Here is a 57,671-nt window from a genome sequence, read left to right as displayed (position 1 = left end):
CGTCGCGAGGTCGATGCTGTCCGCCAGGACGAAGACCACATGGCGCCGCCAGCGCGGGACGTCGTCCCCGGGGCGCTCCACCGCCTCCAGGGCGGCCGCCTCCGCACGGTACTCGCGGTTGATCCGGATCAGCGCCCAGACCCCCAGTGGGAAGACCACCACGACCAGCCAGGCGCCCTCGGTGAACTTGGTGATCCCGAAGATCAGCACCACGGCGGCGGAGACCACCGCGGTGCTGAGGTTCACCGCGACCTTCCAGGTCCGCCCCGGCTCCCGGCGCCGCAGGTGATAGGCCGTCATCCCGGACCCGGCCATGGTGAACGCGGTGAACACCCCGATCGCGTACAGCGCCACCAGCCGGTCCACATTGGCCTCGGTGACCACCAGCAGCGCGAGCGCCACCACGGCCAGCGACACGATCCCGTTGGAGAAGGCCAGCCGGTGGCCGCGCCGGGTCAGCTGCCGGGGCAGAAAGCGGTCCTCGGCCACGAAGCTGGCCAGGAACGGAAAGCCGGTGAAGGGCGTGTTGGCGCCCGTGTAGAGGATGAGCGCGGTCGCCAGCTGGACGAACGCCAGCCCCAGGGCGCCCAGTACCCCGCCGCCGAAGACCAGATGGGCCTCCTGCGCGAGGACGGTCGGGGTGCCGTCACGGTACGGGATGGCGTGGGTGAAGTGGGCCAGGGCGGAGACCCCGAGGACCAGCGTGCCCAGCACGCAGCTCATCGTGACCAGCGTGCGGCGGGCGTTGCGGCCCTTGGGGTCGCGGAAGACCGAGACGCTGTTGGAGATCGCCTCCAGACCGGTCAGCGAGGAGCCGCCGTTGGCGAACGAGCGCAGCACGATGAAGAGCGAGGCGCCGTAGAGCCAGCCGCTGCCCGGAGTGCCGAGCGGCACGGCGCCCGCGGCGCGCACATCGGCGTGCGGCAGCGTCCCGGTGAGCCCGCGGATCACCCCGACCACCAGCATCAGCCCGACGGCGGCGATGAACAGGTAGGCGGGGACCATGAAGACCCGTCCGGCCTCCCGCAGCCCGCGCAGATTGCCGTAGGCGAGGAACAGGATCACCACGGCGCTGAGCGGCAGTTGGAGGTGGTCGATACCGGTCCAGGTGCCGCCGGCGAGATGGGCGAAGGAGATGATCGCGTTGGTGCCCGCCGAGACCTGGACCGCGACGGTCACGATGTAGTCCACCAGCAGGGCCACGGACGCGATCTGGGCGATGTCCGGGCCGAAGTTCTCCCGCGCCACCACATACGAGCCGCCCGCCCGGGTGTAGAGCATCACCACATCGCTGTAGCAGAGCGTGACCAGCAGCAGCACCAGCAGGATCGCCCCGGTCACCGGAAGGATCATGGTGAACGCCGCGACCCCGATGACCGGCACCAGCACCCGCAGCATCTCCTCGCTGCCGTACGCCGTCGAGGAGATGCAGTCGGAGGCCAGTACGCCCAGCGCGGCCGGGTTGCGCAGCTTCTCGCGCCGGATCCGCTCGGTGACCAGGGGCGGGCCGAGCAGCAGCCGCTTGAGGCGGTAGCCGGGGCGGTCGGGCGGCTGGCGCGGGGCGGCGGTGTCGGCCATGCGGATAGCAGAGCGGGTGCCCGGCCGGGGCGCGGTCAGACGCTCCGGCCGGGCACCCGCCTGTGCCCGTATGTACGAATGTGCCCGCTGGGCGGGGAGTACGGGTCAGCCCACGACGGTCCAGGTGTCGCCGCCGGCGAGCAGCGCCCCGAGGTCGCCCTTGCCCTTGAGCTCCACGGCGTTGTCGAGCTGGTCGGACATCTGGGTGTCGTAGACCGGGCGCTCCACACTGCGCAGCACCCCGATGGGGGTGTGGTGGAGGGTGTCCGCGTCGGCGAGCCGGGTCAGCGCGAACGCCGTGGTGGGCGAGGCCGCGTGGGCGTCGTGCACCAGCACCTGGTGCTCGTTCCCGGCGGTGACGGTGACCACCTCGAGGTCGCCGGTGGCCTGGTTGCGGATGACGCCCTTGGACCGGTCGGCGCCGAAGCGGATCGGCTGCCCGTGCTCCAGCCGGATCACGGCCTCCTGGGCCTGGTCCTTGTCCTTCAGGGCCTCGAAGGCGCCGTCGTTGAAGATGTTGCAGTTCTGGTAGATCTCCACCAGCGCGGTGCCGGGGTGGGCCGCCGCCTGCCGCAGCACCTCGGTCAGGTGCTTGCGGTCGGAGTCCACGGTGCGGGCCACGAAGCCCGCCTCGGCGCCGAGCGCGAGCGACAGCGGGTTGAACGGCGCGTCCAGGGAGCCCATCGGGGTCGACTTGGTGATCTTGCCGACCTCGGAGGTGGGGCTGTACTGCCCCTTGGTCAGGCCGTAGATGCGGTTGTTGAAGAGCAGGATCTTCAGGTTCACATTGCGGCGCAGCGCGTGGATCAGGTGGTTGCCGCCGATCGACAGCGCATCGCCGTCACCGGTGACCACCCACACCGACAGATCGCGGCGGGAGGCGGCAAGACCGGTGGCGATGGCCGGGGCGCGGCCGTGGATGGAGTGCATCCCGTAGGTGTTCATGTAGTACGGGAAGCGCGAGGAGCAGCCGATGCCCGAGACGAAGACGATGTTCTCCTTCGCCAGGCCCAGTTCGGGCATGAAGCCCTGGACGGCGGCGAGGATCGCGTAATCACCGCAGCCGGGGCACCAGCGGACCTCCTGGTCGGACTTGAAGTCCTTCATCGTCTGCTTGGTGTCGCTCTTGGGCACCAGGGAGAGCGCGTGCCGGGCCGGTGCCGCGCCCTCGGCGATGGTGTCAGTCATCGATGGCCTCCTTAAGGGCCGTGGCGAGCTGTTCGGCCTTGAAGGGCAGTCCGCGGACCTGGGTGAAGGAGCGGGTGTCGACCAGGTAGCGGGCGCGCAGCAGCGTCGCCAGCTGACCCAGGTTCATCTCCGGCACCACGACCTTCTGGTAGCCCTCGAGCACCTTGCCGAGGTTGGCCGGGAAGGGGTTGAGATGGCGCAGATGGGCCTGGGCGATCGGGTCGCCCGCGGTGCGGACGCGGCGCACCGCCGCGGTGATCGGGCCGTACGTGGACCCCCACCCCAGGACCAGGGTGCGGGCGTCGCCGGTCGGGTCGTCCACCTCGATGTCCGGCACCGCGATGCCGTCCACCTTGGCCTGGCGGATGCGGACCATATGGTCGTGGTTGGCCGGGTCGTAGGAGATGTTCCCCGTGCCGTCCTGCTTCTCGATGCCGCCGATCCGGTGCTCAAGACCGGGCGTGCCGGGCACGGCCCAGGGGCGGGCCAGCGTCTCCGGGTCGCGCTTGTACGGCCAGAAGACCTCGGTGCCGTCGGCGGTTACGTGGTTGGGGCCGGCCGCGAACTGGACGCGCAGATCGGGCAGCTCATCGACGTCCGGCACCCGCCAGGGCTCCGAGCCGTTGGCCAGATAGCCGTCCGACAGCAGGAACACCGGGGTGCGGTAGGCCAGGGCGATCCGGGCGGCGTCGAGCGCGGCGTCGAAGCAGTCGGCCGGGGTCTTCGGGGCCACGATCGGCACCGGGGCCTCGCCGTTGCGCCCGTACATGGCCTGGAGCAGATCCGCCTGCTCGGTCTTGGTGGGCAGCCCGGTGGAGGGGCCGCCGCGCTGGATGTCGATCACCAGCAGCGGCAGCTCCAGCGACACCGCGAGCCCGATGGTCTCCGACTTCAGCGCCACCCCGGGTCCTGAGGTGGTGGTCACGGCGAGGGAGCCGCCGAAGGCCGCGCCCAGCGCGGCACCGATCCCGGCGATCTCGTCCTCGGCCTGGAAGCTGCGCACGCCGAAGTTCTTGTGCTTGGAGAGCTCGTGCAGGATGTCCGAGGCCGGGGTGATCGGGTACGACCCCAGGAACAGCGGCAGATCCGCCTGTCGGGACGCCGCGATCAGCCCGTACGACAGCGCCAGGTTGCCGGAGATGTTCCGGTAGGTGCCGGTGGGGAACGCGGTGCTGGCCGGGGCGACCTCGTAGGAGACGGCGAAGTCCTCGGTGGTCTCGCCGAAGTTCCAGCCCGCCCGGAAGGCGGCCACGTTCGCCTCGGCGATCTGCGGCTTCTTGGCGAACTTCTGGCGCAGGAACTTCTCGGTGTTCTCGGTCGGCCGGTGGTACATCCACGACAGCAGCCCGAGCGCGAACATGTTCTTGCTGCGCTCGGCCTCCTTGCGGGACAGCCCGAATTCCTTCAGCGCCTCGATGGTCAGCGTGGTGAGCGGCACCGGGTGGACCCGGTAGCCGTCCAGCGAGCCGTCCTCCAGGGGGCTTTGGTCATAGCCGACCTTGGCCATGGGGCGCTTGGTGAACTCATCGGTGTTGACGATGATTTCCGCCCCGCGCGGCACATCGGGGAGGTTGGCCTTCAGCGCGGCCGGGTTCATCGCCACCAGTACGTTCGGCGCGTCACCCGGGGTGAGGATGTCGTGATCGGCGAAGTGGAGCTGGAAGCTCGACACTCCGGGCAGCGTGCCGGCGGGGGCGCGGATCTCCGCCGGGAAGTTCGGCAGGGTCGACAGGTCGTTTCCGAACGACGCCGTCTCCGAGGTGAACCGGTCGCCCGTGAGCTGCATACCGTCACCGGAGTCCCCCGCGAACCGGATGATCACCCGGTCCAGACGGCGGACCTCCTTGCCGCCGTCCGCTGTTCGCTGCCCCCCGGCGGGCGTCTGCCCGCCCTGCTGATCGGCTGGTTCGGCCTGCTCGGCCGGGCTACTGACCTGGCTGGTCACTGCTTCGGACCTCCCTTGAGGCGGCGCTCCTGGACAGTCGGTGCCGACCGGTTGTTGTCCCATGACCATCGTACGTCGGTAAGGGTGGCCTTCCTTGGCCGGATCACATGGTGGACCCCGAAAGAAGAACCATATATGTCCTGGTTTGGCATGACGTGTCCCTCCCCCCGTGCTGTCATTTCCGCTGATCCCCATTCAGCCTTTGGCCCCGATTTGGCGTGCGGGAGTCTGCTTTCAGGAACTGAGAGTGTCAGCGATTGAGCTAGGTCAAGTGTCAGGAATTGAGATAGGTGAGGACGGCGAGCACCCGACGGTGATCCCCGTCACTCGGCGACAGGCCGAGCTTCAGGAAGATGTTGCTCACATGCTTCTCGACCGCGCCGTCGCTCACCACGAGCTGCCGGGCGATGGCCGAATTGGTACGGCCCTCGGCCATCAGCCCCAGCACCTCACGCTCCCTCGGGGTGAGCCCGGCCAGCACATCCTGCTTGCGGCTGCGGCCGAGTAGCTGGGCGACCACCTCCGGGTCGAGCGCCGTGCCGCCCTGGGCGACCCGCACCACCGCGTCCACGAACTCGCGCACCTCGGCCACCCGGTCCTTGAGCAGATAGCCCACGCCCCGGCTGCTCCCGGCCAGCAGCTCGGTCGCGTACTGCTCCTCCACGTACTGCGAAAGGACCAGCACCCCGAGCCCCGGGTGGTCACGGCGCAGCCGGACGGCCGCCCGGACCCCCTCGTCGGTGTGGGTGGGCGGCATCCGGACGTCGGCCACCACCACATCCGGTGGCACGCCCTCGTCGGCCAGCTCCCGCACCGACTTGATCAGCGCTTCCGCGTCCCCGACGCCCGCGACCACGTCATGGCCCCGGTCGGTCAGCAGCCGGGTCAGCCCCTCCCGCAGCAGCACCGAATCCTCGGCGATGACCACCCGTACTCTGTCCGCCACGATGTTCGGCCCCCGTTCCGCTCGGTTCGTCGGGACCAGCATCCCAGGGTTGCGCGGTTCGCGTCGCACGGAACCGGCCGCGTACGGGGCTCAGTGTCAGGGGAGCCGTCAGCGCCAGGGGAGCTCGGCGGTCACGGTGGTCGGGCCGCCCGCCGGGGACTGGACGACGAGGATCCCGTCCACCGCGTCGATCCGCTCGGCCAGCCCGGCGAGACCCGAACCGGCGGAGGTGTCGGCGCCGCCCCGTCCGTCATCCGTGATCTGCAGCATCACCCGGTCATCGGTGCGCCAGACGTCGACCTCGGCGCTGCGGGCACCGCTGTGCTTGCTGATGTTCTGCAGCAGTTCGGAGACGGTGAAGTAGACGATGCCCTCGATCGCGGGCGCGGGCCGCTGCGGAAGGTCCACGGTCGCCTTCACCGGGACCGCGCAGCGGGCGGCGAGGGCGGAGAGGGCGGGGTCGAGGCCGCGGTCGGTGAGGATGGCGGGGTGGATGCCGCGGGCGAGGTCGCGGAGTTCCTGGAGGGCGAGCTTCACCTCGCCGTGGGCCTCGTCGACCATCTTTGTGGCGGCTTCCGGGTCCTCCTCCAGCTTCTCCTTCGCCAGGCCCAGATCCATGGCGAGGGCGACCAGCCGGGCCTGGGCGCCGTCGTGGAGGTCGCGTTCGATCCGGCGCAGGTCGGCGGCGGCGGTGTCCACCACCGTGCCCCGGTCCGACTCCAGCTCCCAGACCCGGCTCGCCAGCCGGGACGGGCCGAGCAGTCCGGCCACCATGATCCGGTCGACCGAGGTCAGCGCCCGCAGCAGCCACGGGGTCAGCAGCAGGACCAGGACCCCGGTGACGCAGGTCACGGTGGTCTCGAACGGGTTGTCCAGATAGAAGTCGTGCCCGTGGCCGTCCCCGAAGATCTGCAGCCCCGGCTGGTCCAGATAGCGGGGGAAGACCCAGCGCCACAGCGGATAGGTGGCGAAGCCCCAGCCGTAGAAGGTGAATGTCACCGCGAAGCCGAAGGAGAGCACCGCCCACGGCAGATGGACCAGCGCGTAGATCACATGCCGCCAGGAGGTGCCGCTCCTGAGCAGCGCGCCCACCCAGGCCACCGGTCCGCGCCTGCCCCCTTTGCCGCCCCTCCGGCCGAGGACGGGCTCGGGCTCGGCCACCTCAAGACCAAGCAGCACCCGGGCGCGGGCCCGCTCGACGACGCCGAGCGCCCGGCAGCCCGCGAGGGCGGCGCCGAGCACCGGAACGCCCAGGAAGGTGATCAGCAGCCCGGCGCCGAGCGCGATCATCGTGACCGTGTAGACGAAGGTGAGGATGGCCATCGGCAGGTTGAGCAGGACGTAGAGGAGCTCACGCCACACGCGGCCCTGGAACGGCGCCTTCAGCACGGCGGGCACCAGCTGGCCACGGGGCTCGGTCCCCGGCTCGTAGGGGCGGTATGCGGTGGCCATCATCTACGTCCCGTCCTCTGGGGCCTGATCGGTCGCGCGTCTGCGTCCGCGTGTGCGTTTGTGTCCGCGTCTACGTCTGTGTCTACGTCTGCGTCTACGCCCGCGTCTGCGTCTGCGTCTGCCCAAGAGTCCCGGAGCGGGGGTCGGCCCGGCCATCGGGCGGGTCGGCCTCTTCACCGGGGGGCTAGCCCTACCTCGGGGATGGGGCCGGGTGCCAGGGCAGCTCGGCGGTCACGGTGGTCGGCCCGCCGGACGGCGAGTCCACCACGAACAGCCCGTCCACCGAGCCCAGCCGCTCGGCCAGGCCCGCGAGCCCCGTGCCCCCGTCGGTGGACGCCCCGCCGTGCCCGTCGTCCCGCACCTGGATCAGCAGCCGGTCCTCGGCGCGCCAGACGTCGACCTCGGCGGTGCGGGCGCCGCTGTGCTTGCTGATGTTCTGCAGCAGTTCGGAGACGGTGAAGTAGGCGATGCCCTCGATGGCGGGCGCAGGGCGTTCGGACAGCTCGGCCTCGACCCTCACGGGCACGGTGCAGCGGGCGGCGAGGGCGGAGAGGGCGGGACCGAGGCCGCGGTCGGTGAGGATGGCGGGGTGGATGCCGCGGGCGAGGTCGCGCAGTTCCTGGAGGGCGAGCTTCACCTCGCCGTGGGCCTCGTCGACCATCTTGGCGGCGGCCTCCGGGTCCTCCTCCAGCTTCTCCTTGGCCAGACCGAGCCCCATGGCGAGGGCGACCAGCCGGGCCTGGGCGCCGTCGTGGAGGTCGCGTTCGATCCGGCGCAGGTCGGCGGCGGCGGTGTCCACCACCGTGCCCCGGTCCGACTCCAGCTCGGCGATCCGCCGCTCCAGCTCGTCGGAGGGGAACAGCAGCCCGCGCACCATCGCCCGGTCCACATGGGTCAGCCCCCGGGCGATCCACGGCAGTACCGGCCAGGCGGCGAACAGCGAGGTCAGGGTGATCGCGAAGGTGACCACCGACCACGGCAGCCGGATCAGGGCGTACAGCGTGGCCCGCCAGCCGACCGGGTCCCGCAGACCCGTCCACAGCCTGCCGAGGAAGCCGCTGCCCGGCTGGTAGGGCAGGGGGCTGGGCTCGTCGATGTGCACCGAGAGCAGCGCCCTGGCGCGCTTGCGCTCGAACCGGCCGAGCAGTCGGCTGAACCGCAGCCCCAGGGCCAGCAGGGGCAGGCCCACCACCGTGACGGCCAGTCCCAGGCCCACGCTCAGCCAGACCAGGGTGAAGACGAAGCACGCGATGCCCACCGGCAGATTGGCCAGGAGATGCGCGATCTCCTTCCAGGTCTGGGTGGGGAAGGCGAACGCGGGCGGGCGCGGCAGCCGCGCGGCGCGGGCGCCGCGGCCGCCGTGATCGCCGTGATCGCCGCGGTCGGGGCCGTCGGGGCCGTCGACGAGCCGGTCCGCGGGCCGGTCCGCGAGCGGGTCCGCGGACCGGCCCACAGGCCGGTCGACGTGCCGGTCGACGGGGGAGCTGGAGGTCATGACAGCAAGACTGCCCGGCCCCGCGGGGGCTCCGCCATGGGGCTACCCCCACCGCATGGCGGACGGGCCGTCCGGCCGGGTGGCGGCAGGGCCTAGACTTCCCGTCCGTACGGATCGTCGAACACGCTGAGGTCGACGAGGAGCGGACAAGGACCACGAGACCAGGGAGCGAGGGGCGGACGTGCCGGAGGCGACGACCGTACGCACCACCAGCGTCACCAGCGTCCAGCTCGCGGCCGACTACTTCCACGGCTATGCGGTGGTCGGACTGCTGGCGGCGATCGGCGTGATCTTCGTCGCCGTGGCCTTCGGGGCCGGGCGGCTGCTGCGGCCTGTCGTGCCCACGCCCGAGAAGCTGCTGACGTACGAGTGCGGAGTGGACCCCGTGGGCGAGGGCTGGGCCCACACCCAGGTCCGCTACTACGTCTACGCTTTTCTGTATGTGATTTTCGCCGTGGACTCGATCTTCTTGTTCCCGTGGGCGACGGTCTTCGCGGCGCCCGGCTTCGGGGCCGCCACGCTGGTGGAGATGTTCATCTTCCTCGGGTTCCTCGCCGTAGGTCTGCTGTACGCATGGAAGAAGGGCGTCCTGGAGTGGACGTGACACCCAACCCGACGCCGACACCGACGACGGCCTCCGGGCCGCCGGTCCCCGCGCCCGCGCCGGTGGACCTGCCGGAGCCGCGCCGTCTCGGCCCGCTGGCCCGGCTGGCCCCCGAGCCGATGAAGGTGGTCCTGAACTGGGGCCGCCGCTACAGCCTGTGGGTCTTCAACTTCGGGCTCGCCTGCTGCGCGATCGAATTCATCGCGGCGTCGATGGCCCGCCATGACTTCATCCGGCTCGGCGTGATCCCCTTCGCGCCGGGACCGCGCCAGGCCGACCTGATGGTCGTCTCCGGCACGGTCACGGACAAGATGGCACCCGCGGTGAAGCGGCTGTACGAGCAGATGCCGGAGCCGAAGTACGTGATCTCCTTCGGGGCCTGCTCCAACTGCGGCGGCCCCTACTGGGACTCGTACGCCGTGACCAAGGGCGTCGACCAGATCATCCCCGTCGACGTCTACGTCCCCGGCTGCCCACCCCGGCCCGAGGCCCTGCTCCAGGGCATCCTCAAGCTCCAGGAGAAGATCGCACGCGAGTCGCTGGGCGAGCGCTACGGCCATTCCGGCCCCGGCGCCGCGTCCACGGCCGCGGGCCGTCCGTCGCCCGCCGCCCTGCGCAGCGGCCTGGTCACGCCCCCGGCCCGGGAAGACACGCGATGACCGACCACAACGAAACCAACGAGCCGAGGCCCACCCCACGCGAGTCGGCAGGGCCGAAGGAAGCCGCGAGGCCGACCGGGACCGAGTCGACCGGGGCCGCGTCGCGCGGGGCGGGGGAGGTCGTGGGCTCCGAGGCGGAGGTCCAGGCTGAGGCGGCGCCGCCCGTGGGGTGGCTGCCGCGTTCCGCCGCCGAGCTGTTCGGCGAGGGCGCCACGGCGGCGGAGGCGTACGGCCTGCTCACCGTCGACGTCCCCGCCGACTCCTGGCTCGCGGCGCTGGAGACGGCCCGCGACACCCTCGGCTGCACCTACTTCGACTGGCTGAGCGCGGTCGACGAGCCGGGCACCGGCTTCCGGGTGGCCGCGCGCGTTGTCGCCCTGGGAGTCCCCGGGGCCACGCTTGCGGCCACGGCTGGCGCCGGGCCCGGGGGCGGGCCCGCGGTGCGCGGCCTGCTGGTGCGCACCACCGTGCCGCACGAGGCACCCGCGCTGCCGACCGCCACCGGCGTCTACGCCGGGGCGGCCTGGCACGAACGCGAGACCCACGAGATGTTCGGCATCGGCTTCCCCGGTCACCCCGGCCTCGATCCGCTGCTGCTCCCCGACGGCTTCGAGGGGCATCCGCTGCGCAAGGACTTCGTACTGGCGGCCCGGGTCGTCAAGGCGTGGCCCGGCGCGAAGGAGCCCGGGGAGTCCGAACACGGCGGCCCCAAGCGGCGGCAGATGCTGCCGCCGGGTGTCCCCGACCCCAACGAATGGGGTCCGCTCAAGGGCCAGCTGCCCCCTGCTCCGGCCCGCCCTGCACGGGGCGCCCGCGCGGCGGGCGCCGCCGGGGGCGAGCGCCCCGCCCGCCGCACCCGTAGCGCGACGGCGGGCTCGGCGAGCCAGCGCCCGCCGGGAGCGGAGGCGACCGCGGAGGCTGCGGAGGGCCAGCCCCCTGCCCGGCGCGCGCGCAGCGCGAGCCAAGGTTCCGCGAGCCAGCGCCCGGCAGAGACGGAGGCCCCGGAGGGCCAGCCCGCGGCGGCCGAGCGCCCCGTACGGCGCTCCCGTAGCGCGGGTGAGGGCTCCGCGAGTCAGCGTGCGGCCGAAGCCGCCGACGCGGACGCGGGTGCCGACGAGCCGTCGGCGGCCGAAGCCCCGGCCCGCCCGCGGCGTCCCGCGCCGCAGCGGCGCTCCTCCGACGCCCCTTGGCACCATGCGCGTCCCGGGCGGGACGAGGACGCCGAGTCGCCGCGTGAGCCGCGGGCACCGGAAACGGAGGCAGCCGGAGACGGGCCCGGTGCGAAACCCGAACCCGAGCCCCAATCCGGAACCGCACCCGATTCCGCGTCGGACGCCCCTCGTGCCCCGGCCCGCCCGGACGTCACCCCCGACCAAGACCCCGACCAGGACCAGGACACCGACGACCAGCCAGGAGGCGCCGCGTGAACGACGTCCTCGACGTCGCGCTGCGACTGCTCGCCCTGCTGCTCGCCTTCCTCGTGCTGCCCCTGGTCGTGGGGCAGACCGAGCACAAGGTCATGGCCCATATGCAGGGCCGCCTGGGGCCGATGTACGCGGGCGGCTTCCACGGATGGGCCCAGCTGGTCGCGGACGGCGTGAAGTTCGCGCAGAAGGAAGACGTCGTACCGGCCGGAGCCGACCGGCGGATCTTCCAGCTCGCGCCCGCCGTTGCCCTGCTGCCGTACCTCCTCGTCCTCGTCGCGATCCCGGTCGGCCCCGCCGAGGGCGCCGTCGGCCAGGTCCTGGACGCGGGCATCTTCTTCGTGCTCGCCGTGATGGGCGTCGGGGTGCTCGGTTCGCTGATGGCGGGCTGGGCCTCGGCGAACAAGTTCTCCCTCCTCGGCGGCCTGCGCACGGCCGCCCAGCTCATGGCGTACGAGCTGCCGATGCTGCTCACCGCCGCCTCCGTGGCGATGGCGGCGGGCACGGTCTCGCTGCCCGGCATCCTCGACGCGTTCGAGTGGTGGTGGGTGCCGTGGCAGATCGTCGGCGGGGCGGTGTTCTTCACCGCAGGTCTCGCCGAGCTCCAGCGCCCGCCGTTCGACGCGCCGATCGCCGACTCCGAGATCATCTTCGGCGCGTACACCGAGTACACGGGTCTGCGGTTCGCGCTCTTCCTGCTCGCCGAGTACGCGGGCATCGTCGTCCTGTGCGGGCTGACCACCGTCCTCTTCCTCGGCGGCTGGCACGGTCCGTCCGCCGATGGCCTCGGCTGGCTGTGGACCCTGCTGAAGACGGCCGTCCTCGCCTTCGTCGTGATCTGGCTGCGGGTCAGCTATCCGCGGCTGCGCGAGGACCAGCTCCAGCGGTTCGCCTGGACCTGCCTCATTCCGCTCTCACTGGCCCAGATCGCCCTCACCGGCGTCGTCAAGGTGGTGATCTCCTGATGGGCATCCCCGGATCCGGTCTGGCCAAGGGCCTGGCCGTCACCCTGCGCACGATGACCCGGAAGTCGCACACCGCGCAGTATCCGGACGCGCAGCCCGAGCTGCCGCCCCGCACCCGCGGGGTGATCGGGCTGTTCGAGGAGAACTGCACGGTCTGCATGCTGTGCGCCCGCGAGTGCCCGGACTGGTGCATCTATATCGACTCGCACAAGGAGACCGTGCCCCCGGCCGCCCCGGGCGGGCGCGAGCGCAGCCGCAATGTGCTGGACCGGTTCGCGATCGACTTCGCGCTGTGCATGTACTGCGGTATCTGCATCGAGGTGTGCCCTTTCGACGCGCTCTTCTGGTCGCCGGAGTTCGAGTACGCGGAGGAGGACATCCGCGATCTCACCCATGAGCGGGACAAGCTCCGTGAGTGGATGTGGACGGTGCCCGCGCCGCCCGCGCTCGACCCGCGCGCGGAGGAGCCCAAGGAGCTCGCCGCCGCCCGTAAGACCGCCGACAAGCTCGCCGCCGCAGAGGCCGCAGAGGCCGCAGAGGCCGCCGAAGCCGCGCAGGCCGCAGAGGCGGCACAGGCACACGCGGAGCGCGGACCCGGCGAAACCGACGCGAACGGAAACGCGAACAGGAACGAGAACGGGAACGGAGCCGCCTCGTGAGCCATGCGGTCCACTTGGCCGCCACCGGCCACGCGTTCCTGTCCCCGACCGGAGTCGAGATCGCCTTCCTGCTGGTCGGCGTCGCGACCCTGGGCGCGGCCGTCGTCACCGTCACCACCAAGCAACTGGTGCACGCCGCCCTCTGGCTGGTGGTGGCGCTCGGCGGCCTTGCCGTGGAGTACCTCCTGCTCACGGCCGAGTTCATCGCCTGGGTGCAGGTGCTGATCTACGTCGGGTCCGTCGTCGTCCTCCTCCTCTTCGGGCTGATGCTCACCAGAGCCCCCATCGGCCGCTCCCCGGACGCCGATTCGGGCAACCGCCCGGCCGCGCTCGCGGTGGCCGTGGCCGCCGCGGGCGCCCTGGTGTGGGTGGTCGTGGATGCCTTCCGGACCACCTGGATCGAGCTGGACAAGGGCGTCCAGGGCTCCACCGCCGTCTCCGGTGAGAGCCTGTTCCGCCACTGGGTGCTGCCGTTCGAGGCGCTGTCCGTGCTCCTCCTCGCCGCGCTCGTGGGCGCGATCGTCCTGTCCCGCAGACACGGCCACGACAGTGGCCGAGCCGCCGGCCACGCCACCCGGGGCAACGGAGCCCAAAGCCCCGGCGCACAAGGCCCCGACGCCCAAAGCCCCGGTCACGGCAAGGAGAAGCGCTGATGCACCTCGCCTACCCCGCCGTGCTCGCCGTCCTCCTCTTCTCCACCGGTCTGTACGGCGCCCTCGCCCGCCGCAACGCGATCCTGGTGCTGATGTCGGTCGAGCTGATGCTCAACGCCGTCAATCTCAATCTCGTCGCCTTCGACGTCTGGCTCCGCGACACCCTGCACGCGGGCCAGGCGCTGACCCTCTTCACCATCGCCATCGCCGCCGCCGAAATCGGCATCGGCCTCGCCATCGTCCTGCTCGTGTATCGCAACCGCGGCACCTCCGACATCGACCGGCTGCGGGACCTGGCCGACCCCCCGTCAGCCGGCCAGCACCCGATGGACGACAGCATGGCACCCCCCACTGACAACGCCGCCGACCAGGCACGACGCGCCCGGAGGCAGACCGCGTGACGACCACGACCGCCGCCGTTCTCGTCCCCCTCCTGCCGTTCCTCGGCGCCGTCGCCGGGCTCCTCCTCGGCCGCCGCGCCCCCGGCTTCGTCCGCCCCCTCGCGGTGCTGCCGACCTTCGCCGCGGCCGGGCTTGCCGTGCTCGTCGCCGTGCGGCAGGGCGGGGGAGCGGGCGGCGGCACGGCCCCGCTCACCGCCGCGACCCGGCTCGCCGACACCGGCTCGGTCCCCGTCGACCTGGCCCTCCAGGTCGACGGCTTCGCCGCCCTGGTCGCGGTCCTCGTCGCCGTCGTCGCCTGCTGTGTGCAGATCTACTCGACCGGCTATCTGCGCGACGACCCCCGCTACCCCTCCTACGCCGCGCTCGTCTCCCTCTTCACCGCCGCGATGCTCCTCGTCGTCTACTCCGACGACCTGATCGTGCTGCTCGTCGGCTGGGAGATCATGGGCATCTGCTCGTACTTCCTGGTGGGCCACTACTGGGAGACCGCGGCCGCGCGCTCGGCGTCCCTGAAGGCGTTCCTGGTCACCAAGCTCGGCGACGTCCCGTTCCTGATCGGCATCTTCGCGCTCGCGGGCGACACCGGTACGTTCCGCATCAGCGAGATCCACACCCGGCTGACCTCCGAGACCGCCGGGGTGCCGCTGGACCACCCGACCCTGATCGCGCTGCTGCTGCTGGCCGGGGTCGCGGGCAAGTCCGCGCAGTTCCCGCTGCACACCTGGCTGCCGGACGCCATGGCCGGTCCCACCCCGGTCTCCGCGCTGATCCACGCGGCCACCATGGTCGCCGCCGGTGTCTACGTGGTGGCCAGGCTGCTGCCCGTCTTCGCCTCCTCCGCCGCCGCGCTCGCCGTACTGGCCGCCATGGCGGCCGTGACAATGGTCGGCTCCGCGCTCGCCGCGCTCGCCCAGGACGACATCAAACGCGTCCTCGCCTACTCGACCGTCGGCCAACTCGGCTATATGACGGGCGCCCTGGCCGTCGACGACCGCGGTGCCGCCGTCTTCCACCTCATCACCCACGGCGCGTTCAAGGCACTGCTGTTCCTCGGCGCGGGCGTGGTGATCCACGCCGCCGGAAGCAACTCCCTGGCCGCCATGTCCCGGATGAGCGGTCTCGCCCAGCGCATCCCCGACGCCTTCTGGACCATGACGGTCGCGCTGCTCGCGCTCGCCGCCATCCCGCCCTTCGCGGGCTTCTTCTCCAAGGAGGCCGTCCTCGGCGCGGCCGAGCACGCCGCCACCGGCCACACCTCCGCCGTCCCGGCGGGCGTCGGCTGGACCGTGCTCCTCGCCGGGCTGCTCACCGCGCTCCTGACCGCCGGATACGCGGCCCGGCTGTGGCTGCTCGCCTTCCGCGGCCGTGGCGAGCCCGTCCCCGACCACGGCAAGCAGCCAGTGGCCATGAACGCCGTCCTATGGGTGCTGTTCCTCCCCACGGCCGCCCTCGGCCTCGGCTACGGCACGCTGCCCGACTGGTTCGACGGCGAATCCCTCACCCCGACCCTCACCACGTCCGTCCTCTCCACCGGACTGGCCCTCGTCGGCGCCCTCGTCCTGTACGGCGCGTGGCGGCACAGCTCGGCGCGGGCCCGCCGGGTCCCGCTCGGCGCGGTGGCCGCCCACCCCGAGGCCGCCGACGCCGTCTCCGAGGCCGAGGCCATCGCCACCCACGAGGCGGCCTACGGCTCCATCGCGGGCGCCAGCGACCCCGCCGACCCCGGGCGGCTGCTGCTGGGCCCGCTGCACCGCCACGCGGCCGTCGGCTTCCACCTCGACGCCGTCTACGCCGCCCTGTTCGTGCGGCCCGTACGGGCCGCGGCCCGGCTCGTCCACTTCCTCGACCGCGAGGTCATCGAGACCTACGTACGCGGCGCGGGCGGTGCGCCCCGGCTGCTCGGCGCCGCCGTACGGCGCGCCCAGACCGGCAATGTGCAGACCTACCTCGGCGCGCTGCTCGCGGGCTCCCTCGTCCTGGCCGTGGCCGCCGTCCTCGTCGCAGCGGGAGCCTGACCCGTGAACCACACCGTCCAGCAACTTCTCCTCGCCGCCCTGGTCGTGCTCCCCCTGCTCGGCTCCGCCGCGGCCCTGCTCCCGGCCCCGCCCGGGCTGCGCGGCCGCGGGCCCGACCAGGCCGTCATGCGCCACGGCGTGACCGTCACCGGCGTGGTGCTCGCCGCCGCCATCGCCCTGGCCGCCGGATTCGACCACGATCACCCGGCCAGGATGCAGGCCCAGACCGACATCGGCTGGATCCCCGCCCTGGACATCCGCATCCACCTCGGCGTGGACGGCGTCTCGCTGCCGCTGCTGGTGCTGACCGCGCTGCTGACCTTCCTCAGCGCGCTCTACGCCTACGCCAACCGGCCCTCCGGACCGTCCCCCAAAGCCTTCGTGGCGCTGCTGCTCCTCCTGGAGTCGGGCACCCTGGCCAGCTTCGCGGTGCTGGACCTGATGCTGTTCTTCCTGGCGTTCGAGATGGTCCTCATCCCGATGTACTTCCTCATCAACCGGTGGGGAGGCGCCGAACGGGAGCGTGCCGCCTGGCGGTTCATCCTCTACACGCTGCTCGGCTCCGTCGTCATGCTGCTCGGCCTCCTCCTCGTCGGGCTCAAGGGCGGCACCTTCGACATGGTGGCACTCGCCACTGACAACGGCTCCGGGCTCAGCCACACCACCCAGCTCATCGCGGCCCTCGCCATCATCGCCGGGCTCGCCGTCAAGGCCCCGATGTGGCCGCTGCACAGCTGGCTGCCCGACGCCCACACCGCCGCCCCCACCGTCGGCTCGGTGCTGCTGGCGGGCGTGCTGCTCAAGATGGGCACCTACGGCCTCGTCCGCATCGTGCTGCCGATGACCCCCGACGCGGCCCACACCTACGCGCCCTACCTCGCCGCGTTCGCCGTGGTCGGCATCATCTACGGATCCCTCGCCTGCCTCGCGCTCGCCCGGGCGGGCGCCAAGGGCGACCTCAAGCGGCTGATCGCCTACTCCTCCGTCGGCCATATGGGCTTCGTGCTGCTGGGCATCGCGACCCTCACCCCCACCGGGGTGAACGGCGCGCTCTTCGCCAACATCGCCCACGGCCTGATCACCGGTCTGCTCTTCTTCCTCGTCGGCGCGCTCAAGGACCGCTACGGCACCACCGACCTGGACCAGCTCTCGGGCACCAGCGGCGCCGCCCTCTACGGCAGGGCGCCGCGCCTCGGCGGGCTGCTCGCCTTCGGCGCCGTGGCCTCCCTGGGGCTGCCCGGACTCGCCGGGTTCTGGGGCGAGATGCTCGCCATGTTCGGCGCCTTCGACCCCGCCGACGGGCTCAGTCGCCCGGCGTATCTCGCCTATATGGCGCTCGCCGCCTTCGGCACCCTGCTCACCGCCGCCTACATGCTCATCGTCGTACGGCGCGTCTGCATGGGCGACCATCCGATCGCGCCCGGCACCGGGACCGAGGCAGAGCGGCCCGCCCTGGCCGATGTCCACGGCCATGAATTCGCCGCCTGGAGCCCCCTGGTGGCCCTCACCGTCCTCGCCGGACTGTGGCCCGCGGCCCTCCTCGGCCTCACCGACCCGGCCGTGCAGCAGCTCCTCGCGGGAGGCACCCGATGAGTCCGAACGCCTCGAGCCTGGCCGCCAGCCTCGTCCAGTCCGTCGACTGGCTCGCCGTCGCACCGCCCACCGTCGCGGCCCTGGCCGGTCTCGCCGTCCTGGTCGCGGACCTCTTCCTGCCTGAGCGCAGAAAGCACCTGCTGGGCTGGGGGGCGATAGCGGGGCTGGCCCTGGCCGCGCTCGCCCTGCTGCCGCTGCTGGACGGCGACCGCTCCACCTTCTGCCTCACCACCGGCGCCCACGCGTGCAGCTACACGGCCGACACCTTCGCGCTCGTCATCCAGTTCCTGGTGCTCGGCGGAGCGCTGGTCACCGCGCTGCTGTCCTTCAGCGCCCTCGACGATCTCAAACTCCCCGCGGGCGAGTTCTGGTTCCTGCTGCTGTCCTCCGCCGCCGGCGCCGCCCTGCTGCCCGCCGCCCGCGATCTGGCCACCCTGGTCATCGCCCTCGAGGTGGCCTCGCTCCCGGCCTTCGCCCTCGTCGGCCTGCGCCGCGGCGACCGCCTCTCCTCCGAGGCCGCGCTGAAGTTCTTCCTCTCCTCGGTCACCGCGACCGCCGTGATGCTGCTCGGCGTCAGCTTCGTCTACGCCGCCACCGGCAGCCTCCACCTCTCCCGGATCGCCGCCGCCCTCACTCATGTCGACCCGCGGCTGGACACCCTCGCCCAGGCGGGGGTCGTGCTCACCCTGGTCGGCTTCGCGTTCAAGACCGCCGCCGTGCCCTTCCACTTCTGGGTGCCCGACACCTACGTCGGCGCACCGGTGCCCGTCGCCGCGTATCTGTCCGTCGTCGGCAAGGCGGTCGGGTTCTCCGGCCTCATCCTGGTGACCGTCCTCGCCTTTCCCTCGTACGCCGATGTGTGGGGCCCGGCCGTCGCGGTCCTGGCCGCCCTCACCATGACCGCGGGGAACGCCGCGGCGCTGCGCCAGCGCCCGGAGCGCCCCTTCAGCGCCGTACGGCTGCTCGCCTGGTCCTCCGTCGCCCAGGCGGGCTATCTGCTGGTCCCCATCGCCGCGGCCGGTTACGCCGACTCCGGCCAGGACGCCTCGCGCGCCGTCGGCTCCACCGTCGCGTACGCCCTGATGTACGCGGTCGTGAATCTCGGCGCCTTCGCCGTGGCCGCCCTGGTGGCCCGCACGAGCCCGGCCAACCGGATCACCGACTACCGCGGTCTGTACGCGGCCCGCCCGGCCGCCGCCCTGGCCCTCGGCTTCTTCCTGCTGTGCCTGGCCGGGCTGCCCCCGGGCGTCATCGGCCTCTTCGCCAAGGTGACCGTCTTCTCGGCGGCGGTGGACGCGGGGCTGGGCTGGCTCGCGGTGGTGATGGCGCTGAACGTGGTGGTGGCGCTGTATTACTACCTCCAGTGGACGACGGAGCTCTTCCGTACATCGGAGCCCGCCGCCGAGCCGGAGCCCGTGCCCGCCGCGGGGGCGGCCGTCACCCGCCCCCGCGCCGTCCCCCTTACGGTTGCCATCGCCCTCACCGCGGCCGCCGGTATCGCCCTCTCCGGCGCCCCCCAGCTCGTCCTCCGGTTCGCGTCGAGCGCCTTGCTGTAGGCATCCCCACAGCCCCCGCGGGTCCGCGTCCGTGTGCACAAGGGAACTGGTGCCCTTCGCCTGGCGTTGACTTTTTCAGGAGGGTCCACTGGAAGGTGGAGACACCAGGCAAGGGGTTCCCCTGCGGCACATCGGGAGGGCACACCGTGCACCGCCGGCACAACGGGCTGAAGACCGCCGTACTCCTCGGTGGTCTGTCCGCGCTCATCATCGTCATCGGGAGCCTCTTCGGCCGTACCGGGCTGATCATCGCGGTGATCGTCGCACTCGGGACCAACGCGTACGCCTACTGGAACAGTGACAAGCTGGCGCTGCGCGCGATGCGCGCCCGCCCCGTCAGCGAGTTCGAGGCGCCGGGGCTGTACCGGATGGTGCGTGAGCTCTCCACGGCCGCGCGCCAGCCGATGCCCCGGCTCTACATCTCCCCGACCGAGGCCCCCAACGCCTTCGCCACCGGCCGCAACCCCCGTAACGCGGCGGTGTGCTGCACCGACGGCATCCTGCGGCTGCTGGACGAGCGCGAGCTTCGCGGGGTCATCGGCCATGAGCTCAGCCATGTCTACAACCGGGACATCCTGATCTCCTCGATCGCGGGCGCGCTCGCCACCGTCGTCATGTTCCTGGTGAACTTCGCCTGGCTGATCCCCATGGGCCGGTCGGACGACGACGAGGGCCCCGGCTTCCTCGGCATGCTGCTGATCATGATCCTGGGCCCGCTCGCGGCCTCCATCATCCAGCTCGCCGTGAGCCGTTCCCGCGAGTACGAGGCGGATGCCTCAGGCGCCCAGCTCACCGGCGACCCCCTGGCCCTCGCCAGCGCCCTGCGTAAGCTGGAAGCGGGCACCAAACAGCTTCCGCTGCCGCCCGAGCCCCGGCTGGAGACCGCCAGCCATCTGATGATCGCCAACCCCTTCCGCGCCGGTGAGGGCATGGCCAAGCTCTTCTCCACCCACCCGCCCATGCGGGAGCGCATCGCCCGCCTCGAACAGATGGCAGGAGGCCGCCGGCCGTGAAGACCCTCCTGAACCTGATCTGGCTGATCCTCTGCGGCATCTGGATGGCGATCCTCTACGTCCTCGCCGGAGCCCTCCTCTTCATCACGATCATCGGCATCCCCTTCGCGATCGCGTCCTGGCGCATCGCCGGGTTCGCCCTGTGGCCCTTCGGCCGCACCGCCGTCCCCCGCCACGACGCCGGGGCCCCCTCCTGCGTCGGCAATGTCCTCTGGCTCATCCTCGCGGGCTGGTGGCTGGCGATCGGCCATCTCGTCACCGGCGTCGCCCTCTGCCTCACGATCATCGGCATCCCCCTGGGCCTGGCCAACTTCAAGCTCATCCCGATCTCCCTGGCCCCCCTCGGCCATGAGATCGTCCCCACCGACCAGCCCTTCGGCCGCCGCTGACGCGGGCTCCGGTCAGCGTTCCGCCCGGACGTGGTCCGACACCCACGCGGGGGCGTCCGGTCTCCGGCTGATGTCCCGCAGCGTGGCCCGCAGCCTGCGGCGGGCGCGCTCGGAGGTGACCGTCTCCAGCTGGGGGCCGATGGAGAGCAGCGTGGCCTCGCACTCCCGCCACGCATGGGCGCTCGCGTACGCCGACAGCAGGGCGACGCCGTAGTAGAGCGGAAACCTGCCGCCAGGGACGTCCCCCGAGGCCAGTTCGCGCGCGCGGCGCAGCTTGGGGATCGCGCCGGTGACGTCCCCGAGGGAGAGCAGGGCCTCCCCCTCATGGCCGGTGATCTCGCCGTCGTTCACCCACCAGGCCCAGGCCGGATCGCGGGGGCTGACCGAGTCCTCCAGCGCGCCCCTGGCCCGGGCCAGCTCGTCCAGCGCCCGTCGGCGCTCTCCCCTCCGGGCGAGCGCCCTGCCCCGGCGCACCCGCGCGATCAGTGCCACGCGCGGCGGGATCCCGGGCCTCGTAAGGAGCTCATCCGCGATCCGCAGCGCCCCGTCCGGACGGGACTCGTCCACGTCCTGCATGGCCAGCATGTCCAGGGCGAACCACTCCATGGGCCGGTCCCCGGCCTGCCTGGCGAGCTGACGGGACTCCAGGAACGCCGTACGCGCCGCGTCCCGCCGCCCGGCGTCGAACAGCAGCCAGCCCGCGATCTCGGCGAGCTCGGCGACCGCCGACAGATACCCCGCCCGCCCCCGCTCGGGAACCCCATCCCGGTCCAGCGTGCGCTGTCCGGCCCGCCAGAGCCGTACGGCAGCGGGTGCCACCGCCGTGCCGCCGAACCGGTTGTCGTGCTCCAGCAGCGGGGCGACGGCGGCACGCATCCGCGCGAGATCACCGTCGACATCCGTCAGAACGCCGGGGCGCGCCGCCCCGGCGTGCCGTACGCGGCGCACCCGCCTACCGGTAGTTGACGAACTGCACCGCGAAGTCCAGGTCCTTGCCCTTGATCAGGGCGATCACGGTCTGCAGATCGTCCCGGCTCTTGGACGTCACCCGCAGCTCCTCGCCCTGCACCTGCGCCTTGACGCCCTTGGGCCCCTCATCGCGGATGATCTTGGCGACCTTCTTCGCGTTCTCCTGCGAGATCCCCTCCTGCAGCGAGGCGAAGATCTTGTACTCCTTGCCCGACGCCTGCGGCTCGCCCGCGTCCAGCGCCTTCAGCGAGATCCCGCGCTTGACCAGCTTGGACTGGAAGACGTCGAGGATCGCCTTGACCCGCTCCTCGGAGTTGGCTCGCATCTCGATCCGCTCGCCCGACCACTCGATCGAGGCGCCGACGTTCTTGAAGTCATAGCGTTGGGAGATCTCGCGGCTCGCCTGGTTCAGAGCGTTGTCGACCTCCTGCCGCTCGACCTTCGAGACGATGTCGAAACTGGAGTCGGCCATCGTGAGTTGGCTCCTCGTACGTAGATCCGTCAGTGGCACGGCCCAGCGGACCGCTCCGGCCAGCCTAGCGATCTCGGCCATGATCGAGCGGCGATCAACCGGGTGGCGGACCACCCCCGCACATCAGGTATTGTTTACGTCGTTGCCAGGGAGCAGCACCGCGAGAGCGGGGCACCTGGCCACATCCCAGGCGGTGTGCCCGAGTGGCCAATGGGAGCGGACTGTAAATCCGTCGGCTTAGCCTACCCAGGTTCGAATCCTGGCGCCGCCACGCCAAAGAAACGGCCCCCGAGCTGCGAAAACGCGGCCGGGGGCCGTTGGTGTGTGGGCAGGGCCGCGTACCGGCGCCGTGCCGACCACCGTCGTGCTCAGGACTGCCGCCTTACGGCTGGTCGCCGGTCCAGGTGAAGGTGGCGGAGGCCCCGGCGGGGAGCTGGTAGGTGAAGGACTGGCCGCCCCAGTTGACCTTCAGCGTCTCCTGGCCGCCGGTGTCGTTGTAGGCGATCAGCGCCTTGGAGCCGTCGGGGTTCTTCCAGGCCACGTTCGGGACCCTGGAGCTGGCGGTGGAGTCGATGCGGTGGGCGCCCGGCTTCACGAACTTCGTGAGGTGGCCCATCGTGTAGTACTCGACGGTGTAGTCGACCCTGCCGCTCTGGCCGTCGCCGTTGTGCACGGTGACCAGCCCGGTGCAGGTGTCGCAGCCGCCGTTGTGGGGGCCCTTGTTCTGATCGACCGCGAGGCTCCACTTGATCCAGCTCTTGCCCCAGTTGCGGGTGTAGTCGATCAGGTTGTGCATGTCCTCCTTCTGCTGGTTCTCGATCCAGGTGCCGCCGGAGTGTTCGGTGTCGAAGGCGTCCACGCCGGGGTACTGGTTGTGGACGGTGGTCTGCTGGCCGACGTCGCCGCCGTAGCCGTGCCAGGCGATGCCGCCGAAGTTCGGGTGGTTGCGGATGGCGGCGTCGTCCACCACGGGAGCGCCGAAGCCCGACCACTGGTCCCAGTTCCAGTCGAGGGCGAGCACCTTGGTGCTCAGGCCCGCGTTCGCCAGCTTGGGCAGCAGTTCGCTCTTGGTGAAGTAGTTGAGCCCGGAGCCGTTCCACTGCATCGACGGGTAGCCGCCGCAGCAGGTGGGCTCGTTCTGCACGGTCACGTAGTCGATCGGCACCCCGCGGTTCTTGTACTCCTGGAGGTACTTCACGAAGTAGTCCGCGTAGGTGCCGTAGTACTGCGCCTCCAGCCAACCCTGGTTGAGCTGGTCGTTGTCCTTCATCCAGGCGGGGGCGGTCCATGGCGAGGCCATGACCTTCAGGGCCGGGTTGAGCTGCTGGGCCCGCTGGGTCAGGGGCAGGACGTCGGCCAGGTCGTGGTCGATCGAGAACCTGGTGAGGCCGGGGTCGGTCTGTCCGGCCGGTACGTCGTCGAAGGTGTAGCCGAAGCGGGCGAGGTCGGAGCCGCCCATCGGGTTGCGCAGGAAGCTCACGCCGATGCCGTCGGTGGGGGAGAAGAGCTTGCGCATCACCTCGTCGCGGGTGCCCTGGCTCAGCGCGCCGCTGCTGTTGAACAGCCATGCCGCGGTGTCCGTGAACGATGCGCCGGCGCCCGAGAACTCCTGGTACGTCCGCGACTCGTCGACCGTGACATCGCCCCCGCCGCCGGCCGCGAAGCTGATGGGCGTCTGCTGCTCCAGGCCCTTGACGACGGTACGGCCGTCGGAGCCGGAGGTGGTGGTCAGATAGACGTTGACGGTCTCGCCCGCCGAGGCCGGGCCGGGGCGGGCCGCCTGGGCGCCCGCCGGAGACGTCAGCCAGGGGCCGACGGCCACGGCGACCGCTGCGAGGGCGCCCACCAGGGCGGAGCGCGGTGTGACAGCTCTTGTCGGGGGTCTCACAGATCTCATGAAAGTCGATGCCTTCCTGTGCGGACAGGACCGGCCGGTGCGGTCACGGCCGTAAGGGGGGAAGAGCGAGCCCGGTGACCGGTGTGTTCACGGCCACGTCGCACCGGAGCACCGGTGTGGTCACGGTGCTCGGTGATGTGAATGATTCAAGGCCGGGCGAAGGGCGTCAATCCTCGCGGCAGGTGCCGCCGTACGGGCGGCCGTCCGTCGTGGCGCGCCATGGGCTCCGTAAGACCGCTCCTAGGGTGGTGATTCCCCCGTATCAGGACAGAGAGGGCGGATCGTGCTCAGGGGCTTCAAGAACTTCCTCATGCGCGGTGATGTCATCGTTGTCGCCGTCGGCCTGGTCACAGCGCTGGCGTTCTCGACGCTGATCAAGGCGTTCACCGACTCCGTGATCAACCCGATCATCGCCCGGCTCCAGGGCGGCAAATCGGTCGGGCTCGGCTGGCAGCTCGGCGAACAGGGGAACAACTCGACCTACCTCAACATCGGGTCGTTGATCTCCGCCCTGATCTACTTCCTCATCTTCATGGGCGTCATCTACTTCCTGATCGTCGTGCCGTACAAGTACACCCAGGCTCGCCGGGGTGTGGAGGCGTTCGGCGAGCCCGGCCCGGTCAAGACCTGCCCGGAGTGCCTCGCCGAGGACATCCCCGAGGCGGCGCGCAAGTGCCGCTACTGCGCTTCGGACCAGCCGCGCACGGGTGAGCCGCCCCAGTCGCCGGAACCGCCGCGCACGGCCTAGCCGCGGCGGTCGAGGTCCAGCTCCAGCATCCGGATCGCGTTGCCGCGGAGGATCTTGTACGTGGTCTCGGGGGAGAGGCCGGCCACATGCTCGGCGGCGATGCGGCGGGTGTGCGGCCAGGTGGAGTCGACGTGGGGGTAGTCGGTCTCGAAGGTGGCGTTGTCCACGCCGACCGTGTCCAGCGAGGCGACCCCGTGCTTGTCGCGGAAGAAGCAGCAGAAGATCTGCCGGTAGTAGTACGTGGACGGCGGCTCGGGGATGAGGTCGCGGACGCCGCCCCAGGCGCGGTGCTCCTCCCAGACGTCGTCGGCGCGCTCCAGGGCGTAGGGGATCCAGCCCATCTGGCCCTCGGCGTAGGCCAGCTTCAGGCGCGGGAAGGCGACCAGGACGCCGCTGAAGAGGAAGTCCATCATCGACGCCATGGCGTTGTTGAAGCTCAGCGAGGCCTGGACGGCCGGTGGGGCGTCGGGGGAGGCGGCGGGCATCTGGGAGGAGGATCCGATGTGCATGCACACGACCGTCCCCGTGGCCTCGCACTCGGCGAAGAACGGGTCCCAGTAGCCGCTGTGGATGCTGGGGAGCCCGAGGTAGGTGGGGATCTCGCTGAAGGTCACCGCGCGGACGCCGCGGGCCGCGTTGCGGCGGACCTCCCGTACGGCGAGGTCGACGTCCCAGAGGGGGATCAGGCAGAGCGGGATGAGGCGGCCGCCGCTGTCGCCGCACCACTCCTCGACCATCCAGTCGTTGTACGCGCGGACGCACGCCAGCCCGACCTCCTTGTCCCTCGCCTCGGCGAAGGTCTGGCCGCAGAAGCGGGGGAAGGTCGGGAAGCACAGTGACGCCTCGACGTGGTTGAGGTCCATGTCGGCGAGCCGGTCCTTGGGGTCCCAGCAGCCGCGGCGCATCTGCTCGCGGGTGATGCCGTCGAGGGTCATCTCGTCGCGCGAGAAGCCGACGGCGGCGATGATCCGCTTGTAGGGGAAGAGGTCGCCCTCGTAGCTCCACCAGTCGGTCAGCTGGCCGTCCGGGTCGGTGGTGAACTTGTACTTGCCGCCGATGTAGGCCAGTTCGCCGATCCCGGCCGTGAGGGGCTTGGGGCCGCGGTCCCGGTACTTGGCCGGGAGCCAGGTCTCGAAGAGGTGTGCGGGCTCGATCACATGGTCATCGACGCTGATGACCAGGGGCAGCTCGGTGGTGCCGTTCGTCTCGCCGGTCATCTCGTCATCTCTCCCCGGTCTCCTCGTGGTGGGCCTGTCCGTTCCCTGCGGTCTGACGGATCTCATGGATCTGACGAGTCGTCAGATTCGGTGGCGGCAGATTAGGGCGGATCGCCTTAACCAACAAGAGAAGGTCCCGTTTCCGCGGGCACCCCGGGCCGCGCGGGGATGTGCGCGTCGCGTCGCGCGGATGCCGCCCCGAGCCGTGCGCGCATGTGTCCCGCGCCGCGCGCCGGTGCGCACCGTAAGGCGCTCTTCCCGAGGGGGCGCGGGGCCGGGACGATCGGGCGATGCCGACCATGAAGCCGCGCGTCCGTCTCGCCGCCGTCGGGGCGGCCTTCGCCCTCGCCGCCGCCACCCCCGTCGCCGCGTACGCCGCGCTGGACGATCCGCCCGCCGCGGCGGGCTCCGGCGCCGCGGGCCGGGGCGCGCCGTACGTCGAGACCCGGCTCTTCTTCGGCACCGAGCGCCCCGACGGCGGGCCGCCCGTCACCGAGAAGCAGTTCCTGGCCTTCGTGGACCGGCAGATCACCCCGCGCTTCCCCGCGGGCCTGACGATCCACGACGGCCGGGGGCAGTGGCGGGACCGGAACGGGACGATCGAGCGGGAGCGCTCGTACGAGGTGGTCCTGCTCTATCCGAAGTCCGAGGCGGGGGCGCAGGACCCGCGGATCGAACGGGTCCGTACGGCGTACGAGCGCCAGTACGCCCAGGAGTCCGTGGCACGGGCCGACGCCCCGGCGCGGGTGGACTTCTGAGGGGCCGGGCCGCGCCGACCCGGCCCCTCACCCCCGCTCGGCGACCGACCCCACCGCGTCCGCCACCGCCGTGTCGCCGTTGACCAGCTCCAGCGTGCGGCCCGCCGTACGGGGCTCGTCCAGGAGGGCGACCAGGACCGCGGCCACATCGTCGCGGGTGATCTCGGCGCGGCCGGTGCGTTCGGCCAGCTTCACCCGGCCCGTGCCCGGTTCGTTCGTCAGCCGTCCCGGGCGCAGCACGGTCCAGTCGAGGCCGCCCCGGGCGCGGATGTCGTCGTCCGCCGCGGCCTTGGCGCGCAGATAGGCGGCGAAGACCGGGTCGGTGTCGGGCGGCGGCTCGTGGGAGGCGCCGGTCGTGGAGACGATCAGGAACCGCCGGGCCCCGGCCCGTTCGGCCGCGTCCGCGAAGAGCACCGCGGACCGGTGGTCGACGGTGTCCTTACGGTCGGCACCGCTGCCGGGGCCCGCTCCGGCCGCGAAGACGGCCGCGTCCGCGCCCTCCAGATGCTTGACCACGTCCTCCAGGGAGACCGACTCCAGGTCGCAGACGACCGGTTCGGTGCCCGACGCCAGCAGGTCGCCGGCCTGCTCCGGCTTGCGGATGATGCCCGCCACTTCGTCTCCGCGCGCGGTGAGCAGCCGCTCCAGCCGCAGCGCGATCTGTCCATGTCCACCAGCGATGACAATGCGCATGATCCCGACCGTACGCCGTGCGGCCTACTGTTGCTCGCCGCCGCTCTGCGGCCGTTGCTCGCCACCGCTCTGCGGCCGTGTCTGCCGGGGCAGATCCAACGCCGCCGCGGCCGCCGAGTCGCAGTACTCCCGCACCGCGCTGGTCCGGGCCACCACCCGCCCCCGGTGCACCACGACCCTGCTGTACCCGAGCGAGAGCACCCCCGCGAGCCCGTCCCCGCGCACCGCTAGCAGCTCCGCCGGGAACCCGGCCTCCACCCGCACCTCGGCCAGCCCCATCGCGGTCCGCGCCCGTGCGCACACCGCCTCGTACGCCTCCTCCGGCCGCGACTCGCCCCCGGACGCCAGCAGAAAGGCGGCCTCCAGGGGATCGCCGCGCCCCACGGGGTTCACCGCGTCCCGCAGCGCACCGCTGCCCGCGGCCACCCGCACGCCCGCGGCGCGCAGCAGCCGCACCGGCGCGCAGACGCGGGTGGGCGCTCCCCGCATGCCCTGGTGCTCCAGCCCGGCGCAGTCGCCCTGGGGGAGACAGACGACGGTCACCCCGGCCGCCGCCAGCCGCTCGGCGATCCTCCCCGCCGCCTCCGCGGGCAGCCGGGACAGCCCGCCGCAGGGGCCGATGGTGACGCCCGGCCGCAGGCCCCCGGCCATCGCCGCGAACCGGGCGAGGCGGGCCGGGTCGTCACCGTCCGTGTGCAGATCGACGGCGCAGCCGTGGCGGGCGGCGAGGTCGAGGACGGCCTCGGCGTGGCCGGTCGGATCCGGGTCGAGGTCGGGGCAGCCGCCGATGACCGACGCCCCCATCCCCACCGCGTCCCGCAACATCGCCAGACCGTCCGCCCCCGCGGCCCCCGTCAGCACCCGGGGCACCGCCACCGCGCTCAGCTCGGTGAGCCCGCGCAGCGCCCGACCCGCCTCCAGGACCGCGTCCAGGGAGCGCAGTCCGTGCACCCCGCCGACGCGGACATGGGTGCGCAGCGCCGTCGCCCCGTGGCCGAGTTGGAGCAGGGCGGCCTCGACGGTGCGGCGCTGGACATCCCCGGGGGCGTACGGGACCGGGCCCGCCATGTCGGCCGTAAGGGCGGTGTCGCAGTGGGCGTGGGGTTCGGCGGGGGCGGGCAGCAGCAGATAGCCGCCGAGGTCCAGCCGGGCACCGGGGAGGAGGCTGCCCGCCGTGCCCACGGCCTCGATCCGTCCGCCGCTGAGCCGGACGTCCACGGTGCGCCCGTCGGCGAGCCGGACGCCGCCGAGCACCAGAGCGGTGGGCTCGCCGGGGGCCGCTCCGCCGCTCCTGGGCGGCCGTTGCGGCTGTTGCGGCTGCTGCTGGCTCTCGGGCATCGCGCTCCTGGGATTCGCGCCGAGCACGCGACGGGTGATGCGCCGGGCACGCGTCGGATGCGTGCGCAGCCAAGATCACGCGGGTGCGAAGCGAAGCCTAGGACGAGGTGGCGGCGGCTTCGCGGAGGAGCCGAATAGTCGTACTGGTGTGGTGCGTGAGTCCGGGGTGACCAGGGGCCGATACGGATTTCACCTTCGGCGGCCGACCGTGTAATGTCTTCATCGCTCGCCCCAATAGCTCAGTCGGCAGAGCGTCTCCATGGTAAGGAGAAGGTCTACGGTTCGATTCCGTATTGGGGCTCTGATGTGTGAGGCTTCCCGTTCCGCTACGCTGGTCGAGCGGGGGGTCGCTCGCATCACAGCGGTGTAGCTCAGTCGGTAGAGCAAGCGGCTCATAATCGCTGTGTCACCGGTTCAAGTCCGGTCACCGCTACTGACAGTAGCCGATTGTGGGGTCGGTCCTTCGATCGGCTACTCTTTCTGCGTTCATCCCCTAATCCGTTCGTCAAGGAGCACTCACGTGGCTGCCACCGACGTCCGCCCGAAGATCACGCTGGCCTGCGTGGAGTGCAAGGAGCGGAACTACATCACCAAGAAGAACCGACGCAACGACCCGGATCGTCTTGAGATCAAGAAGCACTGCCCGCGTTGCAACGCGCACACCGCGCACCGTGAGACGCGATAGCAATAAACTCTCATTCGAGGCCGCCCCCACTCGCGGGGGGCGGCCTCGTTTCGTTGGTAATTCAATCGCAGGAGGTGTGCGCCGATGGCGCTCGACCAGTCCTTCGTGGGGCGGACCTACCCGCCCACCGCCGCGTACGAGGTCGGCCGGGAGAAGATCCGGGAATTCGCCGACTCCCTCGGTGACGCCAATCCGGTCTACACCGACCCCGAGGCGGCCCGGGACCTCGGCTACCCCGATGTGATCGCCCCGCCGACGTTCATCTTCACGATCACCTTCAAGGCGGCCGGGAAGCAGGTGGTCGAGGACCCGCAGCTGGGGCTGGACTACAGCCGGGTGGTCCACGGCGACCAGCGGTTCGAGTACACCCGCCCGGTCCGCGCGGGGGACCGTCTGAAGGTCACCTCGATCATCGACTCGATCAAGTCGCTGGCGGGCAACGACATCCTGTCCGTCCGCGGTGAGGTCCACGACGAGTCGGGTGATCATGTAGCGACGTCGTTCACGACGCTGGTGGCCCGCGCCGCTGACGCACAGGTGGAGGAGAGCAGATGACGGCAAGGATCTCGTATGACGCCGTGGAGGTCGGCACCGAGGTGCCGACGCGCGAGTTCCGGGTGAACCGCGCCGATCTCGTGCGCTACGCGGGCGCCTCGGGCGACTTCAACCCGATCCACTGGAACGAGAAGTTCGCCAAGGAGGTCGGCCTCCCCGACGTCATCGCGCACGGCGCCTACACCATGGCCGAGGCGGCCCGGGTGGTCACCGAGTGGGCCGGGGACCCCGGCGCCCTCGTCGAGTACGGCGTCCGCTTCACCCGGCCCGTCGTGGTCCCCAACGACGACAAGGGCGCGGTCATCGAGATCGGCGCCAAGGTCACCGCCAAGCTGGACGACGAGGCCCGTACGGTGCGCCTCGACATCACGGCGATCAGCGCCGGCCACAAGGTGCTTGGCCGGGCCCGCGCCGTGGTACGGCTCGGCTGAGCCGTCCGAGCCCCTTACGGCCCGCAGGTCCGCCGGCCCCCGGATCCCCCACACCGGGGGCGGCCGCCTCCAGGAGCCCGGGGGGCACCCCCGTACTCTTGAGCGCGTGCAGGAACTCCACGACGCCCCCCTCGCGCCCCTCACCACCTTCCGTCTCGGCGGACCGGCCAACCGGCTGCTCACGGCCACCACCGACGACGAGGTCATCGCCGCGGTCCGGGAGGCCGACGCGGCCGGGACCCCGCTGCTGGTGATCGGCGGCGGCAGCAATCTGGTCATCGCCGACAAGGGCTTCGACGGCACCGCCCTGCACATCGCCACCAGCGGCTTCACCCTCGACGGCAGCCGCCTGGAGCTCGCCGCGGGCGAGAACTGGTCGGCCGCCGTCGCCCGTACGGTCCGCGCCGGGCTCGCGGGCATCGAATGCCTCGCCGGAATCCCCGGCTCCGCGGGCGCGACGCCGATACAGAACGTCGGCGCCTACGGCCAGGAGGTCTCCGCCACGATCACCGAGGTGATCGCCTACGACCGCCGCGCCGACGAGGTCGTCACGATCCCGAACGCCGACTGCGCCTTCTCCTACCGCCACAGCCGCTTCAAGGCCGATCCGGACCGCCATGTGGTGCTCCGGGTCCGCTTCGAACTGGAGGACGCGGGCGGGCTCTCCGCGCCCGTCCGGTATGCCGAGACCGCACGGGTGCTCGGCGTCGAGGTGGGGGACCGGGTGCCGGCCGCCGTCGCCCGCGAGACCGTCCTCGGACTGCGCGCGGGCAAGGGCATGGTGCTCGACCCCGGAGACCACGACACCTGGTCAGCGGGGTCGTTCTTCACCAACCCGGTGCTCGACCGGGACGCCCACGCAGCCTTCCTGGCCCGCGTCGCCGAGCGCCTGGGCCCGGACACCGCACCCCCCGCCTTCCCCGCGGGCGACGGCCTGATCAAGACCTCCGCTGCCTGGCTGATCGACAGGGCGGGCTTCACCAAGGGCTACGGCACTGGCCCGGCCCGGATCTCCACCAAGCACACCCTCGCCCTCACCAACCGGGGCCGGGCCACCACCGAGGACCTGCTGGCGCTGGCCCGCGAGGTGATGGCCGGGGTCGAGGAGGCGTTCGGGATCCGGCTGGTCAACGAGCCGGTGACGGTGGGCGTGAGCATCTGAAGCCCACGAGCAGAGTTGCACGTGCGACTCTGGTTTAGCCCTTCAGCCAGTCGTCGATCTCCGCCAGCATCCGCCGCCTGACCTCCTCCGGCGCGGCCGAGCCGCGCACCGACTGCCGTGCCAGCTCGGCCAGTTCGGCGTCCGTGAAGCCGTGGTGCTCCCGCACCAGGTCGTACTGCGCCGCCAGCCGCGAGCCGAAGAGCAGCGGGTCGTCCGCCCCGAGCGCCATCGGCACCCCCGCGTCGTACAGCGTGCGCAGCGGTACGTCCTCCGGCTTCTCGTAGACGCCGAGCGCCACGTTCGACGCCGGGCACACCTCGCAGGTCACCTGGCGCTCGGCCAGCTTGGCGAGCAGCCGCGGGTCCTCGGCCGCGCGCACCCCGTGGCCGACCCGGGCCGCGCCGAGGTCGTCCAGGCAGTCCCGGACGCTGCCGGGGCCCGACAGCTCGCCGCCGTGCGGCACCGCCAGCAGCCCGCCGTCCCGGGCGATGGCGAAGGCCCGGTCGAAGTCGCGGGCGAATCCGCGCCGTTCGTCGTTGGAGAGGCCGAAGCCGACGACGCCGCGGTCCGCGAAGCGCACCGCGAGCCGGGCCAGGGTGCGGGCCTCCAGCGGATGCTTCATGCGGTTGGCGGCGACCAGGACCCTGATCCCGAGACCGGTGTCGGCGGCGGCGCTCTCGACCGCGTCCAGGATGATCTCCATCGCGGGGATCAGCCCGCCCAGTCGCGGGGCGTACGAGGTGGGGTCCACCTGGATCTCCAGCCACTGGGCCCCGTCCCGCACATCCTCCTGGGCCGCCTCGCGCACCAGCCGCCGAATGTCGTCGGCCTCCCGCAGACAGGAGCGTGCGATGTCGTACAGCCGCTGGAAGCGGAACCAGCCGCGCTCATCGGTGGCACGCAGCTTCGGCGGCTCACCGCCGCTCAGTGCCTCGGGGAGATGGACGCCGTACTTGTCGGCGAGTTCGAGGAGGGTTCCGGGGCGCATGGAGCCGGTGAAGTGGAGATGCAGATGCGCTTTGGGGAGCAGGTGTACATCGCGTGCCATCTGCAGATACTGCCGCACGTCCGGACCCGTCGGGTACCGCTTTCCCCGAACGGGGAGGTGCGCACACGCGCAACGGGCCGGAATCCGCCACCGCGGACTCCGGCCCGTTCCTGCCGTATGGATCACGCATACGAGCCATACGGATCGTGCGTGCGAACCCGTGCGAACCGTACGGTTCGTGCGTACGAGCGCCGGGTGCCTTACGCGCTCGCCTCGCCCAGCAGCTTCTGCAGCCGGGAGACGCCCTCGACAAGGTCCTCGTCGCCCAGCGCATAGGACAGCCGCAGATAACCCGGGGTGCCGAACGCCTCGCCCGGCACCACCGCGACCTCGGCCTCCTCCAGGATGATCTCCGCCAGCTCGACGGTGGTCCGCGGCCGCTTGCCGCGGATCTCCCTGCCGAGCAGCCCCTTGACCGAGGGGTAGGCGTAGAAGGCGCCCTCGGGCTCCGGGCACTCGACGCCGTCGATCTCGTTGAGCATCCGCACGATGGTGCGGCGGCGGCGGTCGAACGCCTCGCGCATCGCGGCCACGGCGTCGAGGCCGCCCGCGACGGCGGTCAGCGCGGCGACCTGGGCGACATTGCTCACATTCGAGGTGGCGTGCGACTGGAGGTTGGTCGCGGCCTTGATGACGTCCTTGGGGCCGATGACCCAGCCCACCCGCCAGCCGGTCATCGCGTACGTCTTGGCTACCCCGTTGACCACGATGCACTTGTCCCGCAGCTCGGGCACCACGACCGGCAGCGAGTGGAACGCCGCGTCGCCGTAGACCAGGTGCTCATAGATCTCGTCGGTCAGCACCCAGAGCCCGTTGTCGGCGGCCCAGCGGCCGATCGCCTCGATCTGCTCACGGCTGTAGACCGCGCCGGTGGGGTTGGAGGGGGAGACGAAGAGCAGCACCTTGGTGTTCTTGGTGCGGGCCGCCTCCAGCTGCTCGACGGAGACGCGGTAGCCGGTCGTCTCGTCGGCGACGACCTCCACCGGGACACCGCCGGCCAGCCGGATCGACTCCGGGTAGGTGGTCCAGTAGGGCGCGGGGACGATGACCTCGTCGCCCGGGTCCAGGATCGCGGCGAACGCCTCGTAGATCGCCTGCTTGCCGCCGTTGGTCACCAGGACCTGGGCCGCCTCGACCTCGTACCCGCTGTCGCGCAGCGTCTTCGCGGCGATCGCGGCCTTGAGCTCGGGGAGGCCGCCGGCCGGGGTGTAGCGGTGGTACTTCGGGTCGTGGCACGCCGCGGCCGCGGCGTCGACGATGTAGTCGGGCGTGGCGAAGTCGGGCTCACCGGCGCCGAAGCCGATCACCGGACGGCCCGCGGCCTTGAGGGCCTTGGCCTTGGCGTCGACGGCGAGGGTCGCGGACTCGGAGATCGAGCCGATCCGGGCCGATACCCGCCGGTCGGTCGGGGACTGTACTGGGGGAGTAGCAGCGGTCATGGATGCATCGTCGCAGACGGGCGAAATGGGTGGCACACGGGTTTGTGGAGAGTTCGCGCGCTTCTCGTTCGACGCCCGGCCGTCAAGCACGTACACTCAACCGTCGTTGGCCGATCAACAGCCGGATCCGACCGCACACTCCGTGCAGCCGGGTGGATGCGGTAGGTTGGGAGTGCCGCGAAGGGTCGTAGCTCAATTGGTAGAGCACTGGTCTCCAAAACCAGCGGTTGGGGGTTCAAGTCCCTCCGGCCCTGCTACACGCACTGTGATGAGGGTGCGTGCATGCGTACGCAAGGACAAGCACCGCTGTGCGGCCGGGCCGGACGCGGCACGGCCACGACCCGGATTCAGGTGAGGACGAGTGACGGAAGCCCTTGGCTCCACCGCGACGCCTGAGAGCGGTCGTCCCGAGGATGAGGAGACGACCAAGCGGGGTCGTCGTGGTGGCAAGCGCGCGAAGAAGGGGCCCTTCGGTCGGCTCGCGCTCTTCTACCGCCAGATCATCGCCGAGCTGCGGAAGGTCGTCTGGCCCACCCGCAGTCAGCTGTCGACGTACACCAGCGTGGTGATCGTTTTCGTCGTCATCATGATCGGCATCGTGACCGTGATTGACTATGGGTTCAACAACGCCATCAAGTACGTCTTTGGCTGAGACCCTCGCGAAAGGCGGCCGCCGTCCCGGCGTCGCCTCTTTCGCACGTTCCACCCCCTTTGAAGCCAGGAAGAAGCAGCCACAGTGTCTGACCCGAACCTGAACGACGCCGCCGAGCCCGTCGAGTCCCGTGAGGACGAGCTCGACATCGTCGAGGCGGCGGACTCCGACCAGGCTGAAGCGGCCGACGCCTCGGCGGGCGTTCCCGCCGAGGAGGACGCGCTGCGCGTCGAGGACCAGGACGCCCCCGAGACCGAGGCGGCCCAGGCGGATGACGCGGTCGAGGCGGTCGAGACCGGGGCCGAGGAGGCCGCGGCCGACCCGGTCGAGGCGCTTCGCGAGGAGCTGCGCGGGCTGCCCGGTGAGTGGTACGTGATCCACACCTACGCGGGCTACGAGAAGCGCGTGAAGGCCAACCTGGAGCAGCGTGCCGTCTCGCTGAACGTCGAGGACTTCATCTACCAGGCCGAGGTCCCCGAGGAAGAGATCGTCCAGATCAAGAACGGCGAGCGCAAGAACGTCCGGCAGAACAAGCTGCCCGGCTATGTGCTCGTCCGCATGGACCTGACGAACGAGTCGTGGGGTGTCGTCCGCAACACCCCGGGCGTCACCGGCTTCGTGGGCAACGCCTACGACCCGTACCCGCTGACCCTGGACGAGATCGTCAAGATGCTCGCCCCCGAGGCCGAGGAGAAGGCCGCCAAGGCCGCCGCCGAGGAGAGCGGTGCGCCGGCGCCGAGCCGCAAGGTCGAGGTCCAGGTGCTGGACTTCGAGGTGGGCGACTCGGTCACGGTCACCGACGGCCCGTTCGCGACCCTGCAGGCGACGATCAACGAGATCAACGCCGACTCGAAGAAGGTCAAGGGCCTGGTGGAGATCTTCGGTCGGGAGACCCCGGTCGAGCTGAGCTTCGACCAGATCCAGAAGAACTGAGTCCACTCAGAGCTGAGTCTCTTCATAAGGACTTCCGACAGGTCAGACGGGCTTTCGCGGCCGGTCTGACCTGCTCGGTTTTAAGGCGCACAGCTATACCCGTTATCGTTGTGCGGTATGCCTCCATCCGGATGATCCGGTTCGGAGGCGAACACCCTCTCACTAGGACCCGGAGAGAGCATGCCTCCCAAGAAGAAGAAGGTCACGGGGCTGATCAAGCTCCAGATCCAGGCCGGCGCCGCGAACCCGGCCCCGCCGGTCGGCCCCGCGCTGGGTCAGCACGGCGTCAACATCATGGAGTTCTGCAAGGCCTACAACGCCGCGACCGAGTCGCAGCGCGGCATGGTCGTGCCGGTGGAGATCACGGTCTACGAGGACCGCTCCTTCACCTTCGTGACCAAGACCCCGCCGGCCGCCAAGCTGATCCTCAAGGCCGCGGGCGTGGAGAAGGGCTCCGGCGAGCCGCACAAGACCAAGGTCGCCAAGATCACCCGCGACCAGGTGCGTGAGATCGCCACCACCAAGATGCCCGACCTGAACGCCAACGACCTGGACGCCGCCGAGAAGATCATCGCCGGCACCGCCCGCTCCATGGGCGTCACGGTCGAGGGCTGACACCCCACCCGCGAGGGCCGACGGCCCCCGCGGCCACCTGTGGCAGGGCCAAGCGCTGGCCCGGACCACGAACTCCACAGACATCAGGAGCAAGAGTGAGCAAGCGCAGCAAGACCCTCCGCGCTGCGGACGCCAAGATCGACCGGGAGCGCGCATACGCCCCGCTCGAGGCCGTCCGGCTGGCGAAGGACACCTCCACCACCAAGTTCGACGCGACCGTCGAGGTCGCCATGCGCCTGGGTGTCGACCCGCGCAAGGCCGACCAGATGGTCCGCGGCACCGTGAACCTGCCGCACGGCACCGGTAAGACCGCCCGGGTCCTGGTCTTCGCGACCGGTGACCGTGCTGCGGCCGCGGAGGCCGCGGGAGCCGACATCGTCGGCTCCGACGAGCTCATCGACGAGGTGTCCAAGGGCCGCCTGGACTTCGACGCCGTCGTCGCCACCCCGGACCTCATGGGCAAGGTCGGCCGCCTCGGCCGGGTGCTCGGTCCGCGTGGTCTGATGCCGAACCCGAAGACCGGCACCGTCACCCCGGACGTGGCCAAGGCCGTCACGGACATCAAGGGCGGCAAGATCGAGTTCCGCGTCGACAAGCACTCGAACCTGCACTTCATCATCGGCAAGCTCTCGTTCGACGAGACCAAGCTGGTGGAGAACTACGCTGCGGCGCTCGAGGAGGTCAACCGTCTCAAGCCGTCCGCCGCGAAGGGCCGTTACATCAAGAAGGCGACCCTGACCACCACGATGGGCCCCGGCATCCCGCTGGACGCCAACCGCACCCGCAACCTGCTGGTCGAGGAGGACGCCGTCTGAGGCGGCTCCTGATCGGCACACCCTGGTGTGCAACCGCCGGGCCCCCGCACCGCGTCGAAGGTGCGGGGGCCCGGCGTCTTTCGCTGTCGGTCCCCTCCGCTAGAGTCGTTCACTCTGCACGAGACGTGACAGAGAAATAAAAACTAGGGGGAAGCCGTGCGCGGTACTCATGTCGGTGCGCGATGGGCGATAGCCGCCGGAAGCCTCGTTCTGACGGTCGGCCTGACCGCGTGCGGGAGCGACAAGTCCGATGACGACAAGGCCGGCGACAAGACCGGCGGCGACAGGTCCGGGCACTCCGCGATGAGCCCGCTGGCGGCGCTCAAGCTCGCCTCGCAGCAGACCGACAAGAAGAACTCGGCCAAGGTCGAGGGCACCACCCAGATGGGCGAGCAGAACTCGCAGATGACCGGCGCCATGGACTGGGCCGACGGCATCCGGGCCAATATGTCCATCACCCAGAAGGGCGGTGCCATCGCCAACTCCCCGATGGCGGGCAAGCCGATGGACGCCAGGTACACCCCGGACGCGATGTTCCTGAACATGGGCGATGAGTTCGCCGCCCAGGCTGGCAGCGGCAAGCACTGGGTGAAGTACGACTACGACGTGCTGGCCCAGAAGGCGGGTCCCTCGGGCGCCTTCCTGAAGGACCAGATGCAGAACAACAACCCGTCGCGCTCGGTGGAGCTGCTGCTCGCCACGGGCAAGGTCAAGAGCGTGGGCAGCGAGGACGTGAAGGGCGTCAAGGCCACCCACTACACGGGCAAGGTCAAGGTCTCCGAGATCGCCAAGATGCAGTCCAAGGAGCTCAGCCAGTCCGACCTGGACGCCCTGCAGAAGCAGCTGGAGTCCTCGGGCATGGACACCGAGACCATCGACCTGTGGGTGGACGGGGACAACCTGCTGGTCAAGAAGCGTGAGCAGGCGCAGAGCAACAGCGGCGCCTATGACTCCACGGTCTTCTACTCGGACTACGGCACCAAGGTGACGGTCACCGAGCCGTCCTCCTCGGACACCGTGGACTTCCAGGACATGCTCCAGCAGTAGGGCCGATTTGCCTGGCCGCGGCCCGTTCGCGTAATCTCCTACCGAAGCCAAAGACCGCTGGTTGTCGCCGTGTCCCGAAAGGGATCCGGTGGCTGAAGGATCCGCTAGCCGCGGGCGACCTGCGTAGGTGACTGAGGTTGCACTCCCGAACGGGCCGTGGGTCCGTGCCGGTCGAGTTACGCCCCGGGCGCCTGCGCCGGGGCGTTTTCGCGTTGTCTCAGTCTCCTTCCTTCAGGCCGAAGCGGTCCTCATCACCCGGAAGGAGGCCGAGGCTCATGGCGAGTCCTGACAAGGTCGCAGCCGTCGACGAGATGCGGGAGAAGTTCCGCAACGCGAACGCGGCCGTGGTGACCGCGTACACCGGACTCACCGTTGCGCAGCTGAAGGAGCTGCGCCGTTCGCTCGGTGAGAACGCTCAGTACCGTGTGGTGAAGAACACGCTGACCAAGATCGCGGCCAACGAGGCCGGGATCAACCAGCTCGACGACCTGTTCTCGGGTTCGTCGGCCGTCGCCTTCGTGACCGGTGACCCGGTCGAGGCGGCGAAGGGTCTCCGTGACTTCGCCAAGGACAACCCCGCTCTCGTGATCAAGGGCGGTGTCCTTGACGGCAAGGCGCTGTCCGCCGACGAGATCAAGAAGCTCGCGGACCTCGAGTCCCGTGAGGTGCTGCTCGCCAGGCTGGCGGGTGCGATGAAGGGCAAGCAGTCCCAGGCTGCCGCGCTCTTCCAGGCCCCGCTGTCGAAGTTCGTCCGGACCGCCGAGGCGCTCCGGCAGAAGCAGGACGAGCAGGGCGGTGCCGACACCCCGGCTCCCGCCGAGGCCGAGGCCGCCGAGTAATCAGGCCCCGGTCGCAGCGGGCCCGGAAGCCCGCCGACATATACATCCGGCACCACCTGCCGAATTAGTGGAAGGACCGCCACCATGGCGAAGCTCAGCCAGGACGACCTGCTCGCGCAGTTCGAGGAGATGACCCTCATCGAGCTCTCCGAGTTCGTGAAGGCCTTCGAGGAGAAGTTCGACGTCACCGCCGCCGCGCCGGCCGCCGTGGTCGCCGCCGCCCCGGGTGCCCCGGGCGCCGCTGCCCCGGTCGAGGAGGAGAAGGACGAGTTCGACGTCGTCCTCACCGGCGCCGGCGACAAGAAGATCCAGGTCATTAAGGTCGTGCGCGAGCTGACCTCCCTGGGTCTGAAGGAGGCCAAGGACCTCGTCGACGGCACCCCGAAGCCGGTCCTCGAGAAGGTCAACAAGGAGCAGGCCGACAAGGCCGCCGAGTCCCTCAAGGGCGCCGGCGCCTCCGTCGAGGTCAAGTGACCCCTCGGGGTCGGATGACCTCGCGGCCCGCCGCCACACGCCCGTAGGACGTCCGGCGGCGGGGCCCGGTTCCACGCCAGGGGCGATCACCCGTTCGGGTGGTCGCCCTTCGGCGTTCCCGAGACGGTTACATTGCCTTATGGGTTTGTGGAGGTAGGGTGATCTTCGTTGCCCGTCGCCACGCCCTGTGACGATCTCGCCGGAGTGGGGGGCCTTGACGAACGGCACGCAGCGCGCAATTCTCAGGACGCGACGTCACACCGATCCAAAAGTCCGAGGCATGGATCGTCGGCGAAGCGGGCAGTATCGATATGCGCATCGACAGCGCGGCTGCCGACAGGGCGTGAGAAGACAACGAGGGGCGCGCCCCCTCACCGGAGGGAGAGATTGGCACTGCCGGTCTCAGAAACTCGGCGCTGGACATCAGTGTGCCAAGTGGCTACACTGACCCTTTGCGCTGCCTGTTAGCTGCTCCCTGCCCGTCACCAGGGGCATACCTACCTTCGAGCACTACTGATGAAAACGCCCTGACCAGGGATTTCATCCATGGGCTCTCGGTGGGACCGGTACGCGCGTAGTGAGTCCGAGCCCTCGGAAGGACCCCCTCTTGGCCGCCTCGCGCAACGCCTCGACTGCCAATACGAACAATGGCGCCAGCACCGCCCCGCTGCGCATCTCCTTTGCGAAGATCAAGGAGCCTCTCGAGGTTCCGAACCTCCTTGCGCTTCAGACCGAGAGCTTCGATTGGCTGCTCGGCAATGCCGCGTGGAAGGCTCGCGTCGAGGCTGCGCTGGACAGCGGTCAGGACGTCCCCACCAAGTCCGGTCTGGAAGAGATCTTCGAGGAGATCTCCCCGATCGAGGACTTCTCCGGGTCGATGTCCCTGACCTTCCGTGATCACCGTTTCGAGCCGCCGAAGAACTCGATCGACGAGTGCAAGGAGCGTGACTTCACCTACGCCGCTCCGCTCTTCGTCACGGCCGAGTTCACCAACAACGAGACCGGTGAGATCAAGTCTCAGACGGTCTTCATGGGCGACTTCCCGCTCATGACCGACAAGGGCACCTTCTGCATCAACGGCACCGAGCGTGTCGTCGTCTCGCAGCTGGTGCGCTCGCCGGGTGTCTACTTCGACTCCTCCATCGACAAGACGTCCGACAAGGACATCTTCTCGGTCAAGGTCATCCCCTCCCGTGGTGCCTGGCTGGAGATGGAGATCGACAAGCGCGACATGGTCGGTGTCCGCATCGACCGCAAGCGCAAGCAGTCCGTCACCGTCCTCCTGAAGGCGCTCGGCTGGACCACCGAGCAGATCCTCGAGGAGTTCGGCGAGTACGAGTCCATGCGCGCCACCCTGGAGAAGGACCACACCCAGGGCCAGGACGACGCGCTGCTCGACATCTACCGCAAGCTGCGCCCGGGCGAGCCCCCCACCCGGGAGGCCGCGCAGACGCTGCTGGAGAACCTCTACTTCAACCCGAAGCGCTACGACCTGGCGAAGGTCGGCCGCTACAAGGTCAACAAGAAGCTGGGCGCGGCCGCTCCGCTGGACGCGGGCGTCCTGACGGTCGAGGACATCATCGCCTCGATCAAGTACCTGGTGAAGCTGCACGCCGGTGAGACCGAGACCGTCGGGGACAACGACCAGTCCGTGGTCGTCGAGACCGATGACATCGACCACTTCGGCAACCGCCGCATCCGTAACGTCGGCGAGCTGATCCAGAACCAGGTCCGCACGGGTCTGGCGCGCATGGAGCGCGTCGTCCGCGAGCGCATGACCACTCAGGACGTCGAGGCGATCACGCCGCAGACCCTGATCAACATCCGGCCGGTCGTCGCCTCCATCAAGGAGTTCTTCGGCACCAGCCAGCTGTCGCAGTTCATGGACCAGACGAACCCGCTGTCGGGCCTGACCCACAAGCGCCGGCTGAACGCGCTGGGCCCCGGTGGTCTCTCCCGTGAGCGGGCGGGCTTCGAGGTCCGTGACGTGCACCCCTCGCACTACGGCCGGATGTGCCCGATCGAGACGCCCGAAGGCCCGAACATCGGTCTGATCGGCTCGCTCGCCTCGTACGGCCGGGTCAACGCGTTCGGTTTCATCGAGACCCCGTACCGCAAGGTGGTCGACGGTGTCGTCACCGACGACGTGGACTACCTGACCGCCGACGAGGAGGATCGCTTCGTCATCGCGCAGGCCAACGCGCCGCTGACGGACGACTTCCACTTCGCCGAGAACCGCGTCCTGGTCCGCCGCCGTGGCGGTGAGGTCGACTACATCCCCGGCGACGACGTCGACTACATGGACGTCTCGCCGCGCCAGATGGTGTCGGTCGCGACCGCGATGATCCCGTTCCTGGAGCACGACGACGCCAACCGCGCGCTCATGGGCTCGAACATGATGCGCCAGGCCGTGCCGCTGATCAAGGCGGAGTCCCCGCTGGTCGGCACCGGTATGGAGTACCGCTGCGCGGTCGACGCCGGCGACGTCATCAAGGCCGAGAAGGACGGTGTCGTCCAGGAGGTCTCCGCCGACTACGTGACGGTGGCCAACGACGACGGCACCTACACCACCTACCGGGTGGCCAAGTTCTCCCGCTCCAACCAGGGCACCTCCTTCAACCAGAAGGTCGTCGTGGACGAGGGCGCGCGGGTGATCGCCGGGCAGGTGCTGGCCGACGGCCCGTCCACCGAGGACGGCGAGATGGCGCTCGGCAAGAACCTCCTGGTGGCGTTCATGCCGTGGGAGGGCCACAACTACGAGGACGCGATCATCCTCAGCCAGCGTCTGGTGCAGGACGACGTCCTCTCCTCGATCCACATCGAGGAGCACGAGGTCGACGCCCGGGACACCAAGCTGGGCCCCGAGGAGATCACCCGGGACATCCCGAACGTCTCCGAGGAGGTCCTGGCCGACCTCGACGAGCGCGGCATCATCCGCATCGGCGCCGAGGTCATCGCCGGGGACATCCTGGTCGGCAAGGTCACCCCGAAGGGTGAGACCGAGCTGACCCCGGAGGAGCGGCTGCTGCGCGCGATCTTCGGCGAGAAGGCCCGTGAGGTCCGTGACACCTCGCTGAAGGTGCCGCACGGCGAGACCGGCAAGGTCATCGGCGTGCGCGTCTTCGACCGCGAGGAGGGCGACGAGCTGCCGCCCGGCGTGAACCAGCTGGTCCGCGTCTACGTGGCGCAGAAGCGCAAGATCACCGACGGTGACAAGCTCGCCGGCCGCCACGGCAACAAGGGCGTCATCTCCAAGATCCTCCCCGTCGAGGACATGCCGTTCCTGGAGGACGGCACCCCGGTCGACATCATCCTCAACCCGCTGGGTGTCCCGTCCCGGATGAACCCGGGGCAGGTGCTGGAGATCCACCTCGGCTGGCTGGCCTCCCGCGGCTGGAAGGTCGAGGGCTCCGAGGAGTGGATGCAGCGGCTGCAGGCGATCGGTGCCGACGAGGTCCAGCCCGGGACCAACGTCGCGACCCCGGTCTTCGACGGCGCCCGCGAGGACGAGCTGGCCGGCCTGTTCGAGCACACCGTGCCGAACCGGGACGGCGACCGCCTGGTCCAGCCCTCCGGCAAGGCCCGGCTGTTCGACGGCCGCTCCGGCGAGCCGTTCCCGGACCCGATCTCGGTCGGCTACATGTACATCCTCAAGCTGCACCACCTGGTGGACGACAAGCTGCACGCCCGGTCCACCGGTCCGTACTCGATGATCACCCAGCAGCCGCTGGGTGGTAAGGCTCAGTTCGGTGGCCAGCGCTTCGGTGAGATGGAGGTGTGGGCGCTGGAGGCTTATGGCGCCGCGTACGCCCTCCAGGAGCTGCTGACCATCAAGTCCGACGACGTGACCGGCCGCGTGAAGGTCTACGAGGCCATCGTCAAGGGCGAGAACATTCCCGAGCCCGGCATCCCCGAGTCCTTCAAGGTGCTCATCAAGGAGATGCAGTCCCTGTGCCTCAACGTGGAGGTGCTGTCGTCCGACGGCATGTCCATCGAGATGCGCGACACCGACGAGGACGTCTTCCGCGCTGCGGAGGAGCTCGGTATCGACCTGTCCCGGCGCGAGCCGAGCAGCGTCGAAGAGGTCTGACGGGTCTGGCCGGGGCACTCGCCACAGGGCGCCCCGGCCTCTCCCCGGACCCCCAGTCAGACCCGAAGACACGACCCTGAAAGAGGGATTGACGACAAGTGCTCGACGTCAACTTCTTCGACGAGCTGCGGATCGGCCTCGCCACCGCTGATGACATCCGTCAGTGGTCCCACGGTGAGGTCAAGAAGCCGGAAACCATCAACTACCGCACCCTCAAGCCCGAAAAGGACGGACTCTTCTGCGAGAAGATCTTCGGTCCGACCCGGGACTGGGAGTGCTACTGCGGGAAGTACAAGCGCGTCCGCTTCAAGGGCATCATCTGTGAGCGCTGTGGCGTCGAGGTCACCCGCGCCAAGGTGCGCCGTGAGCGGATGGGCCACATCGAGCTGGCCGCTCCCGTCACCCACATCTGGTACTTCAAGGGCGTGCCCAGCCGTCTGGGCTACCTGCTCGACCTCGCCCCGAAGGACCTCGAGAAGGTCATCTACTTCGCCGCCTACATGATCACGTGGGTGGACGAGGAGCGCCGCACGCGCGATCTGCCCTCGCTGGAGGCCCATGTCTCCGTCGAGCGCCAGCAGATCGAGCAGCGCCGCGACGCGGACCTCGAGGCCCGCGCCAAGAAGCTGGAGGCGGACCTCGCCGAGCTCGAGGCCGAGGGCGCCAAGGCCGATGTGCGCCGCAAGGTGCGCGAGGGCGCCGAGCGCGAGATGAAGCAGCTGCGCGACCGCGCCCAGCGCGAGATCGACCGTCTCGACGAGGTGTGGAACCGCTTCAAGAACCTCAAGGTCCAGGACCTCGAGGGCGATGAGCTGCTCTACCGCGAACTGCGTGACCGCTTCGGCACGTACTTCATGGGCGGCATGGGCGCCGCGGCGCTGCAGAAGCGCCTGGAGTCCTTCGACCTCGATGAGGAGGCCGAGAAGCTCCGCGAGATCATCCGGACCGGCAAGGGCCAGAAGAAGACCCGTGCGCTCAAGCGCCTGAAGGTCGTCTCCGCGTTCCTGCAGACCCGGAACAGCCCCAACGGCATGGTGCTGGACTGCATCCCGGTGATCCCGCCGGACCTGCGTCCGATGGTGCAGCTGGACGGTGGCCGCTTCGCGACCTCCGACCTGAACGACCTGTACCGCCGTGTGATCAACCGGAACAACCGGCTGAAGAGGCTCCTGGACCTCGGTGCCCCCGAGATCATCGTCAACAACGAGAAGCGCATGCTTCAGGAGGCCGTTGACGCCCTCTTCGACAACGGTCGCCGCGGCCGTCCGGTCACCGGCCCCGGTAACCGTCCGCTGAAGTCCCTCAGCGACATGCTGAAGGGCAAGCAGGGCCGGTTCCGTCAGAACCTGCTCGGCAAGCGCGTCGACTACTCGGCCCGTTCGGTCATCGTCGTCGGCCCGCAGCTCAAGCTGCACCAGTGCGGTCTGCCCAAGGCCATGGCGCTGGAGCTCTTCAAGCCGTTCGTGATGAAGCGCCTGGTGGACCTGAACCACGCGCAGAACATCAAGTCGGCCAAGCGCATGGTCGAGCGCGGCCGCACGGTCGTGTACGACGTGCTCGAAGAGGTCATCGCCGAGCACCCGGTGCTGCTGAACCGTGCGCCGACCCTGCACCGCCTCGGCATCCAGGCGTTCGAGCCGCAGCTGGTCGAGGGCAAGGCCATTCAGATCCACCCGCTCGTCTGCACCGCGTTCAACGCGGACTTCGACGGTGACCAGATGGCCGTGCACCTGCCGCTGTCCGCGGAGGCGCAGGCCGAGGCCCGCATCCTGATGCTGTCCTCGAACAACATCCTCAAGCCGGCCGACGGCCGTCCGGTGACCATGCCGACCCAGGACATGGTGCTGGGCCTGTTCTTCCTCACCACCGACGAGGAGGAGCGCGAGGTCAAGGGCGACGGCCGGTCCTTCGGCTCGGTCGCCGAGGCGATCATGGCGTTCGACGCCCGGGAGCTCTCGCTCCAGGCGAAGATCGACATCCGCTTCCCGATCGGCACCGTCCCGCCCCGTGGCTGGACCCCGCCGGTGGCCGATGAGAACGAGCCCGCCTGGCAGCCCGGTGACAGCTTCCGGCTGCGCACCACGCTGGGCCGCGCGCTCTTCAACGAGCTGCTGCCCGAGGACTACCCGTTCGTCGACTACTCGGTGGGCAAGAAGCAGCTCTCCGAGATCGTCAACGACCTCGCCGAGCGCTACCCCAAGGTCATCGTCGCGGCGACGCTGGACAACCTGAAGGCGGCCGGTTTCCACTGGGCCACCCGCTCCGGTGTCACCGTCGCCATCTCCGACGTGGTCGTGCCCGAGGCCAAGAAGGCCATCATCGAGGGCTACGAGGCGCAGGACGAGAAGGTCCAGAAGCAGTACGAGCGCGGTCTGATCACCAAGGACGAGCGCACCCAGGAGCTGATCGCGATCTGGACCAAGGCGACCAACGAGGTCGCCGAGGCGATGAACGCGAACTTCCCGAAGACCAACCCGATCTTCATGATGGTCAACTCGGGCGCGCGCGGAAACATGATGCAGATGCGCCAGATCGCCGGTATGCGCGGTCTGGTGTCCAACGCGAAGAACGAGACCATCCCGCGGCCGATCAAGGCGTCGTTCCGCGAGGGCCTCTCCGTGCTGGAGTACTTCATCTCCACCCACGGTGCCCGTAAGGGTCTCGCCGACACCGCCCTGCGCACCGCCGACTCGGGTTACCTGACCCGTCGTCTGGTGGACGTCTCGCAGGACGTGATCATCCGCGAGGAGGACTGTGGCACCGACCGCGGCCTCAAGCTGGCGATCGCGACCACGGGCGCGGACGGCGTGCTGCGCAAGACGGAGGACGTCGAGACCAGCGTGTACGCGCGCTGCCTCGCCGAGGACATCGTCGTGGACGGGAAGGTCCTGGCCCCGGCCGGTACCGACCTGGGCGATGTGCTCATCGACGAGCTGGTCCGTCACAACGTGGAGACCGTCAAGACCCGCTCGGTGCTCACCTGCGAGTCCGCCGTCGGCACCTGCGCCATGTGCTACGGCCGCTCGCTGGCGACCGGCAAGCTGGTGGACATCGGCGAGGCGGTCGGCATCATCGCCGCCCAGTCCATCGGTGAGCCCGGCACCCAGCTGACGATGCGTACCTTCCACACCGGTGGTGTGGCCGGTGACGACATCACCCAGGGTCTCCCGCGTGTCGTCGAGCTCTTCGAGGCCCGTACGCCCAAGGGTGTCGCCCCGATCTCGGAGGCGGCCGGCCGCGTCCGGATCGAGGAGACCGAGAAGACCAAGAAGCTCGTCGTCACCCCGGACGACGGTTCCGACGAGACGGCCTACGGCGTCTCCAAGCGGTCCCGTCTGCTGGTGGGCGAGGGCGACCACGTCGAGGTCGGCCAGCCGCTGACCGTGGGTGCCGTCAACCCGCACGACGTGCTGCGCATCCTCGGCCAGCGCGCCGTCCAGGTGCACCTGGTGGGCGAGGTCCAGAAGGTCTACAACTCGCAGGGCGTGTCGATCCACGACAAGCACATCGAGATCATCATCCGGCAGATGCTGCGCCGGGTGACGATCATCGAGTCCGGCGACGCGGAGCTGCTGCCGGGCGAGCTCGTGGAGCGCACGCGCTTCGAGGGTGAGAACCGTCGTGTGGTCCAGGAAGGCGGCCACCCGGCCTCCGGCCGTCCGCAGCTGATGGGCATCACCAAGGCCTCGCTGGCGACCGAGTCTTGGTTGTCGGCGGCGTCCTTCCAGGAGACGACCCGGGTGCTCACCGACGCGGCGATCAACGCCAAGTCGGACTCCCTGATCGGCCTCAAGGAGAACGTGATCATCGGTAAGCTCATCCCGGCCGGTACGGGCCTGTCCCGCTACCGCAACATCCGGGTCGAGCCGACCGAGGAGGCGAAGGCCGCGATGTACTCGGCCGTCGGCTACGACGACATCGACTACTCGCCCTTCGGCACCGGCTCCGGCCAGGCGGTTCCGCTGGAGGACTACGACTACGGGCCGTACAACCAGTAGGTCCGCGGACGGCTGGTCAGCGTTCACAGGGCGGTCACCCCATGGCGGGGGTGGCCGCCCTGCGGCTATGCTCCGGGTTGGTGTGTCCAGCGCGTGTGCATTTGTTTTGACCGGAGCCGATGCTATAGGTACGCTCTGACCTTGTGCCTGGGGTGTCCCTGGGCTCCTGTGCGCGCTTTCAGACCGCTCGGGGGCTCGAGGTGTCGACACCAACAATCTGCACTCTCTGACTTTCGCAGAGGGCTGCGGTGCGCGACACACCCGACCGCGTGGGTCGGAGAAACTCCAGGTTAGCTTTACCGAGACTGGCACACAGAAACCGGAGAAACGGTGCCTACGATCCAGCAGCTGGTCCGCAAGGGCCGCCAGGACAAGGTCGAGAAGAACAAGACCCCCGCCCTCGCGGGGTCGCCGCAGCGCCGTGGTACATGCACCCGCGTGTTCACCACGACGCCGAAGAAGCCGAACTCGGCGCTCCGCAAGGTCGCGCGTGTCCGGCTGAGCAGTGGGATCGAGGTCACCGCCTACGTCCCGGGTGAGGGACACAACCTGCAGGAGCACTCCATCGTGCTCGTGCGTGGCGGTCGTGTGAAGGACCTGCCGGGTGTTCGTTACAAGATCATCCGCGGCTCCCTCGACACGCAGGGCGTCAAGAACCGCAAGCAGGCTCGCAGCCGCTACGGCGCCAAGAAGGAGAAGTAAGAATGCCTCGTAAGGGTCCCGCCCCGAAGCGCCCGGTCATCATCGACCCGGTTTACAACTCTCCTCTGGTGACGTCCCTCATCAACAAGGTCCTGCTGAACGGCAAGCGCTCCACTGCCGAGCGCATCGTCTACGGCGCCATGGAGGGCCTGCGCGAGAAGTCCGGCAACGACCCGGTCATCACCCTCAAGCGCGCGCTGGAGAACGTGAAGCCGACCCTCGAGGTCCGCTCCCGCCGTGTCGGTGGCGCCACCTACCAGGTGCCGGTCGAGGTCCGCCCCGGCCGCTCCTCCACCCTCGCGCTGCGCTGGCTGGTGGGTTACTCCCGCGCCCGTCGTGAGAAGACCATGACCGAGCGCCTGATGAACGAGCTGCTGGACGCCAGCAATGGTCTGGGCGCCTCCGTCAAGCGTCGCGAGGACACCCACAAGATGGCCGAGTCCAACAAGGCCTTCGCGCACTACCGCTGGTAGTCGCTACCCCATCGAGAACCGAGAGAAGACTGAGCCATATGGCCACCACTTCACTTGACCTGGCCAAGGTCCGCAACATCGGGATCATGGCCCATATCGACGCGGGCAAGACGACCACCACCGAGCGGATCCTCTTCTACACCGGCGTGAGCTACAAGATCGGTGAAGTCCACGATGGCGCCGCCACCATGGACTGGATGGAGCAGGAGCAGGAGCGCGGCATCACCATCACGTCCGCCGCGACGACCTGTCACTGGCCGCTCGAGAACGTCGACCACACGATCAACATCATCGACACCCCGGGGCACGTCGACTTCACCGTTGAGGTGGAGCGCAGCCTGCGCGTGCTCGACGGTGCCGTGACCGTGTTCGACGGCGTGGCCGGTGTCGAGCCGCAGTCCGAGACGGTGTGGCGTCAGGCGGACCGCTACGGCGTTCCGCGCATCTGCTTCGTCAACAAGCTCGACCGCACCGGTGCGGAGTTCCACCGCTGCGTCGACATGATCACGGACCGCCTCGGCGCGGTGCCGCTGGTCATGCAGCTGCCGATCGGCACCGAGGCCGACTTCAAGGGCGTGGTCGACCTCGTCCAGATGAAGGCGCTGGTCTGGTCCGCCGAGGCCACCAAGGGCGAGATGTACGACACCGTCGACATCCCGGACACCCACGCCGAGGCCGCCGACGAGTGGCGCGGCAAGCTGCTCGAGGGCGTCGCCGAGAACGACGAGGAGATGATGGAGCTGTACCTCGAGGGCGAAGAGCCCACCGAGGAGCAGCTGTACGCGGCGATCCGCCGTATCACCATCGCCTCCGGCACGGGCGACGGCACCACCGTCACCCCCGTGTTCTGCGGCACCGCGTTCAAGAACAAGGGCGTCCAGCCCCTGCTGGACGCGGTCGTCCGGTACCTGCCGTCGCCGATCGACATCGAGGCGATCGAGGGTCACTCGGTCAAGGACCCCGACGAGGTCATCAAGCGCCGTCCTTCCGAGGAAGAGCCGCTGTCGGCCCTGGCGTTCAAGATCGCGAGCGACCCGCACCTCGGCAAGCTCACCTTCATCCGGGTGTACTCGGGCCGCATGGACGCGGGCACCCAGGTGCTGAACTCGGTGAAGGGCAAGAAGGAGCGCATCGGCAAGATCTACCGGATGCACGCCAACAAGCGTGAGGAGATCGACTCGGTGGGTGCCGGTGACATCGTCGCCGTCATGGGTCTGAAGCAGACCACCACCGGTGAGACCCTCTCGGACGCGGCGAACCCGGTGATCCTGGAGTCGATGGACTTCCCGGCCCCGGTCATCGAGGTGGCCATCGAGCCGAAGTCCAAGGGCGACCAGGAGAAGCTGGCCGTCGCGATCCAGCGGCTCGCCGAGGAGGACCCCTCCTTCCGCGTCAAGACCGACGAGGAGACCGGCCAGACGATCATCTCCGGCATGGGCGAGCTGCACCTCGATGTGCTGGTCGACCGCATGCGCCGGGAGTTCAAGGTCGAGGCCAACGTCGGCAAGCCGCAGGTGGCCTACCGCGAGACGCTGCGCAAGCCGGTCGAGCGGTACGACTACACCCACAAGAAGCAGACTGGTGGTTCCGGCCAGTTCGCGAAGGTGCAGATCGCGCTGGAGCCGCTTGAGGGCGATGGCTACGAGTTCGAGAACAAGGTCACCGGTGGCCGCATCCCGCGGGAGTACATCCCGTCGGTGGACGCGGGCTGCCAGGAGGCCATGGAGTTCGGCGTGCTCGCGGGCTACCCGCTGACCGGTGTGAAGGTCACCCTGCTCGACGGTGGCTACCACGAGGTCGACTCGTCCGAGATGGCGTTCAAGATCGCCGGTTCGATGGCCTTCAAGGAGGCCGCCCGCAAGGCCAGCCCGGCCCTGCTCGAGCCGATGATGAAGGTCGAGGTCACCACGCCCGAGGACTACATGGGTGATGTGATCGGCGACATCAACTCCCGTCGCGGGCAGATCCAGTCCATGGAGGACCGGAGCGGCGCCAAGCTGGTCACCGGCCTGGTCCCGCTGTCGGAGATGTTCGGCTACGTGGGCGACCTGCGCAGCAAGACATCCGGCCGCGCCAGCTACTCCATGCAGTTCGACTCCTACGCCGAGGTTCCGCGGAACGTCGCCGAGGAGATCATCGCGAAGGCCAAGGGCGAGTAAGGCGGGTTCATCCGCATTCCTCACCCTTTAGGCTGGAAGCACAAGGCATCGGGGTCATCCGTCGTGGAGCGCGTTCACCGTGTTCCACGGCGGGCCCCGGGCGCCGTTTCCCCAGACGAATACGGCGAAGGGCATCCCCCTCGGGGTCCTGGCCGGTTCGGTAAGACCACCTGAACCCATCCGCAAAGCGTGGATGCGTACAGAACCACTCCACAGGAGGACCCCAGTGGCGAAGGCGAAGTTCGAGCGGACTAAGCCGCACGTCAACATCGGCACCATCGGTCACATCGACCACGGTAAGACCACGCTTACCGCTGCGATTACCAAGGTGCTGCATGACGCGTACCCGGACCTGAACGAGGCCTCGGCCTTCGACCAGATCGACAAGGCTCCTGAGGAGCGCCAGCGCGGTATTACGATCTCCATCGCGCACGTCGAGTACCAGACCGAGTCGCGTCACTACGCGCACGTTGACTGCCCCGGTCACGCGGACTACATCAAGAACATGATCACCGGTGCGGCGCAGATGGACGGCGCCATCCTCGTGGTCGCCGCCACCGACGGCCCGATGCCGCAGACCAAGGAGCACGTGCTCCTGGCCCGCCAGGTCGGCGTGCCGTACATCGTTGTCGCCCTGAACAAGGCCGACATGGTGGACGACGAGGAGATCCTGGAGCTCGTCGAGCTCGAGGTCCGCGAGCTGCTCTCCGAGTACGAGTTCCCGGGCGACGACGTTCCGGTCATCAAGGTCTCGGCGCTCAAGGCGCTCGAGGGCGACGCCGAGTGGGGCAAGTCCGTCCTCGACCTGATGAAGGCCGTCGACGAGTCGATCCCGCAGCCGGAGCGCGACGTCGACAAGCCGTTCCTGATGCCGATCGAGGACGTCTTCACCATCACCGGCCGCGGTACGGTCGTCACCGGCCGTATCGAGCGCGGTGTGCTGAAGGTCAACGAGAACGTCGACATCATCGGCATCAAGCAGGAGAAGACCTCGACCACCGTCACCGGTATCGAGATGTTCCGCAAGCTGCTCGACGAGGGCCAGGCCGGTGAGAACGTCGGTCTGCTGCTCCGCGGCATCAAGCGCGAGGACGTCGAGCGCGGCCAGGTCATCATCAAGCCGGGCTCGGTCACCCCGCACACCGAGTTCGAGGCCCAGGCGTACATCCTGTCCAAGGACGAGGGTGGCCGCCACACGCCGTTCTTCAACAACTACCGTCCGCAGTTCTACTTCCGTACCACGGACGTGACGGGCGTGGTGACCCTCCCCGAGGGCACCGAGATGGTCATGCCGGGCGACAACACCGAGATGTCGGTCCAGCTGATCCAGCCGGTCGCCATGGAGGAGGGCCTGAAGTTCGCCATCCGTGAGGGTGGCCGGACCGTCGGCGCCGGTCAGGTCACCAAGATCAACAAGTGATCTGACGCTCCCCGGAGCAAAGAGCCCCATTCGCTTCTCGCGGGTGGGGCTCTTTCGTATGTGGGTACCCGGCCGTCCACATCGAAGCCGCGTTCGACTTCGGGAGCGAACAGATGATGACAAATGGCAAGATCACCGTCGCGGTCGTGGGGGGCTACCTCCTCGGGCGTACGAAGAAGGCGAAACTCGCCGTGGGGCTGGGCATGTTGCTGGCCGGTAAGAAGATCACGCTGGATCCGCAGCAGCTGAAGAAGTCCCTGGCCGAGGTGCCGCTGCTGAGCGGTCTGAACTCGGAGGTGCGCAAGGAACTCGCCGACGCCACCCGGCAGGCCGCGACGAAGGCCGTGTCCGGCCGGGTGAGCGGTCTCGCCGACTCACTGCATGAGCGCACGGCGCTGCTGCGTGGCGGGGGCGACGGCGAGGACGAGGAGGCCCCGGACGAGGAAGCCCCGGCCGAGGCCGAGGACGAGGAGCGCGCCGAAGGGCCGGACGCCGAGGCGGAATCCGAGCCGAAGCGGAAACCGAGGCCGCCGAGGCCGCCGCGCAAGGCGGCGGCCAAGGACCCGGCACGCCCGGCGAAGCAGACCGCCGCGTCCGGTTCCGGTCCGGCGAAGAAGGCCGCGGCCAAGAAGACGGCGAAGCAGGCCACGGCGAAGAAGAGCGCGGCGAAGAAGACCGCCAGGACCGCGGGGGGCCGCAATGGCTGACACGCTCGGCAAGCTCAAGGACGACATCGTCAAGAATCCGGCCACCGACCGTCTGAAGGACGAGCTCCGTGACTATGTCCAGGCACGGGCGACCCATGCGATCTCCGGCCTCGGCTCGGGCCTCGCCAAGGGCGCGCAGTCCCTCTCCGAGGGCAAGTCGCCGGGGCAGGCCCTGATGAAGGCCGGTACGTCCCAGCTGAAGGACTCGCTCAAGGACTCCCTGAAGGAGAAGGTCAAGGGGATCTTCGGCAAGGGCGGCCGGGGCAAGAGCGGGGGCGGCAAGTCCAAGAGCGTGACGGTCGTCGAGGACATCGACGTCGGGGTGCCGGTCCGCGAGGCGTACAACCAGTGGACCCAGTTCCAGGAGTTCAGCACCTTCGCCAAGGGGGTCGTGAGTGTTGAGAAGGCCGACGACACCAGCAGCAACTGGAAGGTGAAGGTCGCCAAGTCCACCCGCAGTTGGAAGGCCAACGTCACCGAGCAGGTGGCCGATGAGCGGATCAGCTGGACCACGGAGGGGGCCAAGGGCACCGTCAAGGGCGTCGTCACCTTCCATCCGCTCGGTGACCACCTCACCCGGGTGCTGCTGGTCCTGGAGTACTTCCCCAAGGGGCTCTTCGAGAAGACCGGCAACATCTGGCGGGCCCAGGGCCGACGGGCCCGGCTCGATCTGAAGCTCTACCGGAAGTTCATCATGATGCGCGGCGAGGCCACGGACGGCTGGCGCGGCGAGATCCGGGACGGCGAGGTCGTGCAGGAACACGAGACGGCCGTGGAGGAGGAAGAGCGCGAGCAGGCCGAGGCCGAGGGGGCTGACGAGGAGACCGGGGGAGACGCCGATGAGCCGGACGAGGCGGCTGAGGACGCGTACGAGGAGGAGCCAGAAGACGCCGAGCCCGAGGCGTACGACGAGGAGGAGTACGAGGAGGAGCCGGAGGCCGCGGGGGAGCCGGACGAGGCCGAAGAGCCGGAGGAGCCAGAGTACGCCGAGTACGCCGAGTACGCCGAGGACGCCGAGGCGTATGAGGAGCCCGAGGAGCCCGACGAGGAGTTCGAGGAGGAACCCCGCCGCCGCACCGCCGCGGCCCGCCGCTGAACCCCTCCGGCAACCGCCGGACCCGACCGGGCCCCACCCCGCCACAAGACGCCGGGTGGGGCCCCGGCCATGCCGCACGACGGCCGCCATGGTGCCCATGGGATCGCGAGGGCCACGCGCGTATCCGGGCCACCCGCCGCCCGGAGAGCCGAACGGCACGCGGCCGGGGGCGCTACGCGGCGATGGGGGCGCGGCCTGGACGTCGCGCGTCCGGTGATGCCCCGGGACGCCGGATCACGGACGCGGACCGGCGACGCGGACCGCGGACGCGGCCGGTGGGGTCGCGCCGGGATGCGGCCCGGACGGCGTTCAGCGAAGATGCCGCCCCAGGGCGCCGCCCCGGGGCGACCACCGAGCGGGTCCCGAGGGCGGCGACCGGGGGCTACGCCCGTCAGCCACCGGGGCCACGCCGCGAGGTACCGGAGGCTATGCCCGTGAGGTGGGGTGGGGGCGCCAGATCCAGGGGGTGGCGTCGGGGGACAGGCCCACTACGCAGACGCCCTGGTGGGCGTCGTCCGTCAGGAGGGCAGGGGCGCCGACCGGGGTCAGACGGCCGGGGGAGCGCAGGGGTTTGGCCTCCGGGCCGGTGCCGTACTGGACCTGGATCTCGCCGCCCAGATCGCGCCCGGCCAGCAGCAGCGTCTTCGCCTCGCGGTGGCCGGACGGTTCGGCCACGGTGTGGGCGGCGATCGCCCCGTAGCCCTCGAAGTGCGGCACCGTGAGGGAGGTTTCGCCGTGGACGGCGGGCACGGTGGCCGTGGGGGTGCGGTAGATCAGCGTGAGGGTGCCGTCGGGCGCCACCGCGGCGCCCAGCGGGTCCCCGCCGGGGCGCGGCAGCCCGGACGGCGGGCGCAGGGAGACCGGGCCGCCCGCCCACTCCTGGGCCCAGTGGTGGACGGTGTCGCGGCCGGGGGCGAGGACACGGACCTGCCCCTCCGCGTCCAGCAGCGCGGTCAGCCCGTCCTGGATCTCGGCGCCGCCGAGCCGCTGCCACGGACCCCAGTGGCCGTTCGCGTCCCGCACGCGGGTGGCCAGGCCCTTGTCCGCGGTCCGTACGAAGAGGTGCACCCGGCCGTCCGGGGTGGCGACCGCCGCCGGGCAGCCGACCCGGCGGCCCTGCTCGGGGTCGCTCTCGGGGGTGCCCAGGCCCGTCCAGGCGCGGAACGGGCCGTCCGGGCGGCGCTGCTCAAGCGCCACGATCTCGCGCAGGTCGCCCGCGCCCTGCCCGGCCAGCGCCGCGAACCGCAGGGCGAACAGCACCTGCCGTCCCGCGCTGTCCCGCACCGCGGCGAGCGCCGGGGCGAGCGGTCCGCCGCCGAGCCCGCGCGGTGCTCCGAACCGCCCGCTGCCGGGCTCGGTCTCGCGCCACCGCACGGCCTGGGTGCCGAGCACGCCGTACGCCACGAGCCGTCCCTGGGTGTCGGTGGTGGGGGCGGGCAGCGGGGAGGGGTAGCGGTAGTGGGTGGAGCGGATCCAGCCCTTGCGGTTCCGCAACGGGCGCACCCCGCCCTGGCTGTAGTCGCCGCACCCGGCCGCGTTGCCGCAGTCCCAGTCCGGCGCACCGCCGTAGGACCTGATGGCCCGCGCCTTCTGGGCCAGTACGGCGGGCGGCAGATTGTGCGGCCAGCGCTGGTTGTAGTAGCCGCGGAACGCGGTGGTGGTGAAGCGCGGGGCGTGCTTGTCGCGCCGGGTGGACGCGGCCACCCACCGCGCGATCGCCTTCCAGGTGAACAGCGCGACCGGGGTGTGATCGCGGTGGTCCGAGCAGCCCGGCTGATCGTTGTCCTTGGGGTGCAGTACGTCGTGCACCTGGAAGTCGGGGTCCGGGTCCAGCGTGTGGATCAGCGTGGGCCGATAGCGCTCCATGATCCCGGCGAGCACGTCGACCAGTGTCTGGTGGCCGTACGAGCTGGGGTGCGCCAGGGGCGAGCCGGCGGCCAGGAGGGTGCGCATCACGGTGCCCGGGGTGCTCCACAGCGCGGGGATCCGTACGCCGCCGTCCGACAGCATCGCGATGTTGAGGAAGATCAGCCGGGCGCTGCGGGCACCGCCCACGAGGGTGTTGGTCTCCGCGGTGATCCCGCCGGGCAGCCGCAGCACCGACCGCTGCCAGGGCGCGAACTGGTTCAGCCCCATCATCCGCGCGTACGCCTGCCGCAGCCCCTGGTGGCGGGAGGCGGAGTAGGCGGCCTTGTCGGCGCGCGGGACCGGCGTACCCGCCTGGTGGTTGATCCCCAGGGCCTCACCGGCCGTGACGTACACGCTCACCACCGGGACACCGGAGCGCAGCACATGCTCGGCGTCCGGGTTCATGAAGTACAGATCGTCGTCGGGGTGCGCCATGATCTGCAGCAGCAGCGCCCGCTTGTCGCCCACCGTCGAGGTGAACGGCTCCGCCGCCCCCGGCGCGCTGGCCCGCGCGGGCCCGGCTTCCGCGCCGCGTGAATGTCCGGCCCCGCATCCGGCGATCGCGGTGACCCCGGCGATCCCCGCGGCTCCTCCGGCGGTGAGCACCGCCAGCGCGGCGAGCGTCTGCCTGCGGGTGGTCCGCGCCCCCCGCGAAGTCCATCGACTGTTCAATTTGGTGACCCTGTCACTTCGGCAGCGCGTAGTCTCCGGCTGCTCCGAGTGAAGGGACGGTTGGTGATCTTGACAGGTTGTCCGCTGGCCGGAAGGAGTCGATCACAGATCGGACACATCGCCGCCACGGGGCCGACGCGACCGTCACCGTGAGCGCGCCGGTCGAATGATCTCGTCGCCGAGTTTGAAGCGCGCCCCGTGAGGGGTACGCTTCCGGGCCCCTGATTGGCGTCCGGAGCAGCCGATATGGCACACTAACCAGGTTGCTCGGTTGAGTGCCGATGCTGCGCGCCTCCCGCCGGGAGGACCGGAAGCGAGTCCCACAGTACTCGTCGCCCCTGATCAGGGGCGGAAGTACGGGAATCTTCCGGGAAGTGTCAGCGGGGCCCCAGCCAGGCGCCCGGTGGGTGAATTTCTCCCCCAGCAACCCCCTTCATCAGGGATCTCCGCACGGAGATTTATGGGAAGGGCTGCGACACGCCCGACCGCGTGGGTCGGGAAGGTGGGTGGAGGAGGACACGAACGCCATCGGGTCCCAGAGCGTTACGAGAGACAGGACTACGAAGTAGCCATGGCGGGACAGAAGATCCGCATCCGGCTCAAGGCTTACGACCACGAGGTCATCGACTCCTCGGCGAAGAAGATCGTCGAGACGGTGACCCGGACTGGTGCGTCGGTCGCGGGCCCGGTGCCGCTGCCCACAGAGAAGAACGTGTACTGCGTCATCAAGTCGCCGCACAAGTACAAGGACTCGCGCGAGCACTTCGAGATGCGTACGCACAAGCGCCTCATCGACATCCTCGACCCCACGCCGAAGACGGTTGACTCGCTGATGCGTCTCGACCTGCCGGCGGGCGTCGACATCGAGATCAAGCTCTGAGGTGACGCGCGAGATGGCTAAGCAGATCAAGGGCGTCCTGGGCGAGAAGCTCGGCATGACGCAGGTGTGGGACGAGAACAACCGCGTCGTCCCGGTCACCGTCGTCAAGGCCGGACCCTGCGTCGTGACCCAGGTCCGCACCGATGACGCGGACGGCTACGACGCCGTCCAGATCGCCTTCGGCGAGATCGACCCGCGCAAGGTGAACAAGCCGCTCAAGGGCCACTTCGCCAAGGCGGACGTG

50 protein-coding genes and 4 tRNA genes (2 of these 54 running past the window's edge) are annotated in these 57,671 nt (G+C 70.0%); 39 read left to right on the top strand and 15 right to left on the bottom strand.

Annotation, left to right across the window (positions count from 1 at the left end):
• The 6 genes from VT50_RS04435 to VT50_RS04410 form a co-directional block, all read right to left on the bottom strand.
• Positions 1-1,578, bottom strand: the 5' portion of a protein-coding gene (locus VT50_RS04435; RefSeq protein ID WP_046085958.1) for an APC family permease. The gene continues 432 nt to the left of window position 1, outside the view; only the first 1,578 of its 2,010 coding nucleotides appear in the window; its start codon is at positions 1,576-1,578; its stop codon lies beyond the left edge, outside the window.
• A 105-nt stretch (positions 1,579-1,683) separates the two neighbouring features.
• Positions 1,684-2,766, bottom strand: a complete 1,083-nt coding sequence (locus VT50_RS04430) for a 2-oxoacid:ferredoxin oxidoreductase subunit beta (protein WP_046085957.1) — start codon at positions 2,764-2,766, stop codon at positions 1,684-1,686.
• The gene (locus tag VT50_RS04425; RefSeq protein ID WP_046085956.1) at positions 2,759-4,711 is read right to left on the bottom strand and encodes a 2-oxoacid:acceptor oxidoreductase subunit alpha; all 1,953 of its coding nucleotides are present in this window, start codon (positions 4,709-4,711) and stop codon (positions 2,759-2,761) included. The genes VT50_RS04430 and VT50_RS04425 overlap by 8 nt, the downstream gene beginning before the upstream one ends.
• Before the next feature lie 274 nt (positions 4,712-4,985).
• On the bottom strand, positions 4,986-5,699 hold the full coding sequence (locus VT50_RS04420; RefSeq protein ID WP_046085955.1) for a response regulator transcription factor: 714 nt from the start codon (positions 5,697-5,699) through the stop codon (positions 4,986-4,988).
• 66 nt (positions 5,700-5,765) lie between these two features.
• Complete coding sequence (locus VT50_RS04415; protein ID WP_046085967.1) at positions 5,766-7,109, bottom strand: sensor histidine kinase; 1,344 nt, start codon at positions 7,107-7,109, stop codon at positions 5,766-5,768.
• 190 nt (positions 7,110-7,299) lie between these two features.
• Positions 7,300-8,604 carry a sensor histidine kinase gene (locus VT50_RS04410; RefSeq protein WP_240529034.1) on the bottom strand — a complete coding sequence of 435 codons (1,305 nt, stop codon included), beginning with the start codon at positions 8,602-8,604 and terminating at the stop codon, positions 7,300-7,302.
• A 181-nt stretch (positions 8,605-8,785) separates the two neighbouring features.
• On the opposite strand from VT50_RS04410, the gene VT50_RS04405 reads away from it, so the two are divergent.
• The 12 genes from VT50_RS04405 to VT50_RS04350 all read left to right on the top strand — a co-directional run bounded on the left by VT50_RS04405 (position 8,786) and on the right by VT50_RS04350 (position 20,535).
• Positions 8,786-9,208 (top strand): NADH-quinone oxidoreductase subunit A, encoded by a 423-nt coding sequence (locus VT50_RS04405; protein ID WP_037963650.1) that lies wholly within the window; start codon positions 8,786-8,788, stop codon positions 9,206-9,208.
• Positions 9,199-9,867 (top strand): NADH-quinone oxidoreductase subunit B, encoded by a 669-nt coding sequence (locus VT50_RS04400; RefSeq protein ID WP_046085954.1) that lies wholly within the window; start codon positions 9,199-9,201, stop codon positions 9,865-9,867. The genes VT50_RS04405 and VT50_RS04400 overlap by 10 nt, the downstream gene beginning before the upstream one ends.
• Positions 9,864-11,294 (top strand): NADH-quinone oxidoreductase subunit C, encoded by a 1,431-nt coding sequence (locus VT50_RS04395; protein ID WP_079343767.1) that lies wholly within the window; start codon positions 9,864-9,866, stop codon positions 11,292-11,294. The genes VT50_RS04400 and VT50_RS04395 overlap by 4 nt, the downstream gene beginning before the upstream one ends.
• Positions 11,291-12,256, top strand: coding sequence for a complex I subunit 1/NuoH family protein (locus tag VT50_RS04390; protein ID WP_046086813.1), 966 nt, complete (start codon positions 11,291-11,293; stop codon positions 12,254-12,256). Before VT50_RS04395 ends, VT50_RS04390 begins: the two co-directional genes overlap by 4 nt.
• The gene (locus VT50_RS04385; RefSeq protein ID WP_046086814.1) at positions 12,256-12,915 is read left to right on the top strand and encodes a NuoI/complex I 23 kDa subunit family protein; all 660 of its coding nucleotides are present in this window, start codon (positions 12,256-12,258) and stop codon (positions 12,913-12,915) included. The genes VT50_RS04390 and VT50_RS04385 overlap by 1 nt, the downstream gene beginning before the upstream one ends.
• Positions 12,912-13,568: an NADH-quinone oxidoreductase subunit J family protein gene (locus VT50_RS04380; protein ID WP_046086815.1), complete on the top strand. Its 657-nt coding sequence runs from the start codon at positions 12,912-12,914 to the stop codon at positions 13,566-13,568. Before VT50_RS04385 ends, VT50_RS04380 begins: the two co-directional genes overlap by 4 nt.
• The gene (nuoK, locus tag VT50_RS04375) at positions 13,568-13,969 is read left to right on the top strand and encodes an NADH-quinone oxidoreductase subunit NuoK (protein ID WP_046086816.1); all 402 of its coding nucleotides are present in this window, start codon (positions 13,568-13,570) and stop codon (positions 13,967-13,969) included. Before VT50_RS04380 ends, nuoK begins: the two co-directional genes overlap by 1 nt.
• Positions 13,966-15,984, top strand: coding sequence for an NADH-quinone oxidoreductase subunit 5 family protein (locus VT50_RS04370; RefSeq protein ID WP_046086817.1), 2,019 nt, complete (start codon positions 13,966-13,968; stop codon positions 15,982-15,984). Before nuoK ends, VT50_RS04370 begins: the two co-directional genes overlap by 4 nt.
• 3 nt (positions 15,985-15,987) lie before the next feature.
• The gene (locus VT50_RS04365) at positions 15,988-17,577 is read left to right on the top strand and encodes a complex I subunit 4 family protein (RefSeq protein ID WP_046086818.1); all 1,590 of its coding nucleotides are present in this window, start codon (positions 15,988-15,990) and stop codon (positions 17,575-17,577) included.
• A complete protein-coding gene (locus tag VT50_RS04360) occupies positions 17,574-19,133 on the top strand; it encodes an NADH-quinone oxidoreductase subunit N (RefSeq protein WP_046086819.1) in 1,560 nt (519 codons plus the stop codon). The genes VT50_RS04365 and VT50_RS04360 overlap by 4 nt, the downstream gene beginning before the upstream one ends.
• Before the next feature lie 146 nt (positions 19,134-19,279).
• Positions 19,280-20,146: a zinc metalloprotease HtpX gene (gene htpX / locus VT50_RS04355; RefSeq protein WP_046086820.1), complete on the top strand. Its 867-nt coding sequence runs from the start codon at positions 19,280-19,282 to the stop codon at positions 20,144-20,146.
• Entirely contained in the window at positions 20,143-20,535 is a 393-nt protein-coding gene (locus VT50_RS04350) for a YccF domain-containing protein (protein WP_046086821.1), read from the top strand. Before htpX ends, VT50_RS04350 begins: the two co-directional genes overlap by 4 nt.
• A 12-nt stretch (positions 20,536-20,547) precedes the next feature.
• On the opposite strand, the gene VT50_RS04345 is transcribed toward VT50_RS04350, so the two are convergent.
• Both VT50_RS04345 and VT50_RS04340 read right to left on the bottom strand, forming a co-directional pair.
• Positions 20,548-21,483: an NsdA family TPR-like regulatory protein gene (locus VT50_RS04345; RefSeq protein WP_053048598.1), complete on the bottom strand. Its 936-nt coding sequence runs from the start codon at positions 21,481-21,483 to the stop codon at positions 20,548-20,550.
• Between the two features lie 4 nt (positions 21,484-21,487).
• Positions 21,488-21,976 (bottom strand): YajQ family cyclic di-GMP-binding protein, encoded by a 489-nt coding sequence (locus VT50_RS04340; protein ID WP_046086822.1) that lies wholly within the window; start codon positions 21,974-21,976, stop codon positions 21,488-21,490.
• A 189-nt stretch (positions 21,977-22,165) separates the two neighbouring features.
• Here VT50_RS04340 and VT50_RS04335 point away from each other — a divergent pair.
• Positions 22,166-22,247: transfer RNA gene (locus VT50_RS04335), tRNA-Tyr, on the top strand.
• Positions 22,248-22,358: 111 nt separating this feature from the next.
• On the opposite strand, the gene VT50_RS04330 is transcribed toward VT50_RS04335, so the two are convergent.
• Positions 22,359-23,873 carry a glycoside hydrolase family 30 protein gene (locus VT50_RS04330; protein WP_053048599.1) on the bottom strand — a complete coding sequence of 505 codons (1,515 nt, stop codon included), beginning with the start codon at positions 23,871-23,873 and terminating at the stop codon, positions 22,359-22,361.
• A gap of 283 nt (positions 23,874-24,156) precedes the next feature.
• Here VT50_RS04330 and VT50_RS04325 point away from each other — a divergent pair, with 283 nt between their 5' ends.
• The gene (locus VT50_RS04325; protein WP_046086823.1) at positions 24,157-24,621 is read left to right on the top strand and encodes an MscL family protein; all 465 of its coding nucleotides are present in this window, start codon (positions 24,157-24,159) and stop codon (positions 24,619-24,621) included.
• On the opposite strand, the gene VT50_RS04320 is transcribed toward VT50_RS04325, so the two are convergent.
• A complete protein-coding gene (locus tag VT50_RS04320; RefSeq protein WP_046086824.1) occupies positions 24,618-25,838 on the bottom strand; it encodes an amidohydrolase family protein in 1,221 nt (406 codons plus the stop codon). The genes VT50_RS04325 and VT50_RS04320 overlap by 4 nt on opposite strands.
• 290 nt (positions 25,839-26,128) lie before the next feature.
• Between VT50_RS04320 and VT50_RS04315 the strand changes: the two genes are divergently transcribed.
• Entirely contained in the window at positions 26,129-26,596 is a 468-nt protein-coding gene (locus VT50_RS04315; protein WP_046086825.1) for a DUF3574 domain-containing protein, read from the top strand.
• Between the two features lie 27 nt (positions 26,597-26,623).
• Here VT50_RS04315 and VT50_RS04310 read toward each other — a convergent pair whose 3' ends face one another.
• Both VT50_RS04310 and VT50_RS04305 read right to left on the bottom strand, forming a co-directional pair.
• Positions 26,624-27,289 (bottom strand): NAD(P)H-binding protein, encoded by a 666-nt coding sequence (locus tag VT50_RS04310; RefSeq protein WP_046086826.1) that lies wholly within the window; start codon positions 27,287-27,289, stop codon positions 26,624-26,626.
• 24 nt (positions 27,290-27,313) lie between these two features.
• Complete coding sequence (locus VT50_RS04305; RefSeq protein WP_046086827.1) at positions 27,314-28,627, bottom strand: amidohydrolase family protein; 1,314 nt, start codon at positions 28,625-28,627, stop codon at positions 27,314-27,316.
• 228 nt (positions 28,628-28,855) lie between these two features.
• Between VT50_RS04305 and VT50_RS04300 the strand changes: the two genes are divergently transcribed.
• The 6 genes from VT50_RS04300 to VT50_RS04275 all read left to right on the top strand — a co-directional run bounded on the left by VT50_RS04300 (position 28,856) and on the right by VT50_RS04275 (position 31,460).
• Positions 28,856-28,928: transfer RNA gene (locus tag VT50_RS04300), tRNA-Thr, on the top strand.
• Between the two features lie 59 nt (positions 28,929-28,987).
• Positions 28,988-29,060 (top strand) — tRNA-Met (locus tag VT50_RS04295).
• Between the two features lie 87 nt (positions 29,061-29,147).
• Entirely contained in the window at positions 29,148-29,312 is a 165-nt protein-coding gene (rpmG, locus tag VT50_RS04290) for a 50S ribosomal protein L33 (protein ID WP_009715907.1), read from the top strand.
• Between the two features lie 84 nt (positions 29,313-29,396).
• Complete coding sequence (locus tag VT50_RS04285; protein ID WP_046086828.1) at positions 29,397-29,867, top strand: MaoC family dehydratase N-terminal domain-containing protein; 471 nt, start codon at positions 29,397-29,399, stop codon at positions 29,865-29,867.
• Positions 29,864-30,298 carry a MaoC family dehydratase gene (locus tag VT50_RS04280; protein ID WP_046086829.1) on the top strand — a complete coding sequence of 145 codons (435 nt, stop codon included), beginning with the start codon at positions 29,864-29,866 and terminating at the stop codon, positions 30,296-30,298. The genes VT50_RS04285 and VT50_RS04280 overlap by 4 nt, the downstream gene beginning before the upstream one ends.
• A gap of 106 nt (positions 30,299-30,404) precedes the next feature.
• Positions 30,405-31,460: a UDP-N-acetylmuramate dehydrogenase gene (locus tag VT50_RS04275; protein WP_046086830.1), complete on the top strand. Its 1,056-nt coding sequence runs from the start codon at positions 30,405-30,407 to the stop codon at positions 31,458-31,460.
• Positions 31,461-31,494: 34 nt separating this feature from the next.
• Here VT50_RS04275 and VT50_RS04270 read toward each other — a convergent pair whose 3' ends face one another.
• Both VT50_RS04270 and VT50_RS04265 read right to left on the bottom strand, forming a co-directional pair.
• Positions 31,495-32,508: an adenosine deaminase gene (locus VT50_RS04270; protein WP_206269337.1), complete on the bottom strand. Its 1,014-nt coding sequence runs from the start codon at positions 32,506-32,508 to the stop codon at positions 31,495-31,497.
• Between the two features lie 200 nt (positions 32,509-32,708).
• Positions 32,709-33,947: a pyridoxal phosphate-dependent aminotransferase gene (locus tag VT50_RS04265; RefSeq protein WP_046086832.1), complete on the bottom strand. Its 1,239-nt coding sequence runs from the start codon at positions 33,945-33,947 to the stop codon at positions 32,709-32,711.
• A 181-nt stretch (positions 33,948-34,128) separates the two neighbouring features.
• Here VT50_RS04265 and VT50_RS04260 point away from each other — a divergent pair.
• The 16 genes from VT50_RS04260 to VT50_RS04180 all read left to right on the top strand — a co-directional run bounded on the left by VT50_RS04260 (position 34,129) and on the right by VT50_RS04180 (position 53,967).
• Positions 34,129-34,201 (top strand) — tRNA-Trp (locus VT50_RS04260).
• A gap of 107 nt (positions 34,202-34,308) precedes the next feature.
• Positions 34,309-34,599: a preprotein translocase subunit SecE gene (gene secE / locus VT50_RS04255; protein ID WP_037952862.1), complete on the top strand. Its 291-nt coding sequence runs from the start codon at positions 34,309-34,311 to the stop codon at positions 34,597-34,599.
• 84 nt (positions 34,600-34,683) lie between these two features.
• Positions 34,684-35,532, top strand: coding sequence for a transcription termination/antitermination protein NusG (nusG, locus tag VT50_RS04250; RefSeq protein ID WP_046086833.1), 849 nt, complete (start codon positions 34,684-34,686; stop codon positions 35,530-35,532).
• Positions 35,533-35,712: 180 nt separating this feature from the next.
• On the top strand, positions 35,713-36,147 hold the full coding sequence (gene rplK, locus VT50_RS04245) for a 50S ribosomal protein L11 (RefSeq protein ID WP_046086834.1): 435 nt from the start codon (positions 35,713-35,715) through the stop codon (positions 36,145-36,147).
• Positions 36,148-36,242: 95 nt separating this feature from the next.
• Positions 36,243-36,962, top strand: a complete 720-nt coding sequence (gene rplA / locus VT50_RS04240) for a 50S ribosomal protein L1 (RefSeq protein ID WP_046086835.1) — start codon at positions 36,243-36,245, stop codon at positions 36,960-36,962.
• Positions 36,963-37,118: 156 nt separating this feature from the next.
• Positions 37,119-38,009 (top strand): SCO4651 family lipoprotein, encoded by an 891-nt coding sequence (locus VT50_RS04235; protein ID WP_046086836.1) that lies wholly within the window; start codon positions 37,119-37,121, stop codon positions 38,007-38,009.
• A gap of 275 nt (positions 38,010-38,284) precedes the next feature.
• Positions 38,285-38,848 carry a 50S ribosomal protein L10 gene (gene rplJ, locus VT50_RS04230; RefSeq protein WP_046086837.1) on the top strand — a complete coding sequence of 188 codons (564 nt, stop codon included), beginning with the start codon at positions 38,285-38,287 and terminating at the stop codon, positions 38,846-38,848.
• Between the two features lie 84 nt (positions 38,849-38,932).
• A complete protein-coding gene (gene rplL / locus VT50_RS04225; protein WP_046086838.1) occupies positions 38,933-39,322 on the top strand; it encodes a 50S ribosomal protein L7/L12 in 390 nt (129 codons plus the stop codon).
• Positions 39,323-39,929: 607 nt separating this feature from the next.
• Complete coding sequence (gene rpoB / locus VT50_RS04215; RefSeq protein WP_046086839.1) at positions 39,930-43,412, top strand: DNA-directed RNA polymerase subunit beta; 3,483 nt, start codon at positions 39,930-39,932, stop codon at positions 43,410-43,412.
• A 98-nt stretch (positions 43,413-43,510) separates the two neighbouring features.
• On the top strand, positions 43,511-47,410 hold the full coding sequence (locus VT50_RS04210) for a DNA-directed RNA polymerase subunit beta' (protein ID WP_046086840.1): 3,900 nt from the start codon (positions 43,511-43,513) through the stop codon (positions 47,408-47,410).
• 330 nt (positions 47,411-47,740) lie between these two features.
• Positions 47,741-48,112: a 30S ribosomal protein S12 gene (gene rpsL, locus VT50_RS04205; RefSeq protein ID WP_014054153.1), complete on the top strand. Its 372-nt coding sequence runs from the start codon at positions 47,741-47,743 to the stop codon at positions 48,110-48,112.
• A 2-nt stretch (positions 48,113-48,114) separates the two neighbouring features.
• Positions 48,115-48,585, top strand: a complete 471-nt coding sequence (rpsG, locus tag VT50_RS04200) for a 30S ribosomal protein S7 (RefSeq protein WP_014178748.1) — start codon at positions 48,115-48,117, stop codon at positions 48,583-48,585.
• Between the two features lie 38 nt (positions 48,586-48,623).
• Positions 48,624-50,744: an elongation factor G gene (gene fusA, locus VT50_RS04195; protein WP_046086841.1), complete on the top strand. Its 2,121-nt coding sequence runs from the start codon at positions 48,624-48,626 to the stop codon at positions 50,742-50,744.
• 226 nt (positions 50,745-50,970) lie between these two features.
• Complete coding sequence (gene tuf, locus VT50_RS04190; RefSeq protein WP_020869272.1) at positions 50,971-52,164, top strand: elongation factor Tu; 1,194 nt, start codon at positions 50,971-50,973, stop codon at positions 52,162-52,164.
• Positions 52,165-52,280: 116 nt separating this feature from the next.
• On the top strand, positions 52,281-52,871 hold the full coding sequence (locus VT50_RS04185; RefSeq protein WP_240529033.1) for a hypothetical protein: 591 nt from the start codon (positions 52,281-52,283) through the stop codon (positions 52,869-52,871).
• Positions 52,864-53,967: an SRPBCC family protein gene (locus VT50_RS04180; RefSeq protein ID WP_046086843.1), complete on the top strand. Its 1,104-nt coding sequence runs from the start codon at positions 52,864-52,866 to the stop codon at positions 53,965-53,967. The genes VT50_RS04185 and VT50_RS04180 overlap by 8 nt, the downstream gene beginning before the upstream one ends.
• 426 nt (positions 53,968-54,393) lie before the next feature.
• On the opposite strand, the gene VT50_RS04175 is transcribed toward VT50_RS04180, so the two are convergent.
• The gene (locus VT50_RS04175; RefSeq protein ID WP_078840744.1) at positions 54,394-56,547 is read right to left on the bottom strand and encodes a PIG-L family deacetylase; all 2,154 of its coding nucleotides are present in this window, start codon (positions 56,545-56,547) and stop codon (positions 54,394-54,396) included.
• Positions 56,548-57,118: 571 nt separating this feature from the next.
• On the opposite strand from VT50_RS04175, the gene rpsJ reads away from it, so the two are divergent.
• Together rpsJ and rplC are read left to right on the top strand one after the other, a co-directional pair.
• Complete coding sequence (gene rpsJ, locus VT50_RS04170; protein WP_003948644.1) at positions 57,119-57,427, top strand: 30S ribosomal protein S10; 309 nt, start codon at positions 57,119-57,121, stop codon at positions 57,425-57,427.
• Between the two features lie 13 nt (positions 57,428-57,440).
• On the top strand, positions 57,441-57,671 hold the start of the coding sequence (gene rplC / locus VT50_RS04165; RefSeq protein ID WP_046086844.1) for a 50S ribosomal protein L3. Its footprint extends 414 nt past the window's final position; 231 of the gene's 645 nt are visible here — the first part of the coding sequence; its start codon is at positions 57,441-57,443; its stop codon lies off the right edge, out of view.

The organism is Streptomyces antioxidans, from assembly GCF_000968685.2.
GTDB lineage: Bacteria > Actinomycetota > Actinomycetes > Streptomycetales > Streptomycetaceae > Streptomyces > Streptomyces antioxidans.
Note: the sequence above shows the minus strand (reverse complement) of the source record. Positions and strands in the feature narration are given on the sequence as shown.

Bases quoted from the DNA above. Each gene is read 5' to 3' on its own strand.
- VT50_RS04430 (WP_046085957.1), bottom strand. From the start codon at position 2,766: ATGACTGACACCATCGCCGAGGGCGCGGCACCGGCCCGGCACGCGCTC.
- VT50_RS04420 (WP_046085955.1), bottom strand. From the start codon at position 5,699: ATGCTGGTCCCGACGAACCGAGCGGAACGGGGGCCGAACATCGTGGCG.
- VT50_RS04415 (WP_046085967.1), bottom strand. From the start codon at position 7,109: ATGGCCACCGCATACCGCCCCTACGAGCCGGGGACCGAGCCCCGTGGC.
- VT50_RS04410 (WP_240529034.1), bottom strand. From the start codon at position 8,604: ATGACCTCCAGCTCCCCCGTCGACCGGCACGTCGACCGGCCTGTGGGC.
- VT50_RS04395 (WP_079343767.1), top strand. From the start codon at position 9,864: ATGACCGACCACAACGAAACCAACGAGCCGAGGCCCACCCCACGCGAG.
- VT50_RS04385 (WP_046086814.1), top strand. From the start codon at position 12,256: ATGGGCATCCCCGGATCCGGTCTGGCCAAGGGCCTGGCCGTCACCCTG.
- nuoK (WP_046086816.1), top strand. From the start codon at position 13,568: ATGCACCTCGCCTACCCCGCCGTGCTCGCCGTCCTCCTCTTCTCCACC.
- VT50_RS04360 (WP_046086819.1), top strand. From the start codon at position 17,574: ATGAGTCCGAACGCCTCGAGCCTGGCCGCCAGCCTCGTCCAGTCCGTC.
- VT50_RS04340 (WP_046086822.1), bottom strand. From the start codon at position 21,976: ATGGCCGACTCCAGTTTCGACATCGTCTCGAAGGTCGAGCGGCAGGAG.
- VT50_RS04330 (WP_053048599.1), bottom strand. From the start codon at position 23,873: ATGAGATCTGTGAGACCCCCGACAAGAGCTGTCACACCGCGCTCCGCC.
- VT50_RS04320 (WP_046086824.1), bottom strand. From the start codon at position 25,838: ATGACCGGCGAGACGAACGGCACCACCGAGCTGCCCCTGGTCATCAGC.
- VT50_RS04315 (WP_046086825.1), top strand. From the start codon at position 26,129: ATGCCGACCATGAAGCCGCGCGTCCGTCTCGCCGCCGTCGGGGCGGCC.
- VT50_RS04310 (WP_046086826.1), bottom strand. From the start codon at position 27,289: ATGCGCATTGTCATCGCTGGTGGACATGGACAGATCGCGCTGCGGCTG.
- VT50_RS04305 (WP_046086827.1), bottom strand. From the start codon at position 28,627: ATGCCCGAGAGCCAGCAGCAGCCGCAACAGCCGCAACGGCCGCCCAGG.
- VT50_RS04285 (WP_046086828.1), top strand. From the start codon at position 29,397: ATGGCGCTCGACCAGTCCTTCGTGGGGCGGACCTACCCGCCCACCGCC.
- VT50_RS04280 (WP_046086829.1), top strand. From the start codon at position 29,864: ATGACGGCAAGGATCTCGTATGACGCCGTGGAGGTCGGCACCGAGGTG.
- VT50_RS04270 (WP_206269337.1), bottom strand. From the start codon at position 32,508: ATGGCACGCGATGTACACCTGCTCCCCAAAGCGCATCTGCATCTCCAC.
- VT50_RS04265 (WP_046086832.1), bottom strand. From the start codon at position 33,947: ATGACCGCTGCTACTCCCCCAGTACAGTCCCCGACCGACCGGCGGGTA.
- rplK (WP_046086834.1), top strand. From the start codon at position 35,713: ATGCCTCCCAAGAAGAAGAAGGTCACGGGGCTGATCAAGCTCCAGATC.
- rplJ (WP_046086837.1), top strand. From the start codon at position 38,285: ATGGCGAGTCCTGACAAGGTCGCAGCCGTCGACGAGATGCGGGAGAAG.
- rplL (WP_046086838.1), top strand. From the start codon at position 38,933: ATGGCGAAGCTCAGCCAGGACGACCTGCTCGCGCAGTTCGAGGAGATG.
- rpsG (WP_014178748.1), top strand. From the start codon at position 48,115: ATGCCTCGTAAGGGTCCCGCCCCGAAGCGCCCGGTCATCATCGACCCG.
- fusA (WP_046086841.1), top strand. From the start codon at position 48,624: ATGGCCACCACTTCACTTGACCTGGCCAAGGTCCGCAACATCGGGATC.
- VT50_RS04185 (WP_240529033.1), top strand. From the start codon at position 52,281: ATGACAAATGGCAAGATCACCGTCGCGGTCGTGGGGGGCTACCTCCTC.
- VT50_RS04180 (WP_046086843.1), top strand. From the start codon at position 52,864: ATGGCTGACACGCTCGGCAAGCTCAAGGACGACATCGTCAAGAATCCG.
- rpsJ (WP_003948644.1), top strand. From the start codon at position 57,119: ATGGCGGGACAGAAGATCCGCATCCGGCTCAAGGCTTACGACCACGAG.